Raw genomic sequence first — 57279 nt, 5'->3', positions numbered from 1 at the left:
ATCCCACCGGGACGGTGGACGAAGCTTTCATTCTGAAGGAATGGATTCCCGGCAGCTTATTATATGTCATTAACGACTCCGGTCATTGGCCGCAGTGGGAAAGTATGGAGGAATTTAATCGCGTTCATACAGCGTTTGTAAAAGAGGGGGGCTTTTAGATCATGGGAGCACGCAAAGGTAGAGATTATATTGAAAGACTCAAAAATTATCCCCCGGAAACATGGATCGGCAATGAAAAAATAACAGATCCTACGACACATCCGTTGGTTGCACCGGCTGTTAAATCGATTGCCCGTTTATATGATTCCCAGTGGGAAACAGATAAAAAGGAGCATATGCTTTTTAAATCTCCGAAAACGGGAGATCTAGTCGGATCATCATTCCTGGTTCCGAAATCCAAAGACGATTTGGCCAAACGCAGAAAAATGCATCAAGTATGGGCGGAGGAAACCTATGGCATGATGGGCCGCTCTACGGATTTTATGAGTGCCATGATGACCGCCTGGTACATTAATTCCGATTTTTTCGGCAAATATGCGGATCATGTGCGAAATTATTTTGAATATATTAGGGAAAATGACTTATATTTGACCCACGTCTTGATTGACCCGCAGGTGAACCGGGGTAAAGCCCCGTCAGAGCAGCCGGATGAATTTACTTATCTCGGGGTCGTAAGAGAAACGGATAAAGGGATTATTGTACGCGGAGCCAAAATGCTGGCAACGGCGGGTCCCTACGCCGATGAGATGCTGGTATGGCCTTTCCATCTGAGAAAACCTACGGAAAAGGACTACAAATACGCCATTTCCTTCGCCTTACCAATGAACACGCCGGGGGTTCGATTAATTGCGCGCGAGCCGTTTACCCGCGACTCGGTATACGATCATCCTTTGGCTTCGCAATTCGATGAGCTCGATGGTGTCGTTGTTTTCGACGATGTGCTGGTTCCTTGGGAAAGAGTGTTCATCTATCAGGATGTCGAAAGGGTCAATACGGTTTGGAAATTAAACTCCAATGCGTTTACGGGCCACCAAACCTCCATCAGACTGCAGACGAAATTGCAGCTGATTGCCGGGACGGTCATAAAAGCGACGGAAATGGTCAATACGAATCAATTCCCGCATGTTCAAGATATGATGGGCGAGATTACGACTTACATTGAGCTGATCCGGGCGGCGGTGCTGGCATCGGAAATGACTTCCGAGCCTAATCAAGACGGGATCTACATGCCGAATGTTACCCCACTCTATGCTATCCGAAACTCAGGCAACCGTTGGTATCCCCGCGTGCGGGAAATTGTTCAACTGATCCTTGCCGGGGGCTTAATGTATCAGCCGTCCAATGCAGATGTATTTAACAGCCCGATTGCGGCCGACATTCGAAAGTATTACAGAGGCGCCGAGGTGTCGGCAGATGATAAAGTGAAGCTGTTTAAATTGGCCGCCGACATTGCCGTTTCCGACTTTGGTTCCCGTCACGAGCTGTATGAGCGCTTTTATGCCGGTGATCCGATGTTCCTTAGAATCCAAACCCAGTATTCGGCTTATGATAAAAGTCAGTGTCTGGCCCTGGTAGACAAACTGCTCTCCAAATACGGGATCAGCGAAAAAGTATAAAACGAATTTGAGGGGAAAATGCGACATGCCTTTATATGGGAAAACAGCATTAATTACAGCATCCAGTTCAGGGATCGGAAAAGGAATCGCAGCCAAGCTGGCACAAGAGGGAGCAACGGTCTTTTTAAGCGGTATTGAGAAAGATCTGCTTCCGCAAACCGCAGATGACATTGCCAAATCCACCGGAGCCAAGGTTCATTATCTGATCTCTGATTTTTCGAACCCGGACTCCATTGAGGAATTAGGGCGTAAGGCGGTGGAGTCGATGGGCTCTGTCGACATTCTGGTCTATAATACAGGCGGTCCCAGACCGGGTGCATTTCTTGAATTAACCGACAAGGATTGGAGCTTTGCCTATCATCTCATTTTGGACGCGGCGATTAGACTCACGAGAATGGTATTGCCGCAGATGCAGCACAATCAGTGGGGAAGATTGATTTATATGACTTCGTCATCGGTTGTCCGGCCCTTGCCGAAGCTTCACTTATCGAATGTGATGAGGGCTGCCGTTCAAGCGCTTGCCGAATCGTTAAGCGTGGAGGTCGGTGCCCATGGGATCACAACGCATGTCGTCGCCCCGGCCCATATCGATACGGCAAGAACGAGACAGCTGGCCGTCTACAGAGCCGAACAGGCCGGCAAATCGTTTGAAGAGGTTGTAAAAGAGGATCTAAAGGGCATCCCGGTAGGCAGATACGGGAAGCCGGAGGATATTGCGGCTTTGGTAGGTTTCCTGGCTTCTGAGGAATCCTCCTTCATGACGGGATTAACGCATCTGGTAGACGGCGGCTTTACCAAAATCGGTCCCCTTTAATCGACATGAACGGAGGAAAAATGATGGAGCCCAAAATAAAGCCTTCAACGGAAAAAAAGTTCGATGATTATATGGCGAATTTAAAGAAATTGAAAAACCGCGACGATCAGAACATTTCGGAGGAGGGCCTGGTGGTTCATTCGGAGGAGGCCATTTGGCTGGACAGTAAAGTAACCGGCAATCCTGCTGAAATTGGCCTTTTACTCAATATTCCGACCAAATCGATGGAATTTTATCTGCAAAAAATACCGCCTGGCGGAAGCAGCGATTTACAAAGGCATGTCCACGAATCGATCCATTATGTGCTGCATGGCAGCGGCTACTCGGAAATCGGTAATCAAACGGTGCAATGGAGCAAAGGAGATTTTATATATACGCCGCCCTGGATCTGGCATAGACACTATAACGATGGCGCTGAGGCAGTAGAGATGCTTCTGGTTGAAAACTCCCGTCTGATGGACGGCCTGCAGGGAAATCGCCGGGACAGTCTGGGAAATATCAGCTTTAGGGAAGCATTCAAAGAATATTTTGAGTAAACCAAAACCTAAGGAGGCGGAACAAGCATGGGAGTTTTGAAATTGGCGCATGGGGTTTTAAAGGTCAACGATCTGCCGCAAAGTCTGGAGTTTTATCGTGAAGTCGTAGGCCTGCATGAAATCGGTAAACAAAACGGCATCGTCTATTTGGGCTGCGGTGCAGACAACAACTATGATTTGGCGTTAACAGAAGGCGGCAGCGGCATCAGCCATTTTGCACTGCAGGTGCATCAGGAAGATGACTTGGCTTACTTTGAGAAAAAATTGACGGAGCTCGGCGTGAGGACGAATCGGGTAACCGATGCGGAGCCCGGAGAGAAGGCAGCGCTGCAGTTCCAATCGCCAAGCGGCCACCAGATTGAACTGGTATTGGCGGAGGATCGCCCGCACTATCTGCATCCGGTTGTAGGCCGTAAACCGAGCCGGGGCATTGCGCCGCTGGATGCGGATCATATCACGCTGAATGCAAATGATGTCAAAGGGCTGGCGGGATTTTTGCGGGATACGCTGGAATTTTCAGTCGCCGACGTGTTCGAGCCGGTTGCGGGAGTGTGGGGCGCCGCGTGGACGCATGGAAGCGATTTCCACCATGATATAGCGATCGTAGGCACGCCGGATAACACGACATTGCACCATTATGCGTTCTTGGTGGCGGGGATTGACGAGATGAAACGGGCTTGTGACGTGTTGGGGCAGTACGGCTACAAAGTGGAGGCCGGTCCGGGACGCCACTCCGTAGGCGGAAACCTGTACACGTATTTCCTGGATCCAAGCGGCAACCGCATCGAATTGTCGGCCGAAATGCCACGTGCGGATAAATCGCGCGAGCTCATCAGCTGGAACGATTTCCCGACAGCCTTCAGCGCATGGGGAGCCTTCCCGCCGGAGTCCTTCGCCAAGGGGTCTTAATATGAACGAGAAACCGAATGTTCAAACCATTGCGCAATCCTTATACGACGCCTTTGAAAATAAACAGGCCATCTCCCCGATCACGGAAACTTATCCGTCATTAACGGCGGAGGACGCTTATCAAATTCAAAGGGAATTAACCAAGCTCCATCAGCAGCAGGGCAGGCAGGTCATCGGGAATAAAATCGGTTTGACCAGCGAAGGGATTCAAAAGCAGCTCCATGTATATGAGCCCGATTTTGGCGTCATGTATTCGGATTTTGCATTTGAACATGGTGCGGAAATCGATTCAAAGCGGATGATTTATCCCCGTATTGAGGCGGAAATCGCATTTCTTCTGGATAAGGACCTGAGGGGACCGAATGTGACGGCTGCGGATGTATTGGCAGCTACTAAAGCGGTTGTTCCCTCTTTTGAGATCATTGACAGCCGGATAAAGGATTGGAAAATTAAGATTTCCGATACGATTGCTGACAACGGGTCCCATTGGGGGATGGTCATAGGAAGTCAAATTTCTACCGTTGAGCGGTTGGATTTCCGTCATGTGGGGCTTGTTCTGGAAAGAGATGGAAAGATATTGGGTACAGCAGCCGGGGCTGCTGTACTCGGCCATCCTGCCCGCTCGGTCGCATGGCTGGCCAATAAACTGTCGGGATGGGGCGAAGCCTTGAAAGCGGGAAGCATTGTGCTCTCGGGTTCTCTTACACCGGCTTTTGATTTGCTTCCCGGACATTATAAGGCTTCGTTTGGCGAAGGGTTGTCAAGTGTGGAGGTGAATATAAAATAATGGAAAAACAAGTTAAAGCAGCTATCCTGGGCTCAGGAAATATCGGAACCGACTTAATGTATAAAATATTGAAAAATCCTGGTTCGTTGCAGCTATCGTTAATGTCCGGGATCGATCCGGAATCCGAAGGATTAGCCAGAGCGAAGTCGTATGGCTTGGATATCAGCATTGAGGGGATTAACGGGATTCTACAAGATCCCGATATTCAAATCGTATTTGACGCCACGAGCGCAAAGGCTCATATCCGGCATGCGAAGCTGTTGAAGGAAGCGGGAAAAATAGCGATTGATCTTACACCGGCTGCTGTGGGGCCTTATGTCGTGCCGCCTGCTAACCTGAACGATCACATGGATGCGGATAATGTGAATTTGATCACCTGCGGAGGGCAAGCGACGATTCCGCTCGTTCATGCGGTGAGTCGGGTATGCAAGGTCAAATATGCAGAAATGGTATCGACCGTTGCCAGCAGCTCGGCAGGGCCCGGTACGCGGCAAAATATCGATGAATTTACCTTTACAACAGCCCGTGGTCTGGAAGCGATCGGCGGAGCCGAAAAGGGAAAGGCGATTATCATTTTAAATCCTGCGGAGCCTCCGATCCTGATGAGAAATACCGTATATGCCGCCTATGAGCATGGTCATGAAGACGAAATTGCCGCTTCGATTGAGCAGGTCATCGCTGAAGTGCAGGAGTACGTGCCCGGATACCGTTTAACGCGGAAGCCCATTTTTGATGTGAGAGACACGCCGGAGGGCAAATGGCCAGTCGTCATCTTATTGCTGGAAATCGAAGGGGCCGGGGATTATTTGCCAAGCACGGCCGGCAATCTGGATATAATGACCTCCTCCGCTAAGCGTGTGGCAGAGGTTAAGGCAAAGTATTTATTGAAACAAGTCCTAAGCTAACCGGGGATATCCAATAAGGAGGAAGGGATGAAACGATAATGACTCCAACAAAGGTAAGGGTCATGGATACGACGCTTCGTGACGGCTCCCATGCCATTCGTCATCGATTTACGAAAGAACAGGTCCATAACATCGTGAAAGCTCTCGATGAAGCAGGCGTTCCTGTGATTGAAATCAGTCACGGCGACGGGTTGGCCGGTTCTTCCATGCAGTACGGCATGTCCCTGGTTGATGAATTTGAACTCATCGAGGAAGCGGCAAAGACCAGCAAGAACGCCAAAATAGCTTCTTTGCTGCTTCCGGGGATCGGCACGAGAAAAGAACTGAAGCAGGCTAAAGATTGCGGAATCAGCATGGTCCGAATTGCGACGCAGTGTTCGGAAGCGGATATTTCCGAGCAGCATTTTGGTTTGGCTAAGGAGCTTGGCCTCGAAACCGTAGGCTTTCTCATGATGGCCCATATGCTATCGCCGGAGGATTTGGCCAAACAAGCTAAACTAATGGAATCCTATGGAGCCGATATCGTTTATATTGTAGATTCCGCGGGAACGATGATGCCGCAAGATGTTACGGCAAGAGTGAAAGCGTTAACCGACGAATTAAAAGTCCCGATCGGCTATCACGCCCACAATAACATCGGATTGGCTATAGGGAATAGTCTGGCTGCAGTGGAAGCCGGCGCCGCCTGCATTGATGCAAGCACAAGCGGCCTGGGGGCCGGCTCCGGCAATACACAGACGGAGGTGCTTGTGGCCGCGCTCTCCAAGGTAGGCTGCGAAACCGGAATTGATTTATTTAAGATCATGGATGCTGCAGAATATATAGTTCAACCCATGATGGAGTATCCGATGACGATTAACCGTGATGCCTTGACCATCGGCTATACGGGATTATATTCCACTTTTTTAATGCATGCCAAAAAGGCTGGGGAAAAATTCAATATCGATCCGAGGGAGATCCTGCTGGAGTTGTCCCGACGCAAGGCTGTTGCCGGACAAGAAGATTGGATTTTGGATGTTGCTGCAGAATTGGCGAATCGATAGAACAAAGGAGAATGGGCATGATCGACCCCAGGGAGTTTAGAAATACGCTCGGAAGATTTGCTTCCGGAATTACTATTGTGAGCACGGTTCAGGAAGGTGAAGTGCATGGGATGACGGCGAATGGCTTCGTTTCGGTCTCCCTGGATCCTCCGCTTGTGCTCGTTTCCATTGATCATAAAACCAGGATGCACCAGATACTGCCTCAAACGAAAACGTACGGAATTAGCATTTTGATGCACGATCAGCAGCAGGTATCACAGCATTTTGCCGGCCGCCCGCAGGAAAGCACGCCTGAATTTTTCTGGCATAATGACATTCCATTGATACAAGATTCGTTGGCTTATATCGTTTGCGATGTGGTGGATGAGCATCCGGCAGGGGATCATACCCTGTATATAGGTCGAGTGAACTGGATTTCGTATCGAGAGGAAGAACCGTTGATTTTTTATGGGGGAAAATATCGTTCGTTAACTAAGCTGGAGGTGTAGACATTGATTCTAAGACTGGGACATTGCGAATTGTTTGTAACCGATATGCAAAGAGCGCGGGAATTTTACATTGATATTCTTGGCTTTAGAGAGCACGATTCCGACAAAGATCATATTTATCTACGCGGAGTAGATGAATTCGACCTTCATACCCTGACCTTGACCAAAAGCAAAACCGGTGGCTTGGGTCACTTTGCGCTTCGGGTCTCCGATCCGGAAGATTTGGACCGACTGGAGGATCATCATAAACGTCTTGGGGTTCCAACCCTGATGGTTCCGGAAGGTACGGAGCCCGGGCAAGGCCGAGCTCTGCGTATTGTTGAGCCGAATGGCCATCCGATCGAGTTTTACCATGCTATGCAGCAGGTCAACGTTTACAATCCACAGGGTGGACTGAACCATCTGCCTATGCGTGCAACGCACCGCGATAGAGGAATTCCGCCGTTGCGAATCGATCATATGAATATTCGCGTGGCCAACGTGGATCAAGCCCTGAAATATTGGAGAGATGAGCTGTCCTTCAGCGTATCGGAATATGTGGAGAAGGATAATGGTACCTTTGCCGCTTGGACAAGACGCTGTCAGGGCACCCATGATGTGGCGCTGGTTCAATCCGCTTCAGGAGCCGGCTTGCATCATGTGGCTTATACGGTTCAGGGACCGGCTGAAATTATCCGGACGGCGGATCTTCTGGCGGATGCCGGCTACCAGGATGCGATTGAGTTTGGCCCCGGACGACACGGATTGAGTAATGCCTTCTTCTTATATATCCGCGATTTTGACGGCAATCGAACCGAAATTTATACGGGAGATTATTCAAGAGATATCGATTTGCCGCCGGTAAAATGGACTTGGGAGGAATACGACAAAAGAGGAAGACTGTGGTGGGGCCCGTCTTATCCGGAACGATTCCTGGAGGTCTCTCCGGTCAATAATCAATGGATTTAATGGCACCTCGCTTAAGCAGATTTGAAATTAGCAGGGCCTGCAGGTTAGGGCATAGACTGAAAAGTCTTTGCCCTTATTTGAATCAAGACATAGTTAATTTAAAATTTTTGAGTTGCCTACGATCGTGGCAAATTTCATAATATGGCTTTCCATAATGGCGCGGGCCCCTTTAGGATCGCGCATTTTTATTTTATCGATGATATTTTTATGCTCTTCAATCGTTTGCGTTGCGTCATGTTCAAACAAAGACACATTAATTAAATAAAAATCGTTCAGATCCCATTGATTTTTGGTCAGATTGTATATTTTTTCGGAACGGGCCATTTTAAGTATGGCATGATGAAGCTTTCTGTTAATTACGAAGTACTCATCTTTTGCAAAGTTTTCTTTCGTAACCAACTGATGCAATTCGTTATTGATTTGATATAACTGTTCGACTTCCGAATCCAGACGGCGCTCTGCCGCTAACTGGGCGGCCATGCCTTCGAGAACCATGACGAACAAGAAATGGTCGTGCATTTGTTCTTTGGTGTAATTAACGACCCGACAACCGGTTTGAGGCACAATTTCCACAAAATTTTCAAGCTCCAACTTTTTTAATGCATCAATAATCGGTCTTCTCGAATATCCCAGTTCCTTTGCGGTTTCAATGACGGAGATTTCTTCCCCGAATTTCCATCGGCCATTCTTTAAGCTTTTCTTTATATATTCATAAGCATGATTCGTTTTGGACAAATTGACATCTTCCAAGGTATTCGATCCTCCAAATGAAAAGTTCACCGATTCGTTGAGAAGGCTTTCATAATGCGGGATGGTCTCAACACATTCGGATGTCGGCCTATAGGGCAAAAGACTAATATCTTATATGCTAATATCTTACCTTAAATAAAAGCTTTGGGCAACTATCATTTAAATTTGGCCGGCCGTATGAAATCTAGCGTTCCCCTCATCGTCGGCGGTCTGCGTTATTTGCTTGCCCTAAGCAAAGCTGACTGCTTTCTCTCCTTCGCTTTGCCTGAATAACGGCCGTCGACGTGAGTGGGAATCGACCGGTATTTCGGTATTACCCTCCTTCTTTGCTCGATTCTTTCAATAATTTCCAAACCGGATCGACTAACAGCTCTTTTTCGAACTTCACATATTGGCTGGCATAGGCACGTACCGGATCGCCGGCATAAAATCGCTCATACAGCTCATGACGGGAGCCGAGCGGACTTCCTATCAAATCCCAGGCTAATTTAAACAGCTGCACTTTTTTCTCCGCACTGACAGAAGTCCCTTCAAAGTACAAATGCATCAGATTGGAGATCGGTCCATAGAAATCTTCCATGCTGGACGGCACTTGGACAAACCCGCCGCCGCCTACTTGCTGTAAAATCTCAATGGCTCTCGGGTAATATTTCGTTCCAATATTCCTTGCCGTATCAATGAATGATATCTCAGGCACCAGAACTCCGGATTCATCCGGCCTCGCCATCGTTTCGGAGGCGATGACCAGCGCCTTCATCACATCAATTTGCGTTATTAATTCGCCCAATTTCTCCTGAATATGCAAAAAACCCTGAACGCCAATCGATTCCGCAATGGCAAAGGCAACCCCGGTAACAAATTCGAGCTTGGATACAAACCGGACAACCGTCTGATGGAAGGCGAGCGAATTTGCCGTCTTGTTGCCCCGAAGCTTCAGGACATTGTCGGGATTTCCATACAGCAGCACCCGTTCCCAAGGAATAAACACGTCGTCAAAAAACAATACGGCGTCCATTTCCTCATAACGCGAACTCAATATATGATCTTGCGGTCTCTGACTGGCAAACGACTCCCGGCAAATAATATGCAGTCCATCGGAATGAGCCGGAACCAGTAAAATATGCGCATGCTTGCTGTCTTTTGCCTCGAAATTCAAGAACGAAAAAATAATGAAATCGTGTGTGTATGGCGCACCGGTTGCAATCATTTTGGCACCGCGAACGACAATGCCATCGCTCGTTTCCTTTACAACATGGAGAAACCGTTCGTTTATACGGCTGTCATCCAAACCGTTGGAACGGTCGATTTGAGGATCTAATATAGCCGTTGTCAGGAACAAATCCCGGTCCCGTGCTTCTTTGTAATAGTTGGTTATTTTGGACTCGAAATGCGGATCAAGCAGTCCAAGCTGCTTTCTGGCCGCATACCAGCCCGTGATCATAGACCGGCCATAATCGGATATCCGGCTCATCATTCCGTTGGTTTCTCTGGCCCAGCAATCAAAACTGGTTCTGCGCTTCAATAAATCCTGGGGGGTATAAGGCACAAGAAAGGAGGCGTGAGCAAACTTGCTGCCGCCGGGCGGAACAAATCCGATCGTTTCCCTGACGCCTGGCACATCGAGCATATTAAATAATCGTTGGAGTGTTTCCAGCGTACCTTTGAATGCCTGATGCTTTGGCAAATTGCTGACCAGTGCTCCATCCAGCCAAATCTTGCGGCCATCATTTAAACTTTTGACAAATTGTTCTCCTCGCAAAAGCTTACACAACTCCTTATAAAAAAAATGTAAACAAAACCTATTGATAAACTAGGGTTAATATGTTTTTATTATAGCTGTATTGTAAATTCCAGCAATCGACAGTTGATGCACATAAGTTTGATAAACAACTAAATATAAAGAAGTGTTGGTAAAAGAACATTTAAACCACAAATAGGGATGAATTGAGCAGAAACCATTTGATGGAGGGATGAAGCATGCGAACCGACTTTACCAGTCTGGACCGTCGTATTTACCGAACTCGGCTGATGATTCAGGAATCGTTGATTTCGCTTATTTTGGAAAAAGGCTTTGAGAGAATATCGGTTAAAGATATTGCCGATCATGCGAATGTCAACCGATCGACCTTTTATGCCCATTATCAGGATAAATTCGATTTGTTAGATACCATCATTGAGGAAAAACTGGCTCTGCTGTCCAAGCTGTTTAAAGAAACCGGCCCGCAGGTCGAGTCTCGCTTGTTGAAGTTCGATGAGCCGGATCCTTATTTTGTCGTATTATTTAATTACATGGCCGATAGTGCAAGGTTCTACAAGGTGATGTTTACTTTCCTGGAGCAGGAGAGGTTTAAGCTGAAAATGCAAGAGGTGATCCGGGAAGCGCTTTACGACCGGATTTCCAGGTTGAGAATGGAGCAGAAGCTCTCGGTTCCGCTTGATATCGTCCTCGACTACGCAAGCTCGTCCGTGATGGGAGTAGCGGAAAATTGGGTCAAAAAAGATATCATTTATTCACCGCATCACATGGCTCTGCAGCTGACGCGGCTTGCTTCGCTCGGTATTTATAAAGCCATCGGCATGGAGGATAACGGAAGACAAAACTAAAAAAATGATGTTTAAACAACACAAAATCCATTTCTGTTTTACTGCTGAGACTGTCTCAACAGTATTTTTATTTGCAACGGCAATTTATTACGACACCGCGGTAATTTGATGAATCATATACGTCATCTCGTCACGCCTATTTCGAATCGGGAAGCAAAAAATCATTTTCTCAACGATCTGACAGCCCCACGTCTAGGGTATGCTTACTCAATTGAAGCGTCTCCCAATGAAAGTTGGCTGGATAAACAAAGGTATTTCCTAAAGTAGTTTATTTACGAAATGTACAACAAATATCGACAAAATGTTGCATAGACTTCATTCGGACGAATATTGTTCGTTGAATTAAAGCTTGCGTCTGCCTATACTGAGTGTACATTATTCATATAATACCTACTTATTTAGTTGGGTTAATATGGAGAGGAGGAATCGTATGACATTACAATTTGCCTACTGGGTACCTAGTGTTAGCGGAGGAATCGTGAAATCGAACGGTTCGAGGAAAGCGGACTGGTCATTTGAGGCAAACAAAAGGTATATACAAGCGGCTGAAAACGCGGGATTCAAGTATGCATTCTTCCTGTCTCGCTTTTTTTCCGAAGATGGGGGCGAGAACCAGCTGGAAGCTTTGGCTTTGGCGGCTTCGCTTGCTCCGGTTACCAGAAACATACGATTAGTCACGCAAGTTTTGTCAGGCCTGTGGCACCCCGGTGTGGTGGCAAAAGCCCTTTCAACGTTGGATCATATCAGCAGCGGAAGAGCGGGAATCAACCTAGCGAGCGGTTCGTCCAGGTTGAGAAGGCGGCGAATAAAGTAGATGAAGTGTGGGCCAAAGAATTCAGTTTAACCGAAGAGGAACGTGGGGAATGTGCTGTACTCGTGGCGGCGGCCAATGTGGCTGCCGGAAAAGCCGGGCTGGACATCAGCAATCGCATTTTCGAAGTGATGGGATCGCGCTCAACTGCGTCCAAATACGGCTTTGACCGGTTCTGGCGAAATATCCGCACCCATACCCAGCATAATCCTGCTGAGTATAAGCTTAGGAATATCGGCAACTGGGTATTAAATGACGAATTTCCGAAAAGCGGATATTACTCCTGATGGAATGACAGAAGCAAGGCCCCCTTTGCAAGCACGGAAGGGCAGTAAGGCGTCCTTCAGGGCGAAAGAAAAGACCGACGCGCTGTTGCGTCAGCCCCCGAAGGATTCCCGGAACGCTCTGCCGAGCACCCCCGGCTCCACGTTCCATAAGGCGGCGATTTCGCCGCATACGTTTTCATCGAACCAATCCGCCAGTACTTTGCGGTTGCTGCCGTTCTCGACAATATAAGGGAGGTTCAGCAGCACCTTTTTATAATACAGTTCATCCGCCTGCTTGATCAGATGGGGGGTTATATATCCCCCCATTTTTTTTCGTGCCCGGTACAGCTCCCGGCTGCACGTGCGGCGGATGAGCCGTGCGGATGGAAGTTGTTGGTTGTGCTTCATTTTGTTTCCTTGATTCATGAGTCCGGCACCTCCTTCCTTGCTTTATGCTATGCGCAAGGAGGCGGTACGGGTACTCACGGAGCGGCCCCCGCTGTTGCCGTTTCCCAAGTTATTCGTCCACCACCAAATATCCGATCATCGGGCCGTTATGAGCGATATCGGGGTGTGTCAGGCATATGATCCTGTAGATGCCGGGTTTATCGGCACGGAAGGAAACAACGGTTTCCTGACCTTTTTTCACTTCGCCTTTAATGTTCATTCCGTCAATGATAAAGGGATGGCTCGCTCCGTTTACGCCGTAAATGCTCAGGCGGATGCGTTCCCCCTTTTTCACGTAAATGGTACCGGGGTCCCACCGATACGCTTCAATCGTCTTGCCGTCCGGTCCCGTCGATTTGAATTCACCTGTCACCAGATTGACGGTTCGTTCCGGAGCGTCGGGACTCATGACGGTGCGGATCTCGTCCTGCTCCCAGAAGAGCAGTGCGGCAGAGGCCAGCAGCAAGGCGGCGGCTCCGATTTTGAGTGCTTTTATTCTTTTTTTGCTTACCACGAATATTTTGGTCATGAGCATCACCTGTAGGAATTAGGATCGTTTGTACCAATGTATGCGGGAACTTGTCTGATCATGACACGGCCGAATTCCGGAGCTTCCGGACAGATGAAGCGGCGGCACTGTTATTGCAGGAGCATTGGAGGATGCGGCATGCATAAGAGTGTGCTAGAATAAAATAGGCTAATAATAGACAAGAACAGAAATTTGTGAAGAAAAGAAAGAGGCTGGAGAAATGAGTGAGCTGCTCCATGAACTGGTGCTTTCGGCGTTAAGGTTTGTTGAGGGATTGGGCGTTTGGGGGATTTTGATCGGCCTGATGCTGGAAGTCATTCCGAGTGAGATTGTGCTGGCCTATGCCGGTTATCTGATCTCGCGCGGGGAGATCTCATTGATCGGAGCCATCGTGTTCGGACTCCTCGGGTGTTTGTTCCAGCAGATCATTCTGTACTGGATCGGACGCTACGGCGGCCGGCCGGCATTGGACAAGTTCGGCAAATTTTTGCACCTGAAAAAAAAGCATCTGGATATCGCGGAGGACTGGTTCAATCGCTACGGTCCGGTCATGGTGTTTCTGGCCCGTTTCATCCCGGTGCTGAGGCAGGCGATTTCCATCCCTGCGGGCATGGCGCGTATGCCGTTGGCCAAGTTTATGTTCTATACTACGCTCGGGACGATCCCATGGGTCATCATTTTTGTTTATCTCGGACGCTCTCTGGGGGATAATTGGGAGCAGATCAATCAGGTGGCTGGCCCGTATGTGAAGCCCTTGATTTTTGCAGCTATCGTTGTGGCGGCGGTGTATATTATCATCAAATGGATAAAGCGCAGCAAAGCTGTGCCAAGATAAGGAAATGATCATGCTTGTTTGGTCCCCGTTCCGGTTGGAGGGGGGACTTTTTTTTTGGTACAATAATCCATAGCAGCACATTTGAAGGAGGAATGGATTCCGATGAGCAAAAACTTAAGCAGCAAGCTTCGCAAAGGGCTGTCCCCGCAGCAGTTTATCGACGGGATGACCAAGAATCAGGATAAATTCAAAGAGTGGTACGATCTGTTCAAGTGGGAGGATGAAGAGGATAAGGCGTTTTTTGAATCGCTGAACAACCGCGATGACCTCCGCTGCCTTATTCTGGCTGCTGATTGGTGCGGCGATGTGGTGCGCAATGTGCCGGTCGTATTCCGCGCTTTGGAGATTTCCGGCATCCCGACGGAAGTTCTGATCAAAGAGGAGCATCCCGATGTGATGGAGCAATTTCTGACCATGGGCGGAGAGGCGATTCCGATCGTCATTTTCACGGATTTCAGCGGATTTGTGCTGGGACAGTGGGGACCGCGTCCGAAGCATGTGCAGGAGGTTATGATCAAATTCAAACAAGAGAATCCGGACCGTGAAGCTGCGGATTATCAAGATAAAATCAAAATTGCGCGTGAGGAAATGGGCCGTCAGTACGGTGAGGGGACCGGTTACCAGACCGTCATCGTAAAAGAACTGCGCGAGCTGCTGTCCTCCTTCTGAGCCGATGACGATGGAAACGAAGGAACTTGTCATTGAGTCGTTCTCTCTGGGTCCTCTGCAGACGAATGCGTATTTGATCTCGCTCCCCGGCGAGAACAAAGCGGTTGTCATCGATCCCGGCATGAATCCCAATCCGCTGCTCAAACGCGTGGCCGACATGGAGATTGAAGCGATTCTGCTTACACATGCCCATTTTGATCATATAGGCGGGGTAGAAGAGCTGCGCCGTTTAAAGGGCTGCCCTGTCTATTTGCATGACGACGAGGCGGATTGGCTGGTGGATCCGAAGAAAAACGGATCGGCCAGGTGGCCTGATGTTACCGGACCGATCACTACCGCTCCTGCCGAGTACTCGCTGGCCGACGGGCAAAATTTATCGGTACTGGGCAGCAGCTTCAAGGTGTTCCATACCCCAGGCCATTCCCCGGGAAGCGTCAGCTTTCTCTACGGCAAGCATTTGTTCGGCGGTGACGTCTTGTTCAAGCTGTCCGTGGGACGTACGGACTTGCCGGGCGGGAGTCATCAGGAGCTGCTGGATTCGATCCACGGCAAGCTGTTCGAACTGCCGGACGATACCATTGTATACCCGGGCCACGGCCCGAGGACCAGCATTGGCTATGAACGGGAGCATAATCCGTATGTCTAATCCAAGGCGTCTTTCATTCTGCCGGAAACAGCAGAATGGGACGCTTTTTTCCTGCCTTGACCGATGGCGGTAAATGTCTATTTTTCTCCCGGGCATAGGTGAACACCGTGCTCCCGTTGGGTATCTCTCCATAGACTAATGGTGTGTTCAAGTAAGGCAAGTAACGAGTTCCCGGGAACGCTTGAATGCGCAAAAACACAAGAAATGAAGCTGGCTTCTTGTGCTTTCGTCAAATCTTATGGAGGTGTTCGCCTTATGGAAAAGTATCAACCTACCGCTGTACCAAAAACGCATGTCGGTCCGACGGCCTATGCTCCGCTATCGAATGTAGGCCCGAACATAGGTCCGATGCCGACGTACGTATCGCCCGTATCGCTGCCGCAGCCTGTATATCCCGCGCCGATCAACGTGCATGCCAGCTACGAGGAGATCAACATCTATACACCGAAAAAACATCACCATCATCATTGGCATGGACACGGCTATACTTCAGCGGCTCTCATTTTGGTGCTCTTCATCCTGCTGGTCATTATTCTGCGCAGCAAGCACAGGCATTGTCATTGACGCTTCTTAAGCGCAGGCGGTAACGCGCGGTAACGAATACCGGCTCCACCGCCACTGCGTCAAGGCTCCCTGCGGCAGCGAAAAAGTCAATACAGTTTATGTCGGTGTTGACTCCGCGGCTACTATAAATGGCATTCGGTCATTTACAGGAGAACAGGGAGCCTTGCGAGGGTGGATCGGATACCCGAACAAATCCCTGTAGTAAGGTATTGACAATAGGGAAGATATTTCATATGATTCAAACAAACGTTTAATTAAAATAAGCATTTAACATATATACATAAGAGGAGAGAAAGACCATGCTTCAAGCTTTACAAGCGTATTTGAAAAAGCCGGCTACGAAGATAGGAATCATGACGGCGATGATGTTTCAAATTATATTCAGCCTGATTTGGATGACCGGATATGAAGGCGTGAACGATAATACGAAGCAACTGAAAATCGCCGTCGTGAACGATGACCCCGGTTTCGGACGAAAAGTGGAAGAGCAGTTGACAAAATCACTGCCCTTTCAATTGATCAGCGAACGCTCTGCGGACAAAGCCAAGGAAATGCTGAACGGGCGTGAGGTACAGATGGTGCTGCATATTCCTGCGGAATTTACCAAGCAGCTGCAGACCCCTGGTCAGCAAGCGAAGATCAACTATACCATCAACGAGTCCAATCCGGCCCTGATCAAGAGCATGATGCAGAGTGTTGCCGGCGGCGTGACGGCCTCGGTGGGCAAAGAAGCGGCGATAGCGGGCGCTCAAGCTATTCTGGTACAAGCCCATATTCCTGCGCAAGAAGCAGCGGCTATGGCCCGGGGATTGACCGATAAGGTGGCCGCGAATCTCGAATTTACAAATCCGGTTCAGGGGATGCACAACCAAATGATCCCGATGATGATGGTGCTTGCTTCATTCGTCGGCGCAATGATTATGGGTATGAATCTGCAGCAGGCAACGGGGATGCTCGGAGCGGGTTATTCCAAATGGAGCAAATTCGGCGCCCGCGTCTTCATCAATGCGGTGTCCGCCGTCATGATTGCACTGGTCGGTTCCTCGCTGGTGGTTGCTTTGGGTGGACAAATGGGTTCCGGTTTCCTGGCCTTCTGGCTGTTCCAGGCCTTGTTCCTGATGACATTCATGTTTTTCTCGCAAATGTTTTTGATCGTTTTCGGCATGGCGGGTATGCTCTTTAATATCTCCATGCTATCGATTCAACTGGTGTCTTCCGGCGCTATGGTTCCGCGTGAGCTCCTGGGCGGCTTTTACTTTACCATCAGCCAATACCTGCCGGCTACTTATGCGGTAGAGGGTGCTATGAACCTGTTATTCGGAGGTCCGGGAACGGCGCGTGATATCGGTGCACTGGCTCTCATCATGACCGTCTGCGCGGCGGTCGGGCTTCTGGCAACAGGCCTGCGTAAGGAAACCGGAACGATTCCGGACGCAGCGGAACATTCGAAGACAGCGAATACCGCAGCAACGGGGGCTTGAAATATGACGGGGCCGGCAGGCAGTCATCCTGCCGGCCTTTGGCTTGCACTCTATGGGGGAAAGTTACATAATGAAATTAAAAGAATCCGGTAAGGAGATGCATTATGATACAGACCGAGTCCGATATGAAGATCCGCATACTGCTTTCGGCCAAGAAGCTATTTGCACAACAAGGCTTTGACGGTACCAGTGTACGGCAAATCTGTGAGGAAGCGGGCGCTAATGTTGCTCTCATCTCCTATTATTTCGGGGGCAAAGAAAAGGTGTTTCGGGCGATTTTCGAATCCTTCTTTCCCGGTCACCGGTTGGCCCAGTTTGAGGGCGTTTTCAAAGATCCGGTGGAGGGGCTGAAGCTGCTCGTTCATGAGATCATCCACTTCAGCATGACGGACATGGAGCTCAGCACCATTGTACAGCAGGAAATTATGATGAATTCTCCGCGCAAGCCGATCGTTACCTCGTTTACTTATCCCGTTTGGTTCAAGGTTCGGGAGCTGTTGGAAAAAGGGCGAGAGGAAGGCCGGTTTCAATTTGATTCGCTTGATCATGCCCTCATGACGGTCATCGGAATGATTCTGGTTCACAAGAAATATGATTCGTTTCAACCGCTTCTTTCAAATACACACCACGATCCGTGTTCGACTGCAAAGCAGAGCTGGGAATTTATTTTGCGGGCCCTCGGGGCATCCGGGTCATCCGCCTAAACCGTCCGGGCTTATTGCTGCATACAATAAATTGAGATTCGGAGGAACGATTAGAGGGTGATTGAATATGTTGAACAGGTTCCCTGCGGTCATCCGCAACGTGAACGAAGGTCTCGATGAAGTCATCAGCGCGCTGGATAAAATGAGTTCTATCTACCAGTCGGCGGAGCAAATGTCTCCGGTCTTAAAAAAAATAGCCCGGCTGATTAACGAATCACAAGCGGCAGCCGGAAAGCCGCTGAAGCTGAACGGTACGAGAAACGGGAGAAGCTCTGTCTCCGCAGGAAGGAAAAGAAAGCGCCAAACAAGCCGCAGACCGAAAACGAAAAGGTGGATGTAAACGGGAAGGAAAGTGACGACAGATCACTTTCCTTCTTTCGTGTGATGACAAAAACATTCGGCTTTCGGGTTAAATGTTATATCGGCAAACGGAATTGATCCGAATAATGCAAGATGAACACGAACATTTTTGCGATATGCCATTGACAATATTCAAGAATTGACTTATGATTCTGTTGTGTTCAAAACCTAATATTTACTCTACCGATCGTATATCCTTGACAATATGGGTCAAGGGTTTCTACCAAGGAACCGCAAATTCCTGGCTACGAACAGGGCGCTTTGCCGCACCCTTTCGAAGCCGGGATTTTTTGGTTTGCGTTCATTATGCTAAGGAGGCACACTCACTCATGAACAAACGATACGATGTTATTATTGTCGGAGCCGGACCGGCCGGAATTTTCGCAGCGTACGAGCTGACATTGAAAGCGCCTCAGCTCAAGGTGCTGCTGATTGATAAAGGGCACGATATTGACAGCAGAAGATGTCCCATCCTAGAGGAGAAGATTCAGCTGTGTCCGCCGCCTGCAGGCAAAAAGGAGTACGCCGGCTGTTTACCGGCCTGTTCGATTACCGCCGGTTTCGGCGGAGCCGGGGCGTACAGCGACGGCAAGTTCAACATTACGACCGAATTCGGCGGCTGGCTGACGGATTATCTCCCTCCATCGCGTGTGCTCGATTTGATCCGCTATGTGGACGCCATCAATCTCAAACACGGGGCGACGGAGAACGTAACCGATCCGACCACTCCAGTGGTCCGCTCCATAGAACAGCGGGGTTATGCGGCCGGGCTGAAGCTGCTGAGGGCTCAGGTAAGGCATCTGGGCACCGAGCAAAACCTGGAAATCCTGCGCTCCATCAGCGCCTACTTGAAAACCAAAATCGATATGCAGTTCAAGACGGAGGTAGCCGATCTGTTGACGACAAAGACGGAGGACGGGCACCGTATCCAAGGTATCGTCCTCAAAAACGGTGAAGAAGTTGAAGCCGACAAGGTGCTGGTCGCTCCCGGCCGGGACGGATCGGCCTGGCTCACCGAGGTGCTGCGCAAGCGCCGTCTCAAAATGTATAACAATCAGGTGGACGTAGGTGTGCGTGTGGAAACGTCCGATGTGGTGATGCATGAAATCAACGAGCATTTATACGAAGGAAAATTCATCTTCAATACGTCGGTCGGTACGCGCGTACGCACCTTCTGCAGCAATCCGTCCGGCCATGTGGTCGTTGAAAATCATTCCGGAGTGATGGCCGCTAACGGCCATGCCTATAAAGACCCTGCGCTCGGCTCAACCAATACGAACTTCGCGCTGCTGGTGTCGCACCGGTTTACGGAGCCGTTCGATAAGCCGAATGAGTATGCGCGGGAAATATGCAAGCGGGCCAACGATTTATCCGGCGGCGGGGTCATCGTACAGAAATACGGCGATATTATCCGGGGCAGACGTTCCACGGAAACGAGAATCAAGGAGGGCTTTTTGGAGCCGACGCTCAAAGAAGCGGTGCCGGGCGATCTGGGTTTGGTGCTTCCTTACAATACGATGAAGAGCCTGATTGAGATGGTGGAGGCGCTGGACAAGGTGACTCCGGGCATTGCGTCCGAGCACACATTGTTCTACGGTGTAGAAGCCAAGTTTTACTCGGCAAGGCCCAAGCTTACCGAGCGCCTGGAGACGGAGATCGAGGGCTTGTACTGCGGAGGGGACGGCGCAGGCGTGACCCGGGGGCTGGCGCAAGCGGGCGCGGCAGGCGTATGGGTCGCCCGCAGCATGATCGAAAAAATATAGAAGCCAAACAAAGCCGAGGGCGGTGCAATTCCCCTCGGCTTTGTCGTATGCTTTTGCTTACTTGCTCACGGTTTTGTTGTACTGTTGGATTCGGGTGGAAATTTCCTTTGCTGCGCTGTCGAGAGCTTCTTTCGGCGATTTTTTGCCGTTCAGAATTTCCTCGATCGCCCCTTCGGTGAGCTGACGCGCTTCAGGGAAAACGCCCATGACTGCGCCCTGCGTCGCTTTGTTTGCTTTGGTTTGGTGCAGCTGGTCTACCGCCGTTTTAAACTGCGGATATTTCGCCATATTATCCTTAACAAGCTGTTCGTCGTATGCTTTTTTCGTAATCGGGAAGTATCCCGTGTTGACGGACCAGAAGGCCTGCTGCTTCGGTTCGGTCAGGAATTTGATGAATTCCCAGGCGCCCTTCTGCTCGGCTTCGGATCGGTTGTTCAGGATATATAAGCTCGCGCCGCCAACGATAACGCCGCCGTCTTGAGCGTCCTTGGGCTTCGGCAGAAAGGCGGTGCCGACTTCGAATTTGCCTTCCGCTGCGTTCACGATGCCGCGCAAAGCTGCCGTGGAATCCAGCGTCATGGCGATTTGTCCGGCGGCGAACGCTTTTTTCGTATCGTCCGTTTTACGTCCGAGGTTGAGCATCGTTTTGTCATCGATCATTTGCTTCCACCAAGTCATCGTTTTGACGCCCGCCTCGCTTCCCAGCAGCGAGTCCGTTGCGGGACTTGTACGCCCGTTGCCGTTATTGACGAGCTCGGCGCCCTGGTTAGCGAAGAACTGCTCTATGAACCAGCCGTAAATGGCGAAGGAGGCGCCCGTTTGTCCGTCCTTGGTCAGCTTCTTTGCGGCTTCGGCTACTTCTTCATACGTGGCCGGCGGCTTTTCCGGGTCGAGGCCGGCCGCTTTAAACATATCCTTGTTGTAGTACAGGATCGGGTTGGACGTGTTAAAAGGCATCGAATACAGCTTGCCGTCGAAGGTGTAATAGTTCAAAATATTTTCTTCCAATGCGGATATATCGAATTTCTCCTCATCGATAAACTGCTGTATCGGGGTGATCGCTTTGGAATCGATCATGAAGCGGCTGCCGATTTCATATACCTGGATCAACGCCGGGCCACTCTTGGAATCCATGGACGCCTTCATTTTGTTCAGGCTCTCATCATAGGTGCCTTGAAATACGGCCTCCACCACGACATTCTTTTGCGAGGCGTTAAAGTCGGCTACCAGCTTGTCCGCCGCTTTGCCGAGCTCTCCGCTCATCGAGTGCCACCACACGACTTTGACCGGCTCGGAGGCCTTCGGCGCTTCCGTTCCATTGGCTTCGCCTGCCTCAGGCTTGCTGTCGCCCCCGCCGGCAGTCGTTCCCCCGCATGCCGCCAAAACCAGCATGACAAAAGCAAGCAGGAGCGTTAAAGAGGATTTTTGGTTCAGCTTGAGTGGTTTTATCACGGTTGATCTCTCCTTTGGAATAGATTTATATCGGGCGCCGGACCCGTTAGTAGGCCCATGGCGCGGTTGGTTACCCTTTGACCGCTCCGGCGGTCATCCCCTGCACCAGCTGCTTAAGACCGAGCGCGAGGAGGACAAGCGTGGGAAGCATGACCATGACGACGCCGGCGAGCACCAGGTTCCACGAGGTCATTTCTTCAAACTGAAGCATGCTGATGCCGATTTGCACCGTACGCATCGCTTCACCGTTGGTGATGAGCAGCGGCCACAGGTACATGTTCCAATGCGTCAGAAACGAATACACGCCGAGCGTGGCCAGTGCAGGTCTGGACAATGGCAGCACAAGCCGGAAGAAACTTCGCAGATGGCCGCAGCCGTCGATTTTGGCGGCTTCGAACAGCTCCCCCGGAAGCTGCAGGAAAAACTGGCGGAGCAGGAACGTTCCGAACGCCGTAGCGAGGAACGGAACGATCAAGCCCTGATACGTATCGAGCCAGCCCCAGCTTTTGACGGTCAAGTAATTGGGAATGATCGTAACTTCCCACGGAATCATCATCGTGGACATAAAGAGGGCAAACCATGCCGATTTGCCCTTAAACCGCAGGAAGGCGAAGGCATATGCGGCCATGCTGGCCGTAATGAGCTGTCCGATCATAATGACGCCGGAAACGAAAAAGCTGTTCACAATGAACCGCCCGACCGGAATCAGCTGCAGCACGGACAAATAGTTTTCAAAATTCAGACTTCCGGGAAGCAGCCTGGGCGGATAGGTGGCCGACTCGGCATTCGTCATCATGGCGGCCGACAGCGTGTAAGCGATCGGATAGAGCATGATGACGGCGGCGATCGTCAGAACGGCATAGATCAGCGTATTCTGCAGACGGGACGTCATTGGTAATGCACCTTCTTTTCCAGAAAGCGGAACTGCACCGCCGTCAGAATCAGAATGATCGCAAACAGAACAAGCGCCTGCGCGCTGCCGATGCCAAAGCGGAAATTGACGAACGCATCCTGATAAATGTTAAATACGATGACGTCGGTGCTGTTCATCGGTCCTCCCTTAGTCAAGATGTGAATTTGCCCGAACGATTGAAAAGCCCCGATCACCGAAACGATTCCCACAAAAAAGAGGGTGGGGGAAACGAGCGGGAGGGTGATGCGGGCAAAGGTGCGCAGCGGCCCGGAGCCGTCGATCCTGGCGCTGTCGTAGATGTCCTCCGGCACGCCTTGGAGCCCGCTGAGCAGGACGATATAGTTGAAGCCGAGATTCATCCAAATCGTCATGATGGCGACCGAAACCAGGGCCCAGGCCGGATCGGTCAGCCAATTTACGGGATTCAAGCCCATCAGGGTAAGAAAGTAATTGAGCGTCCCGAGGCTCGGATGGTACAGCATCATCCAGATGACGGAGCCGGTTCCGACGGAAATGGCTACGGGAAGCGAGAAGACGAACCGGAACCAACGCATCCCGCCCAGCTTGTTGTGCGTAAGAGCGGCCAGGAGGAGCGCCAGGATAATGCAGGTGGGCACGGTCAGGAGCGTAAATGAGAGCGTCACCTGCAGGCTCTTCATAAAGGCGTCCGAAGCGAACAGCTCTTTGAAGTTGTCGAAACCGGCGAATGCCGCTATCCTTCCGCGGGGATCGGTCAAGTGAAGGCTGAGATACACCGATTTCAGCAGCGGATAGAACAGAAACACGCCGAACAGCAGCAGGGACGGAGCCAGGAAGACATAAGCCAGCGCCTGTTCCTTTAAGCGGACGGACCGCAGCGATTGAAGCTTGAGACCTTTGGAGAAGGCAAGTTTCTTTTTTTTCATGGTCCCGCGTGCCAGGGCATTGTTTTCCAGCGTGGACATGAAGGAACTCCTTTCCGGGATGGTTTACTTCTAATCCATGACTCATTGTAGCGGGTCCATGTTTTCTCAAGGTTAATTGAATGTAAATTGTTTGTGGATGTCTGAGGGGAATTTACAAAGTGTTAAGAATGGATATCTTCAGCATGCGCTAGCGGATGGTTGCCTCCGATATCGGTGAATGGGATGCCGGGTCCCGTGCAGTACCGGGATTCTTCTCGTTCTTGCCGGGCCGTTCCCGCGTATTGGCCATGTGTGAATCAGGCCCTTGTGAAATAAAAAAAGACTTGAATATTTTGGAAAACTATGCTATTTTATAAAAAACTCCTAACGGAGTCTTGTCGAAGATGCCAGATTGTTTTTAATGGTAGTTTTCCTTGGTGCAGCATTCCTTGGATTACTTCAACGCTTTAGTGAGCTTAAACATTCTATGATCGTTTAAAAAATCCATATGACGTGCGGAAGAACCGCCTTATGTCATGCCGAATCGGCATGCGTAAGGCGGTTTTTTGCCGTTCCGGGAAAGGATACGCAAAAGAAAGGGCAGGTGGATCATGGCAAGGCACACCATGGGATTGAAACCCGGTGATGTACTGGCAGGACGTTACCGGATTGCGGCGCAGCTTGGAAAAGGCGGGATGAGCAGCGTGTTTTTGGCGGATGATTTGAAGCTGAAGGGTAAACGCTGGGCGGTGAAGGAAACGTATGTGGGCGACGGGTCGGCTTTTGGCGAAGAGGAAGCGGAAACGGCCAAGCGGAGGCATATTCTGCTGGCGGAAGCGGAGACCATGAGCCGGCTCAGCCATCCGAATCTTCCGGATATCGTGGATTATGTGCCGCTCACCCGGCAGGGCTTCCTTTATCTGGTGATGGATTATATCGAGGGGGAGACGCTGCTGCAGCGTTTCGAAAGGCAGGGGAAGCGGATGACGGAGAAGCAGGCGGCCGAGCTGGCGCTGCAGCTATGCGATCTTCTCGATTATCTGCACTCGATCCGTCCGGAGCCGATCATTCACCGTGATTTGAAGCCGTCCAATTTGATGCTGGACGCCGGCGGGCAGCTGCGTCTCATCGATTTTGGTACGGCGCGCAGCTTTAAACCGGACCGGAAGGCGGATACGGTCTGCATCGGTACCGTCGGTTTTGCCGCTCCCGAGCAGCTGGAGGGACGGCAGAGCGACTCGCGCACCGACCTGTACGGGCTTGGGGCGCTGATGTATTTTCTGCTGAGCGGAGGCGCGTACTACAGCACCCGGAGCCTGCCCGGCGAGGGGACGGCGCTGCCCCCGGGGCTTGCGCCGTTCGTGCTGCGTCTGCTGCGCGCAAGCCCCGAGGACCGCTACGCGAGCGCCCGCGAGGCGGGGGCTGTGCTGCGGCGCTGGCTCGCGGCACAGCGGATGCCGGCGGCACCCGCGGCGGCGGGGGGAGCGGCGTGGACACCGCCGCTCGTGGTGGCGGTCGGCGCGCTGTACCCCGGCGCCGGAGCCACCTTCGCCGCGCTCGCACTCGCGCGGCTACTGCACGATCAAGGCGTGCCGCATGCCTTGATCGAGCCGCCCACGCCGCGTGCGGAGCTGCACGCGCTGCTGCTGGCGGACAAGCATGCGCCGCCGGGGTACCGCTGCTACAACGCGCCGGGTGGAGGCTCCGGGCATCCTGCGGAGCATCCGTGGACGGACGGCCATACGCTGTGGCTTCCCGCAGAGCCCGTGGAAGAAGCGGGATCGCCGATGGAGGACCCGGGCTACTGGTTCAAGCTGTTTCACGCCGTCCGTCGCCCGGTGCTGATTGCAGACATCGGCGCGCAGTGGGAGCAGCCCGCTGTTCAGCAGCTGCTCGATACGGCGACGGATGTTGTCTACACCGTCGATCCGTTCGTACACAAGCTGGAGCTTCCCGCCGTTTTGCGCGTGCAGCGGCAGCTGCAAAGCTGGATCGGACCCGGCCGACGGCTGCACTGCATCGTGAATAAATGCCCGCGCACGGCCAAAGCCGAGGCCTGGCTTCGCTTATTGCCGCAGCGTCCGGCATGCCTGCTGCCTGCTTTGGACATCGCCGTCCTGGCGGCGGCCGAATGGAACGGGCGTCTCCCGCACGATGCGCCACCGGTTCGAAGGGCGCTTCGGGATGCGATGCAGCCATGGCTAAACCGCCTGCTGCCGGCTGAAGCGCGTCCGTCCGGCAATGGAAGCGGCAAGCTGCTGCGGCTTTTTCAAAGGAGTCATTAAGGGAGGATAGCACAGATGCAAAGAACGTGGATCGTCGCCCTGCTGGGCTGTCTGCTGATGGCCGGATCTGTCGCAGGGTATTGGCAGTTCATGAAGCATACGGAGTTTCAGGTCGAAACCATGGATACCGTTAAACCGGTGCGCATGCTGCACAGCGGCGAGGTGATCGAAGCCTCCATGCTGCGCAAAGCGGTGATTCCGGTTGCGGCGCACCACCCGGAGGCCGTGACGGATGTCCATGCGCTGATCGGTCAAACAGTGCTGGTTCCCATTGCGGACCATGAGGAATTGGTCTTGTGGAAGCTATCGGACCGACGGCTTGTGCCGAGGGAAGGAGAGCGGTATTTCAGCTTCAAAACGGATGCGGCGGCGAATGTGGGCAATATGGTACGGAAGGGCGATCGGGTGGACGTTTGGGTAGAGTTTGATAACCCGAAGCTGATTAAGACCGCCTCGGGAGCCACATGGAGCGTCGGGGCAGTTAAAGTCATCGAGCAGCTTCCGGTTACCGGCGTGAAAACGCCTGAAGGACCGGAGGTGACCGATGCCACGGCAGTGGAAGCGGTCGTGCAATCGAACCGCCAACAGCTTCAGAATGCCCGCTCCAAACCAAACGGAAAGCCGGAGCTGAACACCTACCTGATGAACGACGACGTGTACGAGGCTTATGTGTTGGGAAGTATTGCCGGCAGGATTAAGCTGGCTTTACCCGATCTGACCAAGCCTGGTTCAGACTCCGGAACCGTTACGGCGCTGTTTCGCGAGCTGAAAGCAGCCGATGCGTTTACCCAAACGAAAGGGCAAATACAAGTGGAGGGGGAGCTTGATCAAAGCCAGGTCAGCGGTAATGAAAATACAGGAACAAGCTCGAACACCAAGGAGGTGCAGCCTACGTCATGACCAAATTATTGCTGATTCATCCGGAGGCGGATGCCGCAGACCGGCTGAGCGCCCTGTTGGGAAGCGTTCGCGGACTCGATATCCGTCATATTCGCAGCAGGGAATCGTTTTTCTCCCGGTTTGAAGAGCCGTTTGATCTTGTGATGGTGCATGCCGGAGTATTTTATGATGTGTACCCGTGGGAGTGGGTGCAGGAACTGAGCCGAAGACAGCCGCAGGCACAGGCAGCAATTGCGCTGGACGCATCGGTCTATGATTCGTTTTTGCTGGAAGCGATCAGCCGGATGGCCGATCAGCATCATTATACCATTATACCGATCGGTCTTACCGGTGACGGCATGCTTGAAGCGTTTGCCTCTATAGTGAACGGAGACCGCAAGGACAGTCCGGGTAGTCCGGGTCACCGGGAAGGATCGCTGACGGCTGTATGGTCTGCTGCCAGCAAAGATGGCGCTACGACCATTGCCGTGAGCACTGCGCTCTCTTTGGCCGCTTCCGGCAGGATGACCATTGGCCTCATCGACGGCAATCTGCATAATCCCGAGATCCGCTCCTTCTTGAATTTGACCGATCCTGATCCTAGCGGATTCAAGCTTCGGCCGAAGCTGCAGACCCAGACGCTTACCCCCGGCGATTTGATCGATGCGTGCATATCGTACCGCAAAATCCCGAACCTTCACATTCTGACCGGTTCCCGCAGGCGTGACACGGCGCTGGATGTGACGCCGGAAATGATGGCCCATCTGCTTCGAACCGCCCGGGCGGCTTTTGACATCACGATCGTCGATTTGAACTCTTACCCGGACAATGCCGCGACCATCTGCACCGTGCGCGAGGCAGACCACCGCTGGCTTGTAGCGCAGAATCATTACGCATCATTTCAAATGAGCTGGGGAGAATGGTACGAATGCTATTGGAAATATGCCGGACTCGTTCCTGGGGATGTTTCTTTTATCCTGAATCGGACTACGGCTGATGACAAGCCCGAACGAATCGCGGAGCTTCTGCGTATGCCGCTTGCCGCTGCCGTTCCGAATATCGGGGGAGGACTTGGCCGCAAAGCGGTCCATGAAGGAAATCCCCTTTATTTGAGCTCGGGGACGGAAAGCTTCACAACGCAAATCGACCGCCTGGCCGCGCGGCTTGCTCCAACGAACGAACAGGGAGGAGCGGCACTGGCAGGCGGAACCGTTCGCCGCAAAATCGGTTTACTGCAGCGGTGGACCGCGCTTTTCGGATAAGGAGGAGAAGCGAATGACACCGGGCGAACGGTTATCTTCCCGCATGCAGCCAAGAATTCGTTTTGATGCGGGTCAATATCTGAAAGACATCATGCAAGCGCGGCAGACCCAAAACCGGCTGGCGGTCCTGCCATCCCGGCCGGAACGGCGAATGACGCTGCGGGAAGCCTCTAAATTGGTGTACGAGCATTTAAGCGAACGATCGAAAAAGGATCAGGCGCTGTACGAAGACATTTTACAGGCTGGACTTGGCGATCCGGCAGCCGGGGCGCGAATGAAAGCGGTCATTGATACCCTCTTGATGGAATATCGGATGGATATCGATCCGGATACGTTGATTTCCCCGCTGTCCCCGACGGAATGCGTGTTTGCCGAAACCTGCGGCGCAGGACTTATTGAAGATCTGTACCGGCTGCCTGATGTGGAAGAAGTGCAGGTGATCGGCTGCGATATATATCTGCTCCGCGGCGGAGAGATGATCCGGCACCACAGGAAATTCGCCTCCTTGGCGGATGTGCTTTTGCTCCAGGACCGTTTGTCGCTCTGCGGTAAAAAGCCGATCAACCAAAGGCAGCCGTTCATCCAGTCCTATATGTGGAATCGCTCTCGTCTAGTGATGACCCGTCCGCCGTATTCCGACGTTCCAAGCATTCATATCCGCAACTTCATTGTAAAGGACGTGACGCTTGGTCATCTGGTAGAGCTTCAAACGATCGATCACCGGATGGCGCGGCTGCTGCAGCTTCTGATCCGCTACCATGCGAGCTTTCTCATTGGCGGAGGAACGGCGACGGGCAAGACGACATTTCTGTTTGCGCTGGCTCAGGAAATTCCCCAAAGCGAACGAATCCGGACACTGGAAAAGGAATTTGAGGTGGCTTTGCGTGAGCGTCTGCGCGGTACGCGGAACATTCTGGCCGTACGGGAAGTGGAGGAAATCGGGCTTACGATGGAAGAGTCGTTTAAGCCGCTGCTCGTCATGAGCCCCCATTGGGTTATTGTCGGCGAGGCCAAAGGCTCCGAGGTTTCCCAGATGGTGCAGGGGGCTTTGCGCGGCCACGACATGATGGGAACGATGCACACCAAATACCGTGAATCGTTTATCAGCGATGTAGTGGATATGATCAAGCAGGACGGACGGCAGCACGATCACAAAGACGCCATTCGCCGCGTGGCCAGAGCCTTTAACGTGGTGGTCTTCCTGCGCCTGATCCGGTTAAACGGCAAGTATGTCCGTGTAGTTACGGAAATCACGGAACTGTCCGTTGACGAGCGTCAGGAGATATGTATCCGGCCGCTGGTCGAGTGGGATTATCAGCGGCATCACTGGCGCTTCACCGGGGAGCAGCTCAGCAAACCGCTGATGGAGCATTTGATCGCAAACGGTGCGCAACCGCACGAATTTCGCGAGCTGGGAGTGTGGGGATCGTGAGCGTATCCGCCGAGCTTATGCACGGCAGTCTGAAAGGCTTATTGCTGGGGGGCTGGGCCGCCGGTTCGTATCTCCTGCTTGTTCTTCTATTTCAGGGAATCAACTCCATGGTGAGACAAAGAAAAAGATTCCGTTCCTTTGGCATACGCAGCAGTCCCCGAAGGGGCACATGGGCTTCCATCACTCAGCTGAAACCGGTAAAGCATTTGGCTGAGGAAATGGAAGTGGCGGACATGAAAATCGGCGTAGAGGTCGTTATGGCTTTCATGCTGTTGATCGGACTTACCGGCTTTTTCGGGTCGGATGCCGCTATGGGACTGCTGCAGCAGCGATATGCCTATGGGGTCATCAGTGCACCCGGCTACCATGTTTGGACACTGAGCGGGGCGGTCGCCATCCTGTTCGGATCTCTGCCGTATTTCTATGTCCGGTTTCGGGTGCAGCACAAGCGGCACCGGATTGCGCTCCGCATGATCATGCTCGTACAGAACCTGATCGGACACTACCGGCCCAGTCTTACGCTTGCGGACATCATCGTCAAGTCCTCGCGTACCATGCCCGATGAGGTGAAAAGCGAGTGGAGGCGGCTCGAACTTGCGCTGCATATGAAGCCGGTCGATGAGGCTCTTTATGAATTCGCACGGCGTGTGCAAAGTGAATGGGCGGACGATCTGGCCGATCTTTTGTTGATCGGGGCCCATTACGGAACGGACATGACGGAGTCGCTGCATCATCTGGTCAGCCGGATGCAAACGGCCAAGCGCAATGAGGAAAACCGTCTGGCCATGATTACCGTGTACCGGCTCGGGACTTCATTTATGATCGGATTCGCCTTTTTCGTGGTGGGGTTCAACATTTATGCAGACGCAGCGAACTACAGCCACTATTTTCTTAATCCTGGCGGTAAAATGCTGCTGATCGTCTCTTTTGCCGTCATGTTCGTATCTATGCTGCTTGTGGTCCGGTCGGGACGGAAGGCTTTTTAACGGAGGCGACGACATGCTGGGTTTGTTTTGGAACATATGGATCGTATCTCATGAAGCTGTATTTATAGGTCTATTTACGGGCGGCAGCGCCTTGCTTTGGTTTACGCTGCTCGGACGCCTGAGGATGGGGCTGGGACGTGCGAACCGGTTAGCCCTTATGCTGGAGCGGGTGAAGAGAAGAGAGCGGGACGTCCTCGCTATGGAAAAAGAGATCGAGAATCCGCGAGCGCGTGATTTTGCGGAGAAGGCTCGTCTGGCAGGTCTTCCGTCCGATTGGAGCTACAACCGGTTTCTGGTTTTGCGCGCAGGAATGGCTTTGTCGCTCTTATCGTTGGGCCTTGCAGCGCAGCTTACGAATCCGGAAGGGATAATATACGGCCAGTCAACCGGATCATGGATATGGCTGCTGCTGAAGGGGGGCGCCTGCATTGCGGTCGGATGGTGGATGCCGATGCTGTTCGTGCTTGCTTCGGCAAGCAGGAGGAGGGGCGAGTATTTAATGGAAATCGCGAAGCTGGCCGAGCGTCTGTCGGTCTGTGTGAGCGACAAGGCGGATATTCGCGACATGCTGATTCGCGCCGGAAGGCCGCTAAAGCTGTTGAGCCCGCACCTTCAGGAGCTGACGGTCATGTGGGGCAGAGATCGGCGCGCCGCCATTTGGAGATTCAAGGAATCCGTAGGCATTTCCGAGGTATTTCCGCTGGTTAATGCACTGGAAGCGATCAGTCAAGCCGATGCCAGGGAAGTGGCCCAGGTGCTTAAGGAGCAAACGGCGGGCATCGAAACGACACTGGCGGCCGAGATCAACCGGAAAATCGAGAATGCGCCTGTCTGGATCAGCTTTTACATCATGATTCCTTTCGGCATGATTGTACTCCTTTTTTTGTATCCGTGGGTCATCACGATCTCCGAGCAGCTGATGACGAGTTTTCAGGGATAACCACTATTATATAAGGAAGGGTGATTTTAAATGGGTAAATTAGTTATTGCTTGTCTTCTTACCGTGTTATTGGGGGGCGCCGCTATGTTTATTGCGGGAACGCAGGTGGGGCCGGCCGTCGGTGCCAAAGGCACGAATCTTCACACGAGCATCTCGACCGCCACAGTCAACCAGGTGAGCGGTGCCGTAACGGCGACCGCCCCTTGAAAAAGCTGCTAAGAAGGGAGGAAGGCAGTGCACACCTGCTGCTGTTCGCTCTTTTTGGGATCATAGCGGCCGCCTTCCTCTGGGTTACGGCCTTCAACTGGATGATGCAAACGCACAGCCTGACCAAAACAAAACCGCTGCTTGATCGGGCAACCCACGCGGCTTCCTTGAATATAGACAAGAGGGAAGCCGCGCTAGGCCGTTTGGTCTGGGACAGCGCAAGGGGAACGGATGATTTTTACAAGTATTTGCGGCTCAATTTAAAGCTTGGTCCGGAATTGACTCCTTTGTCCAGAAGCCATTTGAAGGAAGCCCCTATTGTCCACCATTTGGAATATGTTACCAACCCAACGTATCCTTATGTGCTGAATCGGACCCTCACCGTCCACAGCTCTACAGACCGGCAAACGACACGCAGCGTGAACGTAACCATCTACGGCCCGTCCATTGTCGCCATCATAGAGGTGAACCGATCCCTTCTGGGCCAGCCGCGCAGCGAACCGGTCGTATTAAGCAGCGTAGCCAGTGTAAGATTTCGCTAATCCGTATCAATTGGATATAATTACCTGTAAAAAAACGGATTACAAGCTACAATATACCTATGGCCGGAGGCGGCTTGAGGGAGAAAAGTCCTGTATTCCCGGGGGTTGACGAGGCGCCGAGGAACCGGAAATCAAGGGCAGCAACAGCATGCCCTGTACAAGGAAAAGGGGAAAAATAATGAAGAGACTAAGAACAACATTCACGGCCGCACTCATTGCGGCTGCCTTATTGGGGACTTCAAATGCTTTTATCCTAACGGCTAAAGCGAGTTTTAATGATGTAGCAGGCCATTGGGCCGAAGCTGCTATTAACGCGGCAGTCACAAGCGATTACGTCGACGGCTACGAGGACGGAAGCTTTAAACCTGATCAAAATGTAAGTCGCGCTGAATTTATTAAATTAGTCGTTACAGCCATGAAGCTGACTGTTCCTCAAGCAAAGGATGGGGAAGATTGGTACACGCCCTATGTCACGGCCGCAAAAGAAAAAAATATTCATCGAGCGGAAGACTTTACAAGCGGCGATCTAAACACTCCAATATCCAGGCTTGAAATGTCGCTTATATCCTTGCGTGCAACACGGGAGGATATGCAAAAAGAAGGGGTCTTGATGGACAACGATTCCGTGATGTTCAATGCCACGAAGACGGGTTTGATTCAAGGATTGTCCAAAGGAGAACTGGGACAGGATAAACCAACGACAAGAGCTCAATCCGTAACCATCATCGAACGAATACTTAAATTAAACAAAGGGGAAGCCCTTCCGGTAGATAAAACTGCCTTGGGTAACGCCGAAATCGCTTTACGCGGCACAAACTTTGAAACGGCATACGGGCTAAGACAAGCGGTTACTCTCCCGATTGAGCATGATTTGAATAAAGATATCAAGATGAAGATTAAGGAAATTATTTTCTTTGATTCTTCGGATAAGGATTCGCCTTATTGGGATCTTCTGGCCAATGGTGTTCGGTATGATCAAAAAAGTCTGGATAACAGTTATTACTTTGCATACAAGGTTGAATTCACTACAGAAACGACTAGAGATTATCACTTGCTCGTTACGGATAATTTTAAAATGGTAGGGTGGCCATCCGTGACGTCAGATAGCAGCCGTCGTGCTTTAGTCGTTGGTTCAAACCAAGTAGGATCGAAAGAAGGTTACTTGATTTTCGCTCTCACCAAAAATGGGACCGAAGGGGCCGCGTATCAACGTGAAGCATTAAGAAATAGTGCTTATTATTTGGGACAAAAGCGTTTTCCATTATTTATCAAAGAATAAAGGGGCTTTTCGATGAATAAAAAGCGCTTTTCGTTGGTAATGTTAGCTGTCTTTCTGGCACAATTCATACTGCCTTTCATTGAATATCAAGTTGCATATGCAGCCAAATCCAAAACAATGTATATCGATTTCCAATCAGGCACGTTAAGCGATCAACCAGTCACCGGTGAACATTATTCTGCCAACAGTTCGTGGTCAAAAAACATTGATCTTTCTTCTTATATTGATGGCACAGTAAAAGAGGTAACGGTCACAGTAGGCCCAGGACAAACCGCAACACGATCCATAAGTGGCAATACCGTTACAATTCATGTAAATGGAAATGGGCTAACGGTTTATGGTAGGGCAGATACAAATCCCGGTCATCAAATTTATCGTTTACCTGATGGAAAACGGTGGGAACACAAGGGAGCAAACACAAGCATTTATCAATTTGATCCGGACGATGCAGCCTCTGGGGGTATTACACAAAGGCCGGGGATTATTCCTGATGAGGGCTATATCAGGCCGGCAATCCTCGACGGCCAGTTCGACGCCTACCACATATAATGGAACGAATAAGGAAGGTAACGATCTAAGGTATCTGTATGGTAGTCCACCTAAAGATATGGTGGATATTGCACCAAACTGGAATATGAATGGAGCTGCGGTGACGCGGGCTTACAATGTCCCTCCACCATCTGTATTTTATAAAACTCAGCCAACTTATGATAATCCAGATCCCAAAGACCCGGTTCCACTTGTAGATACAAGCAGCATTCGATTAACAGGTGCTTCGGAAAAGCATATTGGTACCGAACCATACTCTTGGGGATACATTAATGGATCAAATCAAATTGCGGTTCGAAGGATATTAAATACCGTTTGTACATTCGATTCGAAAGATCCTAATTCTGTAGGCGATCCAAAAGATTGTATAATTGAAAGCAAAAATACAGGATACGGCCAACTCAATAACTATGTAATGGAAGTCAATACGGATTGGCAAGTCAAGACCTACATTTACAGCATGGGGAAGGTTGAGATTACTTACGAAATTCCAGCTACGCCAGACCTGGCAGCGCTGGAAATCAAAGCCGACAACGCCTGCATACAAACTGGCAGCACGCAAACTATCCGGTATTCGTACAAGAATGTCGGCGTAAGTACCTCCACTGCATTCACCGTGCAGCTGAAGGTTGACGGCGTAGTGGTCAAAACAGAAAATGCATCGGGCGGGGCAAATAACAACGTGTTGTTAGGCGGGACTTTATCTTATAAATTTAGCACAAGTGCTCCCAAAACGTTCTCATTGGTCGTGGACTCGGGCAATACCGTAGGTGACACGAATCGTTTCTAATAACACCATAAACGAAACTATCACTCCGCAAGCTACGTGCGATTCCGAGAAGGATCCGGGAACCATGACAGGCACTTTAACTATCCAGAAGCCGTATATTGATTGGAAAGAGAATAATACCTTTACGGTCGTTGTAGAGCCTAAAGGATGTACGCTGGATAAGTTCAAGTGGACCATGTCGGGTAATGGCGGATCTATAACGATGCCTCCAGCCGGAGCAGCGGACAACGGCTGGTACAAAAACACAAGCGGTAACACGAACGGGTATTTATTTACATTCAATAATGCCCTCAAGCAATATCCGGGCAGCATCCAAAGCGGGAAGGTGACAGTTACTTTCACGGCACTGGACAGCTGCGGTACGGAGAGCGTCATAGGCCCGAAAGATTTTGAAATAGGCTCTCCACCCCCGAATAATCCTCCCGAGCTGCGAGTCAGTTTTACCAACGCCTCCGGGGAAGAAATTGGACAAGCCATAGTTGTGGATACAATGATGTTAAGGGTTTTCCTGTAAGACATCATTAGTTCAACTACTCCGGCAGCGCGTAACGCGCTTTGCGGAGCCTAAGTTGAACTAGCTTGGGAAGCTGGTCTTTGACGATTTTTTCCTATGGTATGCGTTGCCATGCGGCAAGCGAATCGACCGCTGTTATACAGTTTACATGGCTGCTTTTAGATTTCGAGTTAAATAACATCCATTAGGAGTGAATTGCATGAAAAAAGTTGTTCTTATTACCACAATGATGTCATTACTCATGACCGGCTGCAATCAATACGCGTCTGCGAACGTGGCCTTTAATGATACAAAAGATCATTGGGCCGAAGCAGCTATTAACGCGGCAGTCAAAAACGGTTACGTTGACGGATATGAGGACGGCAGCTTTAAACCTGAGCAAAATGTAAGCCGCGCCGAGTTTATTAAATTAGTCGTTTCAGCCGTGAAGCTTAGTCTTCCTGAAGCAAAGGATGGGGAAGATTGGTACACACCTTATGTCACAGCCGCTAAAGAAAAAAATATCTATCATACGGAAGACTTTACGAGCGGGGATCTAAACACTCCAATATCCAGGCTTGAAATGTCGCTTATATCCTTGCGTGCAACACGGGAGGATATGCAGCAGGAAGGGGTCTTGATGGACAACGATTCCGTGATGTTCAATGCCACGAAGACGGGTTTGATTCAAGGATTGTCCAGAGGGGAACTAGGACCGGATAAGCCAACGACAAGAGCGCAATCCGTAACCATCATCGAGCGCATACTTAAATTAAACAAAGGGGATACCCTTCCCGTAGATAAAATAGCCTTGGGTAACGCCGAAATCGCTTTACGCGGCACAAACTTTGAAACGGCATACGGGCTAAGACAAGCGGTTACTCTCCCGATTGAGCATGATTTGAATAAAGATATCAAGATGAAGATTAAGGAGATTATTTTCTTTGATTCTTCGGATAAGGAGTCTCCTTATTGGGATCTTCTGGCCAATAGTGAACGACAAGACAATCTGGATAACAGTTACTACTTTGCATACAAGATTGAATTTACTACAGAATCGGAAAGAGATTATAACTTGCGTGTCAAAGATAATTTTAAAATGGTAGGGTGGTTTTCTGTGACTTCAGATAGCAGCCGCCGCGTTTCGGTCATTGGTTCAAATTTAGTAGGATCGAGAGAAGGTTACGTGATTTTTGCTCTCACCAAAGATAGTACCGAAGGGGCCGCGTATCAACGTGAAGCATTAAGAAATAGTGCTTATTATTTGGGACAAAAGCGTTTTCCATTATTTATCAAAGAATAAAGGGGCTTTTCGATGAATAAAAAGCGCTTTTCGTTGGTAATGTTAGCTGTCTTTCTGGCACAATTCATACTGCCTTTCATTGAATATCAAGTTGCATATGCAGCCAAATCCAAAACAATGTATATCGATTTCCAATCAGGCACGTTAAGCGATCAACCAGTCACCGGTGAACATTATTCTGCCAACAGCTCGTGGTCAAAAAACATTGATCTTTCTCCTTATATTGATGGCACAGTAAAAGAGGTAACGGTCACAGTAGGCCCAGGACAAACCGCAACACGATCCATAAGTGGCAATACCGTTACAATTCATGTAAATGGAAATGGGCTAACGGTTTATGGTAGGGCAGATACAAATCCCGGTCATCAAATTTATCGTTTACCTGATGGAAAACGGTGGGAACACAAGGGAGCAAACACAAGCATTTATCAATTTGATCCGGACGATGCAGCCTCTGGGGGTATTACACAAAGGCCGGGGATTATTCCTGATGAGGGCTATATCAGGCCGGCAAGCTCCTCGACGGCCAGTTCGACGCCTACCACATATAATGGAACGAATAAGGAAGGTAACGATCTAAGGTATCTGTATGGTAGTCCACCTAAAGATATGGTGGATATTGCCCCAAACTGGAATATGAATGGAGCTGCGGTGACGAGATCTTACAATGTACCTCCTCCATCTGTATTCTATAAAACTCAACCAACCAATATTAATCCTGAACCCAAAGATCCGGTCCCACTTGTTGATCCAAACAGCATTCGATTAACAGGTGCTTCGGAAAAGCATATTGGTATCGAACCATACTCTTGGGGATACATTAATGGATCAAATCAAATTGCGGTTCGACGGGTATTAAATACCGTTTGTACATTCGAGTCGAAAGACCCTAATCCTGTAGGTGACCCAGATGATTGTATAATTGAAAGCAAAAATACAGGATACGGCCAACTCAATAACTATGTAATGGAAGTCAATACAGATTGGCAAGCAAAGACCTACATTTACAGCATGGGGAAGGTTGAGATTACTTATGAAATACCAGCCACCCCCGACCTCGCCGCTCAGGAAATCAAAGTCGATAATGCTTGTATCCCGGTAGGAAGCACACAAACCATCAGGTATTCGTACAAGAACATTGGCGTAAGCACCTCCACGGCGTTCACGGTGCAGCTAAAAGTAGATGGTGTGGTCGTCAAAACAGAGAATGCGTCAGGCGGGGCCAACAATGGTGTGCTGCTGGGAGGAACTTATTCTTATACATTCAGTACAGCTGCGCCTAAAATCTTCTCATTGGTCGTAGACTCCGGTAATACCGTTGGAGATACGAATCGATCGAATAACACCACTAATGAAACGTTTACCCCCCAAGCGACTTGTGAAACAACGCCTCCTCCTACACAAGAACCAGGAACTTTAACGGGGGAATTAACGATCCAAAAAGGTTTTTTGCCTTGGAAGGAAAATAACGTTTTTACGGTTGAAACCAGACCGCAAGGGTGTGAGCTGAGTAAGTTTAAATGGCACATGTCCGGTAACGGCGGGGAGTTGACCATGCCGCCTCCTGGAGCAGCAGATCATGGTTGGTATCCGAACACAAGTGGTAACACGAACTCCTGGGTGTTCGCTTTTGATCATGCTACTAAGCAGTATCCGGCCAATATGAAAAGCGGTACGGTTACGGTAACCTTCATTGCATTAGACAGCTGCGGAGTCGAAAGAACCATTGGGCCGAAGACGTTTGAAATCGGACCGCCGCCGCCTAATAACCCTCCGCAGCTTAGAGTTACATTCGTAGATACAGCGGGTGAACCGATCAGCACGGCGATTGTCGGAGATACGGTAGGGTTAAAGGTAACGGAGCTGAAAGATCCTGACGGCGACCCGATTACGTTCTATTGGGATTTTGAGGACCCTATGAACACCACCGAGTGGGTGCGCGGGCTGCCAGGGAAACACAGCTGGAGTAAGCCTTACACTAGACAAAGTTATTCAGGCATGACCGCGGATGTATTGGGTATGCAAGTGGTTTGCGCATACGCTGCCGATGGTGTTAGTTCTACTAATGCTTGTGCTAACCTGGATGTAGTCCCCCCAAACCCAATACCTAAAATAAAGGGACAGCAGGTAATTAAAGTAGGTCGTCCATTAACCATTCCTTGGGATTCAAGCGAAAGCTATTCACCGGTAAAAGGTCGCATGATTGACCATACAAAGGATGAATGGATAAACGCCAAGCAGAGTTATTCTGTAGTCGGTACTGAAAAAATTCAATTGCATGTCTATGACAATACCGGCCTAAAATCGTTGGAGCCTGATACATGGGATTTAACGGTCATTCCGGACCAACCGCCCGTGATTGATTTTCAGTACAGCGCCACAGTGTCCAGAGTAGGAACAGCAAAATTTCGAAATGCCTCTTACAGCCCAGATGGGGATACGATAGTTCAGTACAGGGTTACTTATGGCTATGATGCTAACAACAATGGAAATTGCACTCCGACCAGCACTCTTATATCTTCTAATAATGAAGTTTTTGATTTTAAGCCAGATAAGGTAGGGAAGTATTGCTTCCGTGTTTATGCCAAAGAGGATTATGGAAAAGATGCTTACAAAGATTATGTTGTCGAATCTATTAATGACAGTCCAGAAGTATCCTTCACGGTAAGTGGTGAAACTACTGAACCGGAACCGGCGATCTGGAATGGGATTCCTAACGGAGATTTCCTAACTGACAGTTGGATAAATACCACTTTGGATAAGAATGTTATTCCTAAATTCGCATGGAGGATTTCACCTGCGGGAACTTTATCTACTGGAGTTAGGACCGACAACATAAGCAGCATATCTCCGGGACAATATAAAATGCCATCACTTGCATTACCAGATGCTCCGGGAACACTAGCAGGAGGGTATGGTAGTCTGCCGGGTATTACTTTCTTTTCTACCCCCGACTATTATTTGGGAAATAATATGTTTTTGGTTGGTGGTTACCAGTCATGGTATGAAAGGCAGAGACTTTATATAACAGGGTTCCACCTTCCTCAACCGATACAGTTAATAGAATTCCCTTTCGACTCTCGCTATACTGTTCACGTAAAAGAAGATGTGGGAGAGGTAATAGTACTTCATTCAAATCAGTTCGCGGTCCAAGGAAGTCCTTACGATATTACAACTCAGTGGAAAAGGTATAAAATAGCCTCCTTGCGGGGTGGAAATATATCTATAGATGCTTCTGGATCTTATAGAATGCAAAATTCTAGTGGTTGGTTTGGACCAACGAATAAATCAGGGGTATTCCCGACATACAGTGATGGATCAAGTCCATTTGATTTACAAGTTTTGATGAAATTCAACTATGACTATAAATCTCTAGACTTGACTAATCGTATAATAAAGTCCTACACCTTTGACAACCTAACAACTCCATACAAGGTAGAGACCTACACGGACGTTCCATCAGAAACGGGGGACTTTGGTGGGCCAAAAGTACATCCCGGTACGATGGGAAGCGTTAGCTTCAGGGCCCCTAGCGGAAACATCTATTTCACTGCACAATACTATATGTATAAGTTTGACGGTGATACAGGAAAGATTACCAGAATTGGTCAAGCAGGGAGTTGGTCTGAACGTGCAACCATAAGTGGTGTTAATGAGGATGAAACTTTAGTTAGGTATAACCTAACCTACGATAGTAGTGTTTCTGGAGGCCAACAGTACAGATACCTTGATGTCGCAACAGGTCAATCTCACTGGGCAACTATACCTGCTGGATTCAATACAAACTTTGACTTAGACACTGATTTGGGGTTCGACGGCGACATAAACGGCAGATCACTGGAATACAGCAGAGTAAAAGAAACCAGGACCGGTAATTTTCTTTTTGACACATCTTGTAACACTTATGCATACAATCAACTTACTGTTATATCTGAGAATCTTTATATAATGTGTGGGCAAGTCTATAGTTTCACTCCTAGTAGTTCACAAACTCAGAACACTAACGAACATTTTAGTTTCGGTCAAATAATGAAGCCATCCATGTCTCCTTTATTTGATGCGACTATTCAGTGGGAACAAAAAGCTAATGCCACGTACTTGGATTACATTCCTTACGGAATGTCTTTCAGAATTCAAGACTCGAAAAATATGTATCGTCTAGAGTCTATGAAAGACAGATTGAGATTAGTAAAAATTGTTAACGGAAGAAAAACAACGATCTCCGAAATTGCTAGAAGTTCATTTAATAATGCTTGGTATAATTATCAAATAAAAATGAACGGTAACAGATTTAGGATATATGAAAATGGGACTCTTGTTATAGATAAAACAGATTCCACTTTTTCTTCCGGAACATTTGGACCTTATTCCCTACAGGAATACTCTGAGTTCAAGGGCATACGCTATGCCATTTATCCACCGCAAACATCCAAGTATCTTAATGGATACGCTCTAGTGGACAAGGAGGTTAAATACGAGCATACTTTTTCTGACCCAGAAAACGATCCAAGATATGATAACGGGACCCAATGGAAATACGCCCATGTGGACACCACCATATTCTTGGACACCGGGGACGGGAAGAGCGGATTGTCCAGCCGTCACGGACAAACCGTAACAACGCCTATCCTGAATTTTGATAAGGTTGGAGTGTATAAGATCGAGTACAGGGCGCCGGATGATCCGCACCCTAATCACAGGCTGGCGGACGGATCTCAAGCATTCCAGGATTACTCAAAATACTCAGATTGGTACACTCAGCAGCTTATTGTTCATCGGGCTCCAATATCTAAATTCACGCTAAGCCTAGCAGCTGATAATACCGTTGCTTGGACCGATCACAGCTTCGATCCGGACCGGTGTTATGCAAAAGGCAACTGCCAAGCGCCTTATGCCGACAACAGTGGGATTTACGCCAAAAAGTTTTATTACGTGACACCTAGCGGCAACACGGTCGCTTCCAAACTGGTTAGACCTACGGAGTCGGGAGTTTACACCGTATATATGGCGGTTCAGGATGAATACGGGGCATGGAGCGATTGGTATGAGCAAACCATTACGGTTACCGTCATACCGCCGCCAAATGTACCGCCGACAGTGACGCTTACGTTCCCTACAGGTACCCAAGCCAATCCGACACCTGTCAGCTTGCAGCCGACCATACGATGGAATCAGGCGGATGCTAATCCAGGAACGATTTTTACCGTATTCAACCTCATGATAAAGGATGAAGCCGGTTTTTGCGTCGAATGCTTGAATCACCAGGTTATGGACACAACGGCAGCCTCCTGGGCCTGGACCATGGAAAATCGTTTGCTTATGGGTCAGAAGTATTCGGCGCAGGTTCAGGTCAGCGATGGGGAAGCCTGGTCGGGGTGGAGTAATATCGGATGGATGACGACAAACCGTCCTCCTGAGGCTTATATGAGTTATCCTTATGGAACACAGGCGAATCCGACGATAGCCAATACGCTGCGGCCTACGCTTGCTTGGTCGCAGACAGACCCGGACCCGGGAACCCTATTCACTCATTTCCAGATTCAAATTACTAATGAGGCAAATACGGCCATGGTGCTGGATAGCGGAAAAATTGTTCAAAACACCGCAAGCACAAGCGCATCCTGGACTGTAACGAGCGATCTGCCGGCAGGGCAAAAACTCAGGGTGCGCGTGATGGTGTGGGACCAATACGGAGCTGCATCCGACTGGTCTCCGCAAGCATGGCTTTATATTAACCGCGCGCCAAGCGGCACACTTACTATTGCAAGCCCAATTTATGAACACGATACGCCTGCGTTTACGGTTATTTCATCCGATCCTGACGGAGACGCTTTGTCCATAACCGTTGAAAGCAGCTTTAACGGAGGCGAATTCTCAACCATCCGGCAGTGGCATAACGTTCCTTCGGGACAGCAAAGCGTGTTTACTTATGGCCCTATACCCGAAGGTAACTATGTGTTCCGACTTACGATTCATGATGGTTGGGGAGGAATGTTTCAACAAACGTATTCCTTTGTGGTCCTTCCGTTGGATATTACGGGATGGGTAAACCACACACCGGAGTGGGAAAGTTACCGTCAGGCCTGGAATGCGAAATACCCGCAGCGGCAAAGGGGCGAAAGGGATTTTTGGGCCGGAGAAGCGTTCGAGCTGGCCGCTCAGGTGACGGATACGGGTGTAAGCGCAACGAAGCCCGACGATGTGGATGCGACGCTAATCGAAACGGGAGAGACCGTCCCTCTTACCGGCAGCAATGATATTCGCTTCACAGGGCAGCTGCTGAATACGGATCACGTTCGTATGCTGCAAAACGGAGAGGAGTACACATTCCGGTTCAAAGTCCGTTGGACGAACGGCTTGGAGCAAACGACGGATGTACCCGTTCGTATCATAGGAAGCATGTATGATGTCATCGTGAATCAAATCCGGCACTAACCGGTCGAATAAGCGGAGGATTCGCTACGAATTCTCCGCCTTTTTTTAACGTTTAAGGAATTATGCAAAGATAACCTCTTCTCTTCAAAAAAAGATGATGATATGATTAAATCAAAGGCAGGCAATCTCAAGCATTGCTTGGCCAACGAAATAATGATAAAATTAATAGAATTCATATTAATGCTTCTGGCACCAGTGCAAACAACGATTCATGAATTATCTTGCAGTTACTAATCTATCAAAACAATTGATCATATATGATTTTTGACATGAATCAAGAGGCAAGGGCCGGTAGGACCAAGAGGGGGAGCGTCCATGCTGCGTTTAGGGCAAAAAGTTTATATTGTCGGCGACAGTTTTGAACAAAATTTGCCGATCGGCGAATATGGATATATCATTGCGTATGACCGTAATGCGGATAATGTATTTGATTATGTGGTACGCGTACCGAAGGTGAATAAGCATTATTTTGTACCCGGGGCCGATGTTGAGCTTGAGGAAGTGCTGCTGCAGCAGGAGGTTGACCGGGTGGAGCGGGAGGCGCTGATCGATTATGCGCTTGCCACGAAGAATGAAGAACTGTTTCGCCGCATCATGAACGGCGATTCAGAGGAGCCGGTCGCCGATACGAACAAGGATGTTCAGACACGCGAAGATTTTATTAAACAAATCCACTTGAAAGCGTGGATTTAACGTCAAATACTGCACTAACATACGGTCAAGAAAACACCGGCTGGAAGGTGATTTTTTGGCCGTTTTTGTGTTCATTCTCATAGTGACCGGTGAATCCGGAACGACGTATTCGTTCATCTCCTAGTTATATTGTCTATTACACGCCTGTCCTATACGCTGACAATTGAGTTCAAAATCCATCTAGGCTATAATGAAAAGAATGATTGCTTAAAGAGTGAGGTGCAGGAAATGAGTATTACGATCAAGGATGTGGAGCACGTAGCCGCATTGGCCAGACTTGAACTTGGGGATCAGGAAAAGGAGCGGTTCACTGAGCAATTGAATGCCATATTGAAATATGCCGAGCAGTTGAATCAGCTGGATACGGACGGCGTTGAGCCGACAAGCCATGCGATGCCGCTCGTGAATGTCATGCGCGAAGATGTCGTTAAGCCCTCTTTGCCGATCGAGAAGGTTCTGCTGAATGCGCCGGATGAAGAAGACGGACAGATCAAGGTGCCGGCGGTATTGGAATAACGTAAGACTACGAAGGGAGGATTTTTGCTTGTCTTTGCTTAATTTGCGTCTGCAAGAATTACATAACAAGCTTCATGCCAAAGAAATCACGGTCACCGATCTGGTGGACGAATCGTATAAACGAATTGCTGCAGTAGATCATAAGGTGAGAGCTTTTCTCAAGCTGGATGAAGAAAACGCGCGAAAGGCGGCCAAAGCTTTGGACGAGCATTCCGGAGAGGGGCATCCCCGCGGACTGCTTTTCGGTCTGCCTATCGGCGTGAAAGATAACATCGTCACCGAAGGCGTGACGACGACCTGCGCAAGTCAATTTCTCAGCAATTACAATCCGATCTATGATGCCACCGTCGTGAGCAAGCTGAAGGAAGCTGAGGCAATCTCCGTGGGCAAGCTGAACATGGATGAGTTTGCCATGGGAGGCTCGGGCGAGAATTCCAGTTTTTATCCAACACACAACCCCTGGAATCTTGAATATGTTCCGGGCGGCTCCAGCAGTGGTTCCGCCGCGGCGGTAGCGGCCGGCGAAGTGTATTTCTCGCTTGGCTCGGATACCGGCGGGTCGATTCGGCAGCCGGCGGCGTACTGTGGCATTGTAGGTATGAAGCCGACATACGGCCTGGTGTCCCGTTATGGTTTGGTGGCTTTTGCTTCCTCACTCGACCAAATCGGGCCGCTGACCAAAAACGTGGAGGACAGTGCTTACCTGCTTCAAGCGATTGCAGGCCACGATCCGAAGGATTCGACATCCTTGAATACGGAAATTCCCGACTATATCAGCGCATTGACAGGTGACGTCCGGGGATTGCGTATTGCTGTACCGAAGGAATACCTTGGTCAGGGAATCGATCCGAAGGTGAAGGATGCTGTGCTGACGGCATTGAAAGTGCTAGAAGGGTTGGGAGCCGTCGTGGAAGAAGTATCCCTTCCGCATTCGGAGTATGCCGTTGCCGCCTATTATCTTTTGGCGTCCTCGGAGGCGTCCTCCAATCTGGCTCGTTTCGACGGAGTGCGGTATGGCGTACGCGCCGACAATCCAAAGAATTTACTGGACGTATATCTGAAATCCCGCAGCGAAGGCTTCGGAAATGAAGTAAAGCGCCGGATTATGCTCGGCACTTACGCATTAAGCTCCGGCTATTACGATGCTTACTATTTGAAGGCGCAAAAAGTGCGCACTTTGATTAAACGCGACTTCGAACAAGTGTTTGAAAAATATGACGTGGTCATCGGGCCGACTGCGCCGACAACGGCTTTCCGCATCGGTTCGCAGACAGAGGACCCGCTCACCATGTATTTGAACGATATTCTGACGATCCCTGTCAATCTGGCCGGCATACCAGCGATCAGCGTTCCTTGCGGATTCTCGGACGGATTGCCGGTAGGTCTGCAAATTATCGGCAAAGCGCTCGATGAATCGACGATTCTCCGCGTAGCCCATGCTTACGAGCAGCACACCGACTTCCACAAGCAGCGTCCGCAGCTGTAATAGAAAGGAGCAACCTTAAGTGACAGCAGCAACCGATAAGAAATACGAAACCGTCATCGGACTCGAGGTGCACGTGGAATTGCACACGAAATCCAAGATTTTCTGCGGCTGCTCCACCTCATTTGGAGCTCCGCCGAACACGCATACCTGTCCGGTTTGTTTAGGACATCCCGGCGTGCTTCCCGTACTGAACAAGCAGGCGGTGGAATATGCCATGAAGGCAGCAATGGCGCTCAATTGCCGGATCGCAACGGAAAGTAAATTCGACCGGAAAAACTATTTTTACCCTGACTCCCCTAAAGCTTACCAAATTTCGCAGTATGACAAGCCGATAGGCGAGCATGGCTGGATTGAGATCGAAGTGAACGGCGAGACGAAGCGCATCGGCATTACGCGCGTCCATCTGGAGGAGGATGCGGGCAAGCTTACGCACGTGGACGGAGGATATGCGACGCTTGCCGACTACAACCGCGTCGGCACTCCGTTGATTGAGATTGTATCCGAACCGGATCTCCGTTCTCCAGAGGAAGCGCGCGCATATCTGGAGAAGATCAAGGCCATCATGCAATATTGCGACGTTTCCGACGTGAAGATGGAGGAAGGTTCCCTGCGCTGCGACGCAAACATCAGCTTGCGTCCTTTCGGGCAAAAGGAATTCGGTACGAAAACCGAGCTCAAAAACATGAACTCGTTCCGCGGCGTTCAACGCGGTCTGGAATACGAGGAATGGCGGCAAGCAGACGTGCTGGATAGCGGGGGCCATATCGTGCAGGAGACGCGCCGCTGGGATGAGGCCCAAGGCAAGACGCTGACGATGCGCAGCAAGGAGGAGGCTCACGACTATCGCTATTTCCCCGATCCGGACCTGGTCTCTCTGTATATTGATGAGGAATGGAAGGCTCGCGTCCGCGCATCGATTCCTGAACTGCCGGATGCGCGCAAGAAACGCTACGTCAGCGAATATGGTTTGCCGAGCTACGACGCGGAGGTCATTACCTCTTCCATCAAGCTTGCTGATTTCTTCGAGGAGAGCTTGAACTTCACGAAAGACGCCAAGGCGGTTTCCAACTGGATTATGGGCGACCTGCTCGGATATTTGAACGCCAACAGCCTGGAGCTTGCCGACGTGAAAATTACGGGTAAAGGTCTGGGAGAAATGATCGGGCTTATCGAAAAAGGAACGATCAGCAGCAAAATCGCCAAAACCGTATTCAAGTCTATGCTGGAAACGGGCAAAGACCCTCAGACCATTGTTGAAGAGCAAGGTCTGGTGCAGATCAGTGATGAAGGGGCGATTAAAGCCGTTGTCGATCAGATTGTGAATAACAATCCGCAATCGGTTGCCGATTATAAGGCGGGCAAAGAAAAAGCGGTCGGCTTCCTGGTCGGACAAGTCATGAAGGAAACCAAGGGCAAAGCCAATCCGGGTCTGGTAAACAAGCTGATTATCGAACGTCTTAACGCATAATGTAAATCCAAAGTGGTATGCGCCTCGGTCCGGCGTGGCAATTGGGTGTGCCGGACTTTGGAGGTCATTACCGCTTTCTTTATGCACAAAGGGGGCGAAATCCATGATTCGTGCAATCGATCTGAACGATACGCAGGAAGTGCTGGAGTTCCTCACCCTGCAGCTAACCGCTTATCGGGTGGAGGCGGAGCTGATCGGTTTTGAGGAAATTCCTCCGTTGTTTGATTCCCCGCTCAGCTTAAAAGAATCCGGGGAATCGTTCTTCGGTTATTATGAAGAAGGAAAGCTCAGAGGTGCCGCGGCATGCAAACAGAGCGCCAGAGAATTGACGATCAGCCGCATGATGGTGTATCCGGATTGTTTTCGCCGCGGAATTGCAAGCAAACTGCTGAAGCACCTTGAGCAATTTGCGCTGCCGGGGATGAGGATTATCGTATATACGGGGACGAACAATATTCCTGCCGTTCAATTGTATGATAAACATGGATACCAGCCGCTTCAGATGCAGTTGGTGGCGCCGGGGATTACATTAACGAAATTCCAGAAAGTGTTATAATCGCGGCAGTTTACGGTTTTTCACGATCCGTTCGTGCCGCCCGATAGGGAACCAACAGATAAGGCCTGTTTCGGCCTTTTTTTGCTTTTTATAGGGAAATATAGCATATAGAGGCACCCGGCATTTTTTTGCAAAGTCTCCAGTAACGAACCTTTCCGTGTTACAATAATCTTCATTAATCTTTATCATTGATCGGGAGGCGACGGTTTATGAATGATCCGTGGACAATTGACACGCTGCATATTACGCTTCGTTTACTGCTGGCCTTATTGTTAGGTGGAGTCATCGGATTCGAACGGGAGCAAAATAATCGTGCAGCCGGACTGCGCACACATATTCTCGTATGCCTTGGGTCTACGCTGATCATGCTGTTGTCGATGTATGGGTTTGCTGAATTCGCCAAGCTGGATAATGTCCGGTTGGATCCTGCCCGGCTCGCGGCACAGGTGATCAGCGGCATCGGATTTTTAGGAGCGGGAACGATTCTTTTCACCGGTAAGTCTATCACGGGGCTTACAACGGCGGCTTCCTTGTGGGTTGTCGCAGCCATTGGCCTTGCCGTCGGCGCAGGATTTTATTATGCTTCGGTTCTGACTTGTGCGCTGGCTTTGGTCAGTCTTTTTTTACTAAACCTCGTCGAGCAAAAATATTTTCACACGAAAAAAACGCTTTTTTTTAAGCTGGAGGCTACCGATAGTCCAAGTCTTCTCGGCCGAGTTGTTACTATGCTGAGCAAGCAAGGCAACGTCATTCAAAAGCTTTCGGTGGAAGAAATTTCCATGGAGAATGGGAATCGGCTTCAGATTACTTTAATGCTTCGCTTAGCCAAGAATGTAAAGGTTGCCCAAACGGTGGAGGAACTGATGAGCCTGGATGGAGTGAACTCGGTTTCATGCGATTAATTTTTGGCGCAAAGTGAAGGGATTTTGGAATGCGCCGCGTCTAAGAGAGTGAAATAAGAAACAGCAAGGCGGTGAAATGATGGAAATCATGACGGATGAACAGCTGGCCGACCAGGTCCGTCAGGGTGATCATGAAGCTTATCGGGAGCTGATTGAACGCCATAAGGACTATATTTATACGCTGATCTACCGCATGATTGAGCATCGCGAAACCGCCGAGGATTTGACGCAGGAAGTATTTATCAAGCTTTACCGTTCACTGGATCGCTTTCGCGGGGAGTCGCAACTGAAGACCTGGATTTACCGCCTTACTGTCAATATGGTGACGGATTATCTGCGCTCCCGGCGCAGAAGGCCGCACGAGGCGGTGTTGGACAAAGTCAAAAGCTGGTTCGGCGACCGAAAGCAAGAACCGGAAGCCCGCGCGCTGCAAAAGGAAGAACAGCAAACCGTACTGACGCTGCTCGCAGAACTGCCTGAGAAATACAGGCTCATCATGTATTTGTACCATTACAAGCAGTTAACCTATCAGGAAATATCGGAGACTACCGGGCTGCCGCTCAAGACCATTGAGACGAGATTATATCGGGGTAAAGCACTGCTGAAAGAAAAATGGCTGGAGGTGCGGGATCATGGCTGTCATGCATCCGAACGATCAAGAGCTGCAACGATATCTGAATAGAAGGTGCTCCGCGAAGGAAGACCGACGAATCGGTTATCATATCAAAGCGTGCTCCGGCTGCCGCAGGAGAATCTCCGTTTTACTGGACATGGAGATGGCTTTAGAGGAGCTTCCTGTTCTGCAGGCTCCAAGTGATCTGGCAGACCGGGTGATGTCTTCGATCGAAGTCGAAGCTTCATCGGTTCATTCCGGACGGGACTCGGGTCGAACTGCTGTGAGCGGGAAGCGGCGCGCGTATTGGCGTTCCGAACTGATCAACGGGCTGGTCGCCACCGCGGCAACTTATTTATTTATTAGTACCGGCATTGTAGGGAAACTGATCAACCTCGATGCGGGCGAGCTTGAGGCCGGTCTACGCTCCGGTGCAATCCAGTTCCTTCAGGCCGTCGGAAAGGTTTCGCGTCATTTGCTGTTCTAAGGAGGAGTCACCAATGCAAGGTCAGGATCAATCGAAAGATCCGAATATCCATAAAGACGACCAAGAAGAAGCTTTTTTACGGGAGAGAATGGAACGCTACGGGCAGGCCCGCAGGCGGCAGCCTTATGATCCGTTCTTTGAACAGCGGTTGCCCCGTAAAAACAAATGGATCGCCGGAATTCTTTCCTTTTTGATCCCCGGTACGGGTCAGCTCTACTTGGGTCTCATGCGGCGGGGCATGGGCATCATGCTGCTGTTGATTATCGATATTTTTGCCATTGTATTTTTTGCCACAAGCAAAGCGACAAGCATCCCGCTCATTGTTTTATTCTCTCTGCTTGTGCCTGTCATTTATTTCTATAATATCTTTGATGCGCTGCAGCAGACGGACAAAGTCAACTATGCCGGTTCTTCTTATGGCGTTGGCCATAGTGCACGGGACGAAGAAGGGATGTTCTTCCCGGGGGAGGAGCCGAGAAAGCCAAAGCTTCGGGGGAACGGATTCGGCTATGTATTGATTGCTGCAGGGGCGCTCCTTATACTTGTGAACGGTAAACCGGCTTGGCTTGATCATGTGTTTGATTTTTTGGGATCGTCAACCGGAGCAGTGATCCTGATTGCCGTAGGGCTCTATATGTTCATTAAGGAATCGACGAAAAAATAAGGAGAGACACATATGCATAAAGCAGGTCGCTTTACTGCGGCGGTTCTGCTCGTGCTGGTCGGCGGAGCCGTGATTGCGGACAGGAGGATGAATACGAACTTCACGACGGTGCTTATAGATTGGTGGCCGCTGCTGTTCATCTTTTTGGGCGTGGAATATATTTTGTTCAATATGAAATACGGGAACAGCGAACGCCAACTGAAGCTGGATTTGGGGGGCATCATCTTTGCCGTCATGATCTCAGCGGTGGTGATTGTGAGCACACAGACAACGGATTTTTTAAAAAAGTTCGACGGATTCCATTTTTCGCAAGCCATTGAATCCATAACTTCCGAAGGGTACCGGTTTGATAAAGACGTGACGTTGATTCCGCTTTCTTCTGATACGGAAACCATACGAATCGGTAACCTGTCGGGTAACGTTGTCGTACAATCGGGTCAGGTTGATCAAGTGCAGGTGGAGCTTACTGTCATCGTGAAGGCGGACAATGAAAACGAAGCCAAGCCGATTGCAGATGAGTCCAGGCTGGAATTTGATGAAAGCGACGGCACGCTTGATATTCAGGCAGTTGCCAAGGAGTATCCGGGATCCTTTTTCGGCAGCCGGAAGCCGCGGATGGATCTGGTGGTCACCCTGCCGGAGAAACAGAAGGTCAATCTGGATATGAAGCTGGAGAATGGTAAAATCAATGCTGCAAGACTTCCAATAAAAGAACGGTTTACCGGGAAAACTACAAACGGAGAAATTCAGGTATCTGAATTGAATGGCGATTTGCGCTTCACCACGTCTAACGGCCGGATTCTGGCAGCGCACACACAAGGCAGCTTGAATCTGAAAACCTCAAACGGACGGGTTGAAGTCAACAACCATCAAGGCGATGCAGTGATAGAGTCTACCAACGGAGAAATTCGTGCGATGAATGCATCGGGGACGATTCAAACGGAGACCTCCAATGGAGCCATTGTGATTGATGGTGTGCTAAAAGAAGTTAAGGCACATACAAGCAACGGATCCGTCGACATTTCAAGCCGAACGGTGGATGGAGATTGGGATGTCAAGACATCGAATGGGAAGATTGACGTGAAGCTTCCGTCTGCCGGGGACTATCGGGTTGAAGGAAAAGGCAGCGAAGATGGTATTCAGACCAATCTTCCGCTGATAGTACAAAGAGATACGGTTACCGGAATCATCGGCGGAGGGCAGCATCGGATCCGGCTGGAGACGAATGACTCTCTGTCTATCCAAATGATGAATTGACAATTTACCCGGCATGCGAATAGAATAAAGTGATGTATTTTCTTTGAGCGGGCGGTGCACACCATGAACCTTGCTTTAGAACAAGCGTTAAACAAACTCAAGACGATGGGCGTTCGAATGACTCCGCAGCGGCATGCCATTTTATCCTATTTGCTTGATACGATAATTCACCCAACGGCGGATGAAATTTATAAGGCGCTGTCGCCGCGTTTTCCCAGCATGAGCGTTGCCACCGTATACAATAACCTTAAAGTGTTTATTGAGGCCGGATTGGTTCGGGAGTTGACGTACGGCGATCATTCCAGCCGGTTTGATGCGAATTTGTCCGATCATTACCATGCGCTCTGCGAGCGGTGCGGCAAACTGGTTGATTTTGCTTATAAGCCTTTGAACGATTTGGAACAGGCGGCGGGAGAATTGACGGGTTTTCACGTGAAGAGTCACCGTGTTGAAGTGTACGGCATATGTTCCGATTGCGCGATGCAATCCACATGATAGATTGATAGATTTAAGGTATAATGGACGTGTTCGTTCCGCCTGTTGGCGCTCGAATACGTCTTTTCTTTTTATCTCAACATTGTGGATACGGGAGTGAAGCCATGCGTCGTGGGAAAAAACGTAGAAAGCCCCTGCTGCTTATGACGATTGCCGTTATGTGCGGCATGGTTTTCGGACTTTATTATTGGTCGGTCTATGTGCCGAGCTCCAAGCATGAAGAACCGGGCTTTGAAGGGAATCCGAAACCGGTGTTTTATCAAGGGACCATGCTTAATGATCCGGCCATCGGGTCTAAAGAAAGTTTAAAACTCCCTTTGGACATTGTGAAAGAACACATCGATTCGTCTCTGATTTACGAGGAATCATCCGAATCGACTATTATAACCACTCAAGATAAGGTAGTTCGACTGCGGACAAGCGAACTGACGGGAATGATGAATGAGAAACCGTTCAAACTCCGTTTTCCGCTGGAAAAAAAGGACGACAAGGTGTACCTTCCCATTGATCCGCTAAAAGACCTGTATGAGATCGAACTGCGCGAGTCCGAAGAGACCGGTGCGGTGCTGATGTTTAAAGCAGGCGATACCGTGCGTTGGTATCAGGCAGTTTCATATCCCGGCAAGCCGGACCGAACGATTCCCATGCGTCGGGATCCCTCGATTAAAGCGATCATTTTAGCCGACGTGAAGCAGGGAGAGAAGGTGATGGTATGGGATGAGCATGAACAGTGGCTGCGTGTTCAGCTAACCAGCGGTTATATGGGGTATATTCGCAAGGAGCAGCTGGTTGCCGATCAGGAGGAGACCATTCCCCAAAAGAAGCCTGTCGCCGAATTCGTTCCCAAGCAGCCGGTCAGCGGAAAAGTGAATTTAACCTGGGAGCATGTGGTCACCAAAAATCCGGATACCTCCAACATTCCTCCGATGCCGGGAGTCAATGTGGTCAGTCCCACCTGGTTTCATTTGGAAGACGGGGAAGGCAATTTGAATAACCTGGCCGATCCGGCCTATGTCAAATGGGCCCACGAGAGGGGATACCGGGTTTGGGCACTCTTCAGCAATGGGTTTGACCCGAAAAGGACGACCGATGCCTTATCCACTTACGATAAACGGATGACCATGATCAAGCAGCTGCTCGCTTTCACGCAGATGTACTCGCTTGATGGCATTAATATTGATTTTGAAAACGTGTATCTCAAAGATAAACAAAATCTGGTTCAATTCGTCCGTGAAATGACGCCGCTTATGCATGAACAGGGGCTCATTGTCTCGATAGATGTAACGCCGATATCCAGCAGCGAGACGTGGTCTCTCTTTTACGACCGTAAAGCGCTTGTGGAGTCGGTCGATTACATGATGCTGATGGCTTATGACGAGCATTGGGCAAGCAGTCCGAAGGCAGGGTCAGTGGCATCGCTGCCTTGGGTGGAACAGTCCATCGTTGCGCTCCTTGAGGAGGATATCCCCCCGTCAAAGCTGATTTTGGGAATACCTTTTTATACCAGGGAATGGACGGAGGAAGTGAAGGACGGAAAAACCAACGTGAGCTCAAGGGCCGTGTTCATGGATAGGTCGCAGCGGATCATCAAGGAGAAGAACCTGACTCCTGTTTTTTCTGCAGAAACCGGTCAAAACTATATCGAATACGAGGAAGACGGCAAGCGCAAAAAAATCTGGATCGAGGATGAGACCTCGGTTAAAGCGAGAATTGCACTGGTGAATAAATATCATCTTGCCGGAGTCGCTTCCTGGCGCAGAGGCTTTGAGAACCCGCAGGCGTGGAACTGGATTCATTCGACGCTCGAATCAAAGCAATAAAAAACTGGCTTTGCCGTAACGCGGCGAAGCCAGTTTTTTTGTGTCGGCTACCGGGATGAGGCCGGCAAACTCCCGATCAAGTAGAGGATGTCGTTTCGCTTCGGCTGACCGAAGTACCGGCAGTTTCCTCCGGATTTTCGCTCGGAGCGTATTTGGGGTCGAATGTTAAAATGGTTTTGCAGTACATACAGCGGTCGGTTTTGCCCAGCATTTTGGTATGCTTTCCGCATTCAGGACATACCAGTACCGTGGCGCTTGTTGACATCATGCCTGCTGTAAAATAAACGGCCATACTGACCAGCATGGAAATTCCGCCAAGCACCATGCACGTCGCCGCTAGGATGCGCCCTATTTTTCCCCATTCAAAGACGATACCCGCAAGTCCGGTAATCATGAGCAGCATCCCGCCCATCGTCAGAAGGAGCCCCCATAACCGGAATTCATTTACTTTACTTGACTTGAACCTCATTAACGTCACTTCTTTCATAGGAATAATTATGTGAATTTTGACACAAAACCTTGGCAGGAAACTGAATTTGAATGTAGAAATAATCATAAATATTGCATTATTTGATTCTTGCGCTCAAAGTCAGGAGGCTTCCTTGATGGAATCAGTAAAACAATATTGGGTTGAAAAACTCCGGCAGGATGAAGCTGTCATCAGTGTGTCGGCAGTCGGTAGCCCTTCGATGTTCTCTTCCGTGACGGACGGATTCGATATTCTGCTTCTTGTCGTCAGTCATGACAATAAACGAACTTATCAACAAATTCATTATATAAAAGACAACCTACGTATACAAGAAAGGTGGATCAGTCCTGATGCGTTGGAGCAGTGGATCCTGCATGCAGAACACAGCAACTTGATTTATTGGATCTTAAAAGGGGAGATACTTTTGGATCGGAATACGTATATGGAGAGCTTGCGTCATAAGATCCTTGAATTCCCGGTTGAGCTGCGGGAGCGCAAGCTTCTTATTGAATTCTCCAAGTTTTTGCGGTGCTACCTGCAGAGTAAAGAATATATATTAAACGAGCATTTTCTGGACGCTTACAACAATATTCTTGAAGCGCTGCGCCACTGGGCGCGGATTGTCATTATTGAATCGGGAAGCCATCCCGAGGTTACCGTATGGCGTCAAGTGAAAACGATTAATCCCGGGATTTATAAATTGTACGAGGAGCTCACCTTAAGCAGGGAAACGTTAAAACAGCGAGTGCAGCTGGTTTTGCTGGCTTGTGAATTTTCCGTGATGTCGAAGATGGAGAACTGCTGCAAGCTGCTTATCGATTTGCTTGCGAGCAGAGAGGAAGCCTGGAGCCTGCAGGAACTGCAGCAGGTTCCGAAGCTGGCAGATGTGAAAGCGGAGCTTCCGCTGCTGGTGAGCAAGCTGGTCAAAAAATCGCTGGCCAAAGAGGTGATCTTTACGATCGACTCTGAATTCTCCGTGCTTGAGCTTCGTTATAAAGGTGTCAAGAACCAAAGTTTGTGATATAATGTCAACAATTGAATAGCCACTAGGGGAGCCTTCATGCAAGCGGGGCTGAGATAAAGAAGCGAATTCTTTGACCCTTGGAACCTGATTACGGCAGTCCGCAGAACGCGGACGGCAACTGGATCATACCAGCGTAGGGAAGTGGACGAATGTTTACGGATTTGTTGTAAGGCATTTGCTCATCAAGTCGACCTGCTCTGGGTTGGCTTTTTTTTATGTACGGATTTAGAGGAGGTGAACGGATGAGACTCATCGTGAACGGGGAGCCAAGAGAAATGGACAACGTTTCTACGGTAGCGGAAATGCTGGCGGCGTTCAAACTGGAGAACAAAATATTGGTAGTGGAATTGAACAAGGAAATAATTGAACGCGGCACATATAACGAGACGCATCTGAATGATGGCGACCGGGTGGAGATCGTCCATTTTGTCGGCGGAGGTTAACATATTTTTGTACAATGAAGGAGATAATGAACATGAGTGAAACGTTGAAAATTGGTCCTTATGAATTTAAATCCCGGTTGCTTTTGGGTACGGGGAAATTTACGGATCTGAAAATTCAGGAACAAGCTGTTCGTGTCTCGGAGGCGGAGGTACTGACGTTTGCCATTCGCAGATTGCCGATCGATAACCCGGATGCACCTAACTTTCTTGAAACCTTGGATTTGAAAAAGTTTACCCTACTGCCTAATACAGCCGGTGCCTATACGGTAGAAGAAGCGGTGCGGATTGCCCGTCTCGCGAAAGCTTCCGGATTGTGCGATATGATCAAAGTTGAAGTGATCGGTGATCCAAGAACCCTGCTGCCGGATCCGGTCGGCACCCTTGAAGCGACCAAAATATTGGTGGATGAAGGCTTTATTGTACTTCCTTATACTTCAGACGATCCGATACTTGCGCGCAAGCTGCAGGAAGCGGGAGCTGCGGCGGTGATGCCGGGCGCTTCGCCGATCGGCTCCGGTCAAGGTATCGTAAACCCGAATAATTTGCGATTTATTTTGGAAGAAGCGAAGGTGCCGATTATCGTTGATGCTGGAATTGGCGGACCTGCCGATGCCGCTTTGGCAATGGAGCTTGGAGCAGACGGCGTTCTACTGAATACGGCAGTGGCCGGAGCGGGTGATCCGGTTCTGATGGCTGAAGCGTTTAAACTGGCTGTCGAGGCGGGACGCAAGGGCTTTATTGCCGGCCGGATCCCTAAAAAACGGTATGCCTCCGCGAGCAGTCCGGTTGAAGGTATGATTGAATAATGGAAAGCAGGAGCTCTTTGGCCCTAAGGTACAGCAGAGCTCCTTTATTTTTTTGTTCCGGACGCTTGACTTTCAAATTGGGGATATGTTAAATTAATTTTCGCCGCTTCAAACGGCTTACCGTGATGAAGCCTCTCGATGAAGAATAGAAATAAATGTTTTTAAAAAAATGCTTGCATTGAGATAGGCGAATATGGTATATTATAAAAGTCGCCGCTAAACGAGGTGACAACAAGCGACAAAGTTGAAAAATCCTTGTACAGCAAGGTTTTAGCAGTAAAATTGCCCTTTGAAAACTGAACAACGAGTGAGTGTAAAGATAGAGAATCGATAGATTCTCGCCAGTAGTAGATGTATGAGCTAATCAGCTTTTCTTTCATGGAGAGTTTGATCCTGGCTCAGGACGAACGCTGGCGGCGTGCCTAATACATGCAAGTCGAGCGCTAGGGGTGCTCCCTTAGGGGAGACCCCCTG

Annotated in this window: 58 protein-coding genes, 1 rRNA gene and 1 riboswitch (1 of these 60 only partly in view); of the genes, 51 read left to right on the top strand and 8 right to left on the bottom strand. The window is 49.8% G+C overall.

Translation table 11 applies throughout. The features are described 5' to 3' along the window. The 10 genes in view from BLT35_RS14860 to hpaD are tightly spaced (at most 38 nt apart) and all read left to right on the top strand, a layout consistent with a single transcriptional unit that may run on beyond the window. Nucleotides 1-158, top strand: partial view of an alpha/beta fold hydrolase gene (locus BLT35_RS14860; protein WP_054818507.1) — the 3' end only. The gene continues 709 nt to the left of window position 1, outside the view; 158 of the gene's 867 nt are visible here — the last part of the coding sequence; the start codon falls outside the window, past its left edge; the stop codon is at nucleotides 156-158. A 3-nt stretch (nucleotides 159-161) separates the two neighbouring features. Next, nucleotides 162-1616: a 4-hydroxyphenylacetate 3-hydroxylase family protein gene (locus tag BLT35_RS14855; protein ID WP_062409695.1), complete on the top strand. Its 1455-nt coding sequence runs from the start codon at nucleotides 162-164 to the stop codon at nucleotides 1614-1616. A gap of 25 nt (nucleotides 1617-1641) precedes the next feature. Then, complete coding sequence (locus BLT35_RS14850; RefSeq protein ID WP_062409694.1) at nucleotides 1642-2430, top strand: SDR family oxidoreductase; 789 nt, start codon at nucleotides 1642-1644, stop codon at nucleotides 2428-2430. 5 nt (nucleotides 2431-2435) lie between these two features. After that, nucleotides 2436-2966 carry a cupin domain-containing protein gene (locus BLT35_RS14845; protein WP_217634717.1) on the top strand — a complete coding sequence of 177 codons (531 nt, stop codon included), beginning with the start codon at nucleotides 2436-2438 and terminating at the stop codon, nucleotides 2964-2966. Nucleotides 2967-2993: 27 nt separating this feature from the next. Continuing rightward, on the top strand, nucleotides 2994-3875 hold the full coding sequence (locus tag BLT35_RS14840) for a VOC family protein (protein WP_062409693.1): 882 nt from the start codon (nucleotides 2994-2996) through the stop codon (nucleotides 3873-3875). Nucleotide 3876: 1 nt separating this feature from the next. Further along, entirely contained in the window at nucleotides 3877-4662 is a 786-nt protein-coding gene (locus tag BLT35_RS14835; RefSeq protein WP_054818509.1) for a 2-keto-4-pentenoate hydratase, read from the top strand. Next, nucleotides 4662-5567, top strand: a complete 906-nt coding sequence (locus BLT35_RS14830) for an acetaldehyde dehydrogenase (acetylating) (RefSeq protein ID WP_062409691.1) — start codon at nucleotides 4662-4664, stop codon at nucleotides 5565-5567. Before BLT35_RS14835 ends, BLT35_RS14830 begins: the two co-directional genes overlap by 1 nt. A 38-nt stretch (nucleotides 5568-5605) precedes the next feature. Further along, nucleotides 5606-6610: a 4-hydroxy-2-oxovalerate aldolase gene (dmpG, locus tag BLT35_RS14825; protein ID WP_074728710.1), complete on the top strand. Its 1005-nt coding sequence runs from the start codon at nucleotides 5606-5608 to the stop codon at nucleotides 6608-6610. A 17-nt stretch (nucleotides 6611-6627) separates the two neighbouring features. Further along, nucleotides 6628-7098, top strand: a complete 471-nt coding sequence (locus BLT35_RS14820; protein ID WP_054818510.1) for a flavin reductase family protein — start codon at nucleotides 6628-6630, stop codon at nucleotides 7096-7098. Nucleotides 7099-7101: 3 nt separating this feature from the next. Beyond that, on the top strand, nucleotides 7102-8046 hold the full coding sequence (hpaD, locus tag BLT35_RS14815; RefSeq protein WP_062409689.1) for a 3,4-dihydroxyphenylacetate 2,3-dioxygenase: 945 nt from the start codon (nucleotides 7102-7104) through the stop codon (nucleotides 8044-8046). A gap of 93 nt (nucleotides 8047-8139) precedes the next feature. Here hpaD and BLT35_RS14810 read toward each other — a convergent pair whose 3' ends face one another. Together BLT35_RS14810 and BLT35_RS14805 are read right to left on the bottom strand one after the other, a co-directional pair. Then, the gene (locus BLT35_RS14810) at nucleotides 8140-8796 is read right to left on the bottom strand and encodes a GntR family transcriptional regulator (RefSeq protein WP_062409688.1); all 657 of its coding nucleotides are present in this window, start codon (nucleotides 8794-8796) and stop codon (nucleotides 8140-8142) included. A gap of 313 nt (nucleotides 8797-9109) precedes the next feature. Beyond that, entirely contained in the window at nucleotides 9110-10555 is a 1446-nt protein-coding gene (locus BLT35_RS14805; protein ID WP_074728707.1) for a 4-hydroxyphenylacetate 3-hydroxylase family protein, read from the bottom strand. Between the two features lie 218 nt (nucleotides 10556-10773). On the opposite strand from BLT35_RS14805, the gene BLT35_RS14800 reads away from it, so the two are divergent. From BLT35_RS14800 to BLT35_RS14790, 3 genes are all read left to right on the top strand, one after another. After that, nucleotides 10774-11400: a TetR/AcrR family transcriptional regulator gene (locus tag BLT35_RS14800; RefSeq protein ID WP_062409686.1), complete on the top strand. Its 627-nt coding sequence runs from the start codon at nucleotides 10774-10776 to the stop codon at nucleotides 11398-11400. Nucleotides 11401-11830: 430 nt separating this feature from the next. Then, a complete protein-coding gene (locus BLT35_RS14795) occupies nucleotides 11831-12214 on the top strand; it encodes an LLM class flavin-dependent oxidoreductase (protein ID WP_062409685.1) in 384 nt (127 codons plus the stop codon). Between the two features lie 5 nt (nucleotides 12215-12219). Further along, on the top strand, nucleotides 12220-12498 hold the full coding sequence (locus BLT35_RS14790) for an acyl-CoA dehydrogenase family protein (protein WP_254777570.1): 279 nt from the start codon (nucleotides 12220-12222) through the stop codon (nucleotides 12496-12498). Between the two features lie 90 nt (nucleotides 12499-12588). Here BLT35_RS14790 and BLT35_RS14785 read toward each other — a convergent pair whose 3' ends face one another. After that, nucleotides 12589-12903, bottom strand: coding sequence for a dehydrogenase (locus BLT35_RS14785; protein ID WP_074728705.1), 315 nt, complete (start codon nucleotides 12901-12903; stop codon nucleotides 12589-12591). A gap of 91 nt (nucleotides 12904-12994) precedes the next feature. Further along, nucleotides 12995-13453, bottom strand: coding sequence for a cupredoxin domain-containing protein (locus BLT35_RS14780; RefSeq protein ID WP_062409684.1), 459 nt, complete (start codon nucleotides 13451-13453; stop codon nucleotides 12995-12997). Nucleotides 13454-13673: 220 nt separating this feature from the next. Between BLT35_RS14780 and uptA the strand changes: the two genes are divergently transcribed. The 8 genes from uptA (at nucleotide 13674) to BLT35_RS14740 (ending at nucleotide 20475) form a co-directional block, all read left to right on the top strand. Further along, on the top strand, nucleotides 13674-14288 hold the full coding sequence (gene uptA, locus BLT35_RS14775) for an undecaprenyl phosphate transporter UptA (protein WP_054818516.1): 615 nt from the start codon (nucleotides 13674-13676) through the stop codon (nucleotides 14286-14288). Between the two features lie 102 nt (nucleotides 14289-14390). Continuing rightward, nucleotides 14391-14957 carry a thioredoxin family protein gene (locus BLT35_RS14770; protein WP_054818517.1) on the top strand — a complete coding sequence of 189 codons (567 nt, stop codon included), beginning with the start codon at nucleotides 14391-14393 and terminating at the stop codon, nucleotides 14955-14957. Between the two features lie 10 nt (nucleotides 14958-14967). Then, nucleotides 14968-15603: an MBL fold metallo-hydrolase gene (locus BLT35_RS14765; protein ID WP_054818524.1), complete on the top strand. Its 636-nt coding sequence runs from the start codon at nucleotides 14968-14970 to the stop codon at nucleotides 15601-15603. Between the two features lie 255 nt (nucleotides 15604-15858). Continuing rightward, entirely contained in the window at nucleotides 15859-16167 is a 309-nt protein-coding gene (locus BLT35_RS14760; protein ID WP_074728703.1) for a YjcZ family sporulation protein, read from the top strand. 299 nt (nucleotides 16168-16466) lie between these two features. Beyond that, on the top strand, nucleotides 16467-17648 hold the full coding sequence (locus BLT35_RS14755) for a YhgE/Pip domain-containing protein (protein WP_074728700.1): 1182 nt from the start codon (nucleotides 16467-16469) through the stop codon (nucleotides 17646-17648). Between the two features lie 104 nt (nucleotides 17649-17752). Next, entirely contained in the window at nucleotides 17753-18352 is a 600-nt protein-coding gene (locus BLT35_RS14750) for a TetR family transcriptional regulator (protein WP_054818519.1), read from the top strand. Between the two features lie 67 nt (nucleotides 18353-18419). After that, nucleotides 18420-18692, top strand: a complete 273-nt coding sequence (locus BLT35_RS14745) for a hypothetical protein (RefSeq protein WP_054818520.1) — start codon at nucleotides 18420-18422, stop codon at nucleotides 18690-18692. Between the two features lie 187 nt (nucleotides 18693-18879). Next, nucleotides 18880-18980: riboswitch (purine riboswitch) on the top strand. Between the two features lie 61 nt (nucleotides 18981-19041). Continuing rightward, nucleotides 19042-20475 carry an NAD(P)/FAD-dependent oxidoreductase gene (locus BLT35_RS14740; RefSeq protein ID WP_074728697.1) on the top strand — a complete coding sequence of 478 codons (1434 nt, stop codon included), beginning with the start codon at nucleotides 19042-19044 and terminating at the stop codon, nucleotides 20473-20475. A gap of 57 nt (nucleotides 20476-20532) precedes the next feature. On the opposite strand, the gene BLT35_RS14735 is transcribed toward BLT35_RS14740, so the two are convergent. The 3 genes from BLT35_RS14735 to BLT35_RS14725 form a co-directional block, all read right to left on the bottom strand. Continuing rightward, entirely contained in the window at nucleotides 20533-21867 is a 1335-nt protein-coding gene (locus BLT35_RS14735) for an ABC transporter substrate-binding protein (RefSeq protein ID WP_074728763.1), read from the bottom strand. Nucleotides 21868-21997: 130 nt separating this feature from the next. After that, a complete protein-coding gene (locus BLT35_RS14730) occupies nucleotides 21998-22819 on the bottom strand; it encodes a carbohydrate ABC transporter permease (protein WP_074728695.1) in 822 nt (273 codons plus the stop codon). Next, on the bottom strand, nucleotides 22816-23745 hold the full coding sequence (locus tag BLT35_RS14725) for a carbohydrate ABC transporter permease (RefSeq protein WP_373864974.1): 930 nt from the start codon (nucleotides 23743-23745) through the stop codon (nucleotides 22816-22818). Before BLT35_RS14725 ends, BLT35_RS14730 begins: the two co-directional genes overlap by 4 nt. Nucleotides 23746-24350: 605 nt before the next feature. Between BLT35_RS14725 and BLT35_RS14720 the strand changes: the two genes are divergently transcribed. The 26 genes from BLT35_RS14720 to BLT35_RS14595 all read left to right on the top strand — a co-directional run bounded on the left by BLT35_RS14720 (nucleotide 24351) and on the right by BLT35_RS14595 (nucleotide 54063). Beyond that, the gene (locus BLT35_RS14720; RefSeq protein ID WP_074728691.1) at nucleotides 24351-26009 is read left to right on the top strand and encodes a serine/threonine-protein kinase; all 1659 of its coding nucleotides are present in this window, start codon (nucleotides 24351-24353) and stop codon (nucleotides 26007-26009) included. Between the two features lie 15 nt (nucleotides 26010-26024). Further along, on the top strand, nucleotides 26025-26909 hold the full coding sequence (locus tag BLT35_RS14715) for a CpaB family protein (protein ID WP_074728689.1): 885 nt from the start codon (nucleotides 26025-26027) through the stop codon (nucleotides 26907-26909). Further along, the gene (locus BLT35_RS14710) at nucleotides 26906-28150 is read left to right on the top strand and encodes a CpaE/TadZ family protein (protein WP_074728686.1); all 1245 of its coding nucleotides are present in this window, start codon (nucleotides 26906-26908) and stop codon (nucleotides 28148-28150) included. The genes BLT35_RS14715 and BLT35_RS14710 overlap by 4 nt, the downstream gene beginning before the upstream one ends. Nucleotides 28151-28163: 13 nt before the next feature. Beyond that, the gene (locus BLT35_RS14705) at nucleotides 28164-29582 is read left to right on the top strand and encodes an ATPase, T2SS/T4P/T4SS family (RefSeq protein WP_074728684.1); all 1419 of its coding nucleotides are present in this window, start codon (nucleotides 28164-28166) and stop codon (nucleotides 29580-29582) included. Next, a complete protein-coding gene (locus BLT35_RS14700; protein WP_254777569.1) occupies nucleotides 29579-30568 on the top strand; it encodes a type II secretion system F family protein in 990 nt (329 codons plus the stop codon). Before BLT35_RS14705 ends, BLT35_RS14700 begins: the two co-directional genes overlap by 4 nt. 13 nt (nucleotides 30569-30581) lie before the next feature. Continuing rightward, nucleotides 30582-31508 carry a type II secretion system F family protein gene (locus BLT35_RS14695; protein ID WP_074728680.1) on the top strand — a complete coding sequence of 309 codons (927 nt, stop codon included), beginning with the start codon at nucleotides 30582-30584 and terminating at the stop codon, nucleotides 31506-31508. Nucleotides 31509-31538: 30 nt separating this feature from the next. Further along, complete coding sequence (locus BLT35_RS27005) at nucleotides 31539-31715, top strand: hypothetical protein (protein ID WP_171005906.1); 177 nt, start codon at nucleotides 31539-31541, stop codon at nucleotides 31713-31715. After that, nucleotides 31712-32257, top strand: coding sequence for a hypothetical protein (locus tag BLT35_RS14690; protein WP_074728679.1), 546 nt, complete (start codon nucleotides 31712-31714; stop codon nucleotides 32255-32257). The genes BLT35_RS27005 and BLT35_RS14690 overlap by 4 nt, the downstream gene beginning before the upstream one ends. Nucleotides 32258-32435: 178 nt before the next feature. After that, a complete protein-coding gene (locus tag BLT35_RS14685; protein ID WP_074728677.1) occupies nucleotides 32436-33536 on the top strand; it encodes an S-layer homology domain-containing protein in 1101 nt (366 codons plus the stop codon). A 12-nt stretch (nucleotides 33537-33548) separates the two neighbouring features. Next, nucleotides 33549-34085, top strand: a complete 537-nt coding sequence (locus BLT35_RS27000; protein WP_074728674.1) for a hypothetical protein — start codon at nucleotides 33549-33551, stop codon at nucleotides 34083-34085. A 58-nt stretch (nucleotides 34086-34143) separates the two neighbouring features. Then, nucleotides 34144-34875 carry a CARDB domain-containing protein gene (locus BLT35_RS26260; protein ID WP_175471994.1) on the top strand — a complete coding sequence of 244 codons (732 nt, stop codon included), beginning with the start codon at nucleotides 34144-34146 and terminating at the stop codon, nucleotides 34873-34875. 64 nt (nucleotides 34876-34939) lie between these two features. Then, nucleotides 34940-35389 (top strand): hypothetical protein, encoded by a 450-nt coding sequence (locus BLT35_RS14670; protein ID WP_074728670.1) that lies wholly within the window; start codon nucleotides 34940-34942, stop codon nucleotides 35387-35389. Between the two features lie 199 nt (nucleotides 35390-35588). Beyond that, the gene (locus BLT35_RS14665; protein WP_074728668.1) at nucleotides 35589-36671 is read left to right on the top strand and encodes an S-layer homology domain-containing protein; all 1083 of its coding nucleotides are present in this window, start codon (nucleotides 35589-35591) and stop codon (nucleotides 36669-36671) included. A gap of 12 nt (nucleotides 36672-36683) precedes the next feature. Beyond that, a complete protein-coding gene (locus BLT35_RS26255) occupies nucleotides 36684-43106 on the top strand; it encodes a glycoside hydrolase family 78 protein (RefSeq protein ID WP_083351305.1) in 6423 nt (2140 codons plus the stop codon). 315 nt (nucleotides 43107-43421) lie between these two features. Continuing rightward, the gene (locus tag BLT35_RS14650) at nucleotides 43422-43799 is read left to right on the top strand and encodes a hypothetical protein (RefSeq protein WP_054819580.1); all 378 of its coding nucleotides are present in this window, start codon (nucleotides 43422-43424) and stop codon (nucleotides 43797-43799) included. A 228-nt stretch (nucleotides 43800-44027) separates the two neighbouring features. Continuing rightward, nucleotides 44028-44315: an Asp-tRNA(Asn)/Glu-tRNA(Gln) amidotransferase subunit GatC gene (gene gatC / locus BLT35_RS14645; RefSeq protein WP_062409663.1), complete on the top strand. Its 288-nt coding sequence runs from the start codon at nucleotides 44028-44030 to the stop codon at nucleotides 44313-44315. A 28-nt stretch (nucleotides 44316-44343) separates the two neighbouring features. Further along, complete coding sequence (gene gatA / locus BLT35_RS14640; protein ID WP_062409662.1) at nucleotides 44344-45801, top strand: Asp-tRNA(Asn)/Glu-tRNA(Gln) amidotransferase subunit GatA; 1458 nt, start codon at nucleotides 44344-44346, stop codon at nucleotides 45799-45801. Nucleotides 45802-45820: 19 nt separating this feature from the next. Further along, nucleotides 45821-47269 carry an Asp-tRNA(Asn)/Glu-tRNA(Gln) amidotransferase subunit GatB gene (gene gatB, locus BLT35_RS14635; RefSeq protein ID WP_062409661.1) on the top strand — a complete coding sequence of 483 codons (1449 nt, stop codon included), beginning with the start codon at nucleotides 45821-45823 and terminating at the stop codon, nucleotides 47267-47269. A gap of 103 nt (nucleotides 47270-47372) precedes the next feature. Next, nucleotides 47373-47825, top strand: coding sequence for a GNAT family N-acetyltransferase (locus tag BLT35_RS14630; RefSeq protein WP_054819583.1), 453 nt, complete (start codon nucleotides 47373-47375; stop codon nucleotides 47823-47825). Between the two features lie 209 nt (nucleotides 47826-48034). Continuing rightward, a complete protein-coding gene (locus tag BLT35_RS14625; RefSeq protein WP_074728666.1) occupies nucleotides 48035-48727 on the top strand; it encodes an MgtC/SapB family protein in 693 nt (230 codons plus the stop codon). 76 nt (nucleotides 48728-48803) lie between these two features. Next, the gene (locus BLT35_RS14620) at nucleotides 48804-49409 is read left to right on the top strand and encodes an RNA polymerase sigma factor (RefSeq protein ID WP_254777568.1); all 606 of its coding nucleotides are present in this window, start codon (nucleotides 48804-48806) and stop codon (nucleotides 49407-49409) included. After that, nucleotides 49360-49827, top strand: coding sequence for an anti-sigma factor (locus tag BLT35_RS14615; protein WP_074728662.1), 468 nt, complete (start codon nucleotides 49360-49362; stop codon nucleotides 49825-49827). Before BLT35_RS14620 ends, BLT35_RS14615 begins: the two co-directional genes overlap by 50 nt. A gap of 13 nt (nucleotides 49828-49840) precedes the next feature. After that, nucleotides 49841-50491: a hypothetical protein gene (locus tag BLT35_RS14610; protein WP_074728660.1), complete on the top strand. Its 651-nt coding sequence runs from the start codon at nucleotides 49841-49843 to the stop codon at nucleotides 50489-50491. Nucleotides 50492-50503: 12 nt separating this feature from the next. Beyond that, on the top strand, nucleotides 50504-51748 hold the full coding sequence (locus BLT35_RS14605) for a DUF4097 family beta strand repeat-containing protein (RefSeq protein ID WP_074728658.1): 1245 nt from the start codon (nucleotides 50504-50506) through the stop codon (nucleotides 51746-51748). A gap of 63 nt (nucleotides 51749-51811) precedes the next feature. Beyond that, a complete protein-coding gene (locus tag BLT35_RS14600) occupies nucleotides 51812-52243 on the top strand; it encodes a Fur family transcriptional regulator (RefSeq protein WP_062409655.1) in 432 nt (143 codons plus the stop codon). A 104-nt stretch (nucleotides 52244-52347) separates the two neighbouring features. Then, nucleotides 52348-54063: a glycosyl hydrolase family 18 protein gene (locus BLT35_RS14595; RefSeq protein ID WP_074728656.1), complete on the top strand. Its 1716-nt coding sequence runs from the start codon at nucleotides 52348-52350 to the stop codon at nucleotides 54061-54063. 76 nt (nucleotides 54064-54139) lie between these two features. Here BLT35_RS14595 and BLT35_RS14590 read toward each other — a convergent pair whose 3' ends face one another. Further along, nucleotides 54140-54532, bottom strand: a complete 393-nt coding sequence (locus BLT35_RS14590; protein ID WP_062409653.1) for a DUF2614 family zinc ribbon-containing protein — start codon at nucleotides 54530-54532, stop codon at nucleotides 54140-54142. A 136-nt stretch (nucleotides 54533-54668) separates the two neighbouring features. Between BLT35_RS14590 and BLT35_RS14585 the strand changes: the two genes are divergently transcribed. The 4 genes from BLT35_RS14585 to BLT35_RS14570 all read left to right on the top strand — a co-directional run. Then, the gene (locus BLT35_RS14585) at nucleotides 54669-55553 is read left to right on the top strand and encodes a nucleotidyltransferase-like protein (RefSeq protein WP_074728654.1); all 885 of its coding nucleotides are present in this window, start codon (nucleotides 54669-54671) and stop codon (nucleotides 55551-55553) included. Nucleotides 55554-55798: 245 nt separating this feature from the next. Next, nucleotides 55799-55999: a sulfur carrier protein ThiS gene (thiS, locus tag BLT35_RS14580; protein WP_074728652.1), complete on the top strand. Its 201-nt coding sequence runs from the start codon at nucleotides 55799-55801 to the stop codon at nucleotides 55997-55999. Between the two features lie 32 nt (nucleotides 56000-56031). After that, the gene (locus tag BLT35_RS14575) at nucleotides 56032-56805 is read left to right on the top strand and encodes a thiazole synthase (RefSeq protein ID WP_054819591.1); all 774 of its coding nucleotides are present in this window, start codon (nucleotides 56032-56034) and stop codon (nucleotides 56803-56805) included. Nucleotides 56806-57180: 375 nt separating this feature from the next. Further along, nucleotides 57181-57279: ribosomal RNA gene (locus BLT35_RS14570) — 16S ribosomal RNA — on the top strand; the annotation flags it as partial.

The organism is Paenibacillus naphthalenovorans (genome assembly GCF_900099895.1).
GTDB lineage: Bacteria > Bacillota > Bacilli > Paenibacillales > NBRC-103111 > Paenibacillus_G > Paenibacillus_G naphthalenovorans.
This window is presented reverse-complemented; position numbering and strand designations above follow the sequence as displayed.

What these genes read in the sequence shown, in the direction of transcription:
- BLT35_RS14855 (WP_062409695.1), top strand. Translation starts at nt 162, where the DNA reads ATGGGAGCACGCAAAGGTAGAGATTATATTGAAAGACTCAAAAATTAT.
- BLT35_RS14850 (WP_062409694.1), top strand. Translation starts at nt 1,642, where the DNA reads ATGCCTTTATATGGGAAAACAGCATTAATTACAGCATCCAGTTCAGGG.
- BLT35_RS14845 (WP_217634717.1), top strand. Translation starts at nt 2,436, where the DNA reads ATGAACGGAGGAAAAATGATGGAGCCCAAAATAAAGCCTTCAACGGAA.
- BLT35_RS14840 (WP_062409693.1), top strand. Translation starts at nt 2,994, where the DNA reads ATGGGAGTTTTGAAATTGGCGCATGGGGTTTTAAAGGTCAACGATCTG.
- BLT35_RS14835 (WP_054818509.1), top strand. Translation starts at nt 3,877, where the DNA reads ATGAACGAGAAACCGAATGTTCAAACCATTGCGCAATCCTTATACGAC.
- BLT35_RS14830 (WP_062409691.1), top strand. Translation starts at nt 4,662, where the DNA reads ATGGAAAAACAAGTTAAAGCAGCTATCCTGGGCTCAGGAAATATCGGA.
- dmpG (WP_074728710.1), top strand. Translation starts at nt 5,606, where the DNA reads ATGACTCCAACAAAGGTAAGGGTCATGGATACGACGCTTCGTGACGGC.
- BLT35_RS14820 (WP_054818510.1), top strand. Translation starts at nt 6,628, where the DNA reads ATGATCGACCCCAGGGAGTTTAGAAATACGCTCGGAAGATTTGCTTCC.
- BLT35_RS14800 (WP_062409686.1), top strand. Translation starts at nt 10,774, where the DNA reads ATGCGAACCGACTTTACCAGTCTGGACCGTCGTATTTACCGAACTCGG.
- BLT35_RS14795 (WP_062409685.1), top strand. Translation starts at nt 11,831, where the DNA reads ATGACATTACAATTTGCCTACTGGGTACCTAGTGTTAGCGGAGGAATC.
- BLT35_RS14785 (WP_074728705.1), bottom strand. Translation starts at nt 12,903, where the DNA reads ATGAATCAAGGAAACAAAATGAAGCACAACCAACAACTTCCATCCGCA.
- BLT35_RS14780 (WP_062409684.1), bottom strand. Translation starts at nt 13,453, where the DNA reads ATGACCAAAATATTCGTGGTAAGCAAAAAAAGAATAAAAGCACTCAAA.
- uptA (WP_054818516.1), top strand. Translation starts at nt 13,674, where the DNA reads ATGAGTGAGCTGCTCCATGAACTGGTGCTTTCGGCGTTAAGGTTTGTT.
- BLT35_RS14770 (WP_054818517.1), top strand. Translation starts at nt 14,391, where the DNA reads ATGAGCAAAAACTTAAGCAGCAAGCTTCGCAAAGGGCTGTCCCCGCAG.
- BLT35_RS14765 (WP_054818524.1), top strand. Translation starts at nt 14,968, where the DNA reads ATGGAAACGAAGGAACTTGTCATTGAGTCGTTCTCTCTGGGTCCTCTG.
- BLT35_RS14760 (WP_074728703.1), top strand. Translation starts at nt 15,859, where the DNA reads ATGGAAAAGTATCAACCTACCGCTGTACCAAAAACGCATGTCGGTCCG.
- BLT35_RS14755 (WP_074728700.1), top strand. Translation starts at nt 16,467, where the DNA reads ATGCTTCAAGCTTTACAAGCGTATTTGAAAAAGCCGGCTACGAAGATA.
- BLT35_RS14750 (WP_054818519.1), top strand. Translation starts at nt 17,753, where the DNA reads ATGATACAGACCGAGTCCGATATGAAGATCCGCATACTGCTTTCGGCC.
- BLT35_RS14745 (WP_054818520.1), top strand. Translation starts at nt 18,420, where the DNA reads ATGTTGAACAGGTTCCCTGCGGTCATCCGCAACGTGAACGAAGGTCTC.
- BLT35_RS14740 (WP_074728697.1), top strand. Translation starts at nt 19,042, where the DNA reads ATGAACAAACGATACGATGTTATTATTGTCGGAGCCGGACCGGCCGGA.
- BLT35_RS14735 (WP_074728763.1), bottom strand. Translation starts at nt 21,867, where the DNA reads ATGCTGGTTTTGGCGGCATGCGGGGGAACGACTGCCGGCGGGGGCGAC.
- BLT35_RS14730 (WP_074728695.1), bottom strand. Translation starts at nt 22,819, where the DNA reads ATGACGTCCCGTCTGCAGAATACGCTGATCTATGCCGTTCTGACGATC.
- BLT35_RS14725 (WP_373864974.1), bottom strand. Translation starts at nt 23,745, where the DNA reads ATGAAAAAAAAGAAACTTGCCTTCTCCAAAGGTCTCAAGCTTCAATCG.
- BLT35_RS14720 (WP_074728691.1), top strand. Translation starts at nt 24,351, where the DNA reads ATGGGATTGAAACCCGGTGATGTACTGGCAGGACGTTACCGGATTGCG.
- BLT35_RS14715 (WP_074728689.1), top strand. Translation starts at nt 26,025, where the DNA reads ATGCAAAGAACGTGGATCGTCGCCCTGCTGGGCTGTCTGCTGATGGCC.
- BLT35_RS14710 (WP_074728686.1), top strand. Translation starts at nt 26,906, where the DNA reads ATGACCAAATTATTGCTGATTCATCCGGAGGCGGATGCCGCAGACCGG.
- BLT35_RS14705 (WP_074728684.1), top strand. Translation starts at nt 28,164, where the DNA reads ATGACACCGGGCGAACGGTTATCTTCCCGCATGCAGCCAAGAATTCGT.
- BLT35_RS14695 (WP_074728680.1), top strand. Translation starts at nt 30,582, where the DNA reads ATGCTGGGTTTGTTTTGGAACATATGGATCGTATCTCATGAAGCTGTA.
- BLT35_RS27005 (WP_171005906.1), top strand. Translation starts at nt 31,539, where the DNA reads ATGGGTAAATTAGTTATTGCTTGTCTTCTTACCGTGTTATTGGGGGGC.
- BLT35_RS14685 (WP_074728677.1), top strand. Translation starts at nt 32,436, where the DNA reads ATGAAGAGACTAAGAACAACATTCACGGCCGCACTCATTGCGGCTGCC.
- BLT35_RS27000 (WP_074728674.1), top strand. Translation starts at nt 33,549, where the DNA reads ATGAATAAAAAGCGCTTTTCGTTGGTAATGTTAGCTGTCTTTCTGGCA.
- BLT35_RS26260 (WP_175471994.1), top strand. Translation starts at nt 34,144, where the DNA reads ATGGTGGATATTGCACCAAACTGGAATATGAATGGAGCTGCGGTGACG.
- BLT35_RS14670 (WP_074728670.1), top strand. Translation starts at nt 34,940, where the DNA reads ATGACAGGCACTTTAACTATCCAGAAGCCGTATATTGATTGGAAAGAG.
- BLT35_RS14665 (WP_074728668.1), top strand. Translation starts at nt 35,589, where the DNA reads ATGAAAAAAGTTGTTCTTATTACCACAATGATGTCATTACTCATGACC.
- BLT35_RS26255 (WP_083351305.1), top strand. Translation starts at nt 36,684, where the DNA reads ATGAATAAAAAGCGCTTTTCGTTGGTAATGTTAGCTGTCTTTCTGGCA.
- BLT35_RS14650 (WP_054819580.1), top strand. Translation starts at nt 43,422, where the DNA reads ATGCTGCGTTTAGGGCAAAAAGTTTATATTGTCGGCGACAGTTTTGAA.
- gatC (WP_062409663.1), top strand. Translation starts at nt 44,028, where the DNA reads ATGAGTATTACGATCAAGGATGTGGAGCACGTAGCCGCATTGGCCAGA.
- BLT35_RS14630 (WP_054819583.1), top strand. Translation starts at nt 47,373, where the DNA reads ATGATTCGTGCAATCGATCTGAACGATACGCAGGAAGTGCTGGAGTTC.
- BLT35_RS14625 (WP_074728666.1), top strand. Translation starts at nt 48,035, where the DNA reads ATGAATGATCCGTGGACAATTGACACGCTGCATATTACGCTTCGTTTA.
- BLT35_RS14620 (WP_254777568.1), top strand. Translation starts at nt 48,804, where the DNA reads ATGATGGAAATCATGACGGATGAACAGCTGGCCGACCAGGTCCGTCAG.
- BLT35_RS14615 (WP_074728662.1), top strand. Translation starts at nt 49,360, where the DNA reads ATGGCTGTCATGCATCCGAACGATCAAGAGCTGCAACGATATCTGAAT.
- BLT35_RS14610 (WP_074728660.1), top strand. Translation starts at nt 49,841, where the DNA reads ATGCAAGGTCAGGATCAATCGAAAGATCCGAATATCCATAAAGACGAC.
- BLT35_RS14605 (WP_074728658.1), top strand. Translation starts at nt 50,504, where the DNA reads ATGCATAAAGCAGGTCGCTTTACTGCGGCGGTTCTGCTCGTGCTGGTC.
- BLT35_RS14600 (WP_062409655.1), top strand. Translation starts at nt 51,812, where the DNA reads ATGAACCTTGCTTTAGAACAAGCGTTAAACAAACTCAAGACGATGGGC.
- BLT35_RS14595 (WP_074728656.1), top strand. Translation starts at nt 52,348, where the DNA reads ATGCGTCGTGGGAAAAAACGTAGAAAGCCCCTGCTGCTTATGACGATT.
- BLT35_RS14590 (WP_062409653.1), bottom strand. Translation starts at nt 54,532, where the DNA reads ATGAGGTTCAAGTCAAGTAAAGTAAATGAATTCCGGTTATGGGGGCTC.
- BLT35_RS14585 (WP_074728654.1), top strand. Translation starts at nt 54,669, where the DNA reads ATGGAATCAGTAAAACAATATTGGGTTGAAAAACTCCGGCAGGATGAA.
- thiS (WP_074728652.1), top strand. Translation starts at nt 55,799, where the DNA reads ATGAGACTCATCGTGAACGGGGAGCCAAGAGAAATGGACAACGTTTCT.
- BLT35_RS14575 (WP_054819591.1), top strand. Translation starts at nt 56,032, where the DNA reads ATGAGTGAAACGTTGAAAATTGGTCCTTATGAATTTAAATCCCGGTTG.